The sequence below is a fragment of the Bacillus sp. L_1B0_5 genome, assembly GCF_000836715.1.
GTDB classification, from domain to species: Bacteria; Bacillota; Bacilli; order Bacillales; family Bacillaceae_G; genus Bacillus_A; species Bacillus_A thuringiensis_S.
This window is the reverse complement of the sequence record NZ_JXIS01000025.1, coordinates 57,672-115,342: the sequence shown is the minus strand read 5'-3', so window position 1 is coordinate 115,342 and position 57,671 is coordinate 57,672. Positions and strand designations below refer to the sequence as shown.

The window sequence follows — 57,671 nt, the reverse complement described above, 5'->3', positions numbered from 1 at the left end:
GTTCTTTCGCGATTCTAGCACTAATCATAGCATTTACAACAAGTTATAACTTAGCAAAATCTTACGGCGTTGATGGTTTGTCAGCAGGTATTATTTCATTTGGTGCGTTAATTATTCTTACGCCAACAACACCGAAAGAAGGCGGATTGAACTTAGCTTGGACAGGTGCACAAGGGTTATTTGTAGCAATTATCGTGGCACTCCTTGTTACTGAAGTATTCCGTTTCTTTGTACAAAGAAACATTACTTTTAAAATGCCTGATGGAGTACCACCAGCAGTTTTAAGATCTTTCGCAGCTATAGTTCCAGCATTTGTTATCTTAACAGTAGTTGCAGGTATTCAATTAGCAGTGAAATTAGCTGGTACAAGTGTTCATGAATTTATCTTTAATACGATTCAATCACCACTACAAAGTTTAGCAGGGACATTACCAAGTGCAATTGTCATTGTACTCCTTGTTCATCTTCTTTGGTTCTTCGGCTTACATGGTCCAAATATCGTTGGTGGTATTATTGAGCCATTATATTTACCGGCATTAGAGAAAAACATGAAGTTATTCCAAGGTGGTACATCTGCATTTGATGTTCCAAACATTATTACAAAACCATTCTTTGATACTTTCGTATATCTTGGTGGTTCTGGTGCAACATTAGCATTCTTGGTAGTGGTATTACTTGTAGCAAAAAGTGCACAGTTACGCGGTGTATCTCGCTTATCAATTGGACCAGGTGCATTCAATATTAATGAACCGGTAATATTTGGTACACCAATTATTTTAAATCCAGTGTTATTCTTACCGTTTATCATAACACCAATTGTATTAGTAATTACTTCTTATACAGCTATATCTATTGGTTGGGTACCAAAAACAGTTGCGATGATCCCATGGGCAACACCACCAATTATTAGTGGTTATCTTGTAACAGGTGGACATCTTTCAGGTGCAATTCTACAGTTATTCAACTTTGTAATTGCGATGGTAATCTATTATCCATTCGTTGTATTATGTGACCGTTCAGTTGTTCGTACTGAAAAAGAAGCAGCGCAAGGAAACAACAACTCTGTACCTATGTAACATAGAGATTGTTCTCACAGACAACGGTGTCTGTGAGAACAATCACCTTTATATCATGTTCAAAAAGATGAAACACATCTGCAAGAACACCAAACTATCATTAATAAATTAAAACTTTAATAGAGATGTTCAAACTGAAGGGGTATTTAAATCGGTTGAACCATAATAGAGAGGGCGGTAATTATGATGACTACAGCAGAACAAATTCCATTCCAATTGATTTTAAATAGTGGCAATGCACGAAGCTTTGCAATGGAGGCACTTCAATTTGCCAAACAGGGGAAAATGGCAGAAGCAGATGAAGCGATGGTAAAGGCGAAAGAAGCGATTAATGAAGCGCATCATTTCCAAACAGAGCTCATACAATCAGAAGCAAGAGGAGAAAAAACAGAGATTAGTGTTCTTTTAATTCACGCACAAGATCATTTAATGAATGCAATTACAGTGAAAGAATTAGCAGCAGAGTTTATTGATCTTTATAAAAAGCTTGAAGCGAAAGGGGAATAAAGCATGACTGGAATTAAAATTGCTACAATCGGCGGTGGATCTAGTTATACACCAGAGTTAATTGAAGGATTTATTAAACGTTATGATGAGCTTCCTGTTCGTGAAATTTGGTTAGTAGATATTGAGGCAGGAAAAGAAAAGTTAGAAATCGTTGGTAACTTAGCGAAACGTATGGTGAAAAAATCAGGTTTACCAATTGAGATACATTTAACACTTGATCGCCGTGAGGCATTAAAAGATGCTGACTTCGTAACAACACAACTTCGTGTTGGTTTATTAGAAGCACGTGCAAAAGATGAAGCAATCCCATTAAAATATGATGTAATCGGTCAGGAAACAAATGGTCCTGGTGGTTTATTCAAAGCGTTGAGAACGATTCCTGTTATTCTAGATATTTGTAAAGACATGGAGGAGCTTTGTCCAAATGCATGGTTAATTAACTTTGCAAATCCAGCTGGTATGGTAACAGAGGCTGTTCTTCGTTATACAAATATTCAAAGAGTAGTTGGTCTATGTAACGTTCCAATCGGAATCCGCATGGGTCTTGCAAGATTACTTGAAGTAGATGCGAGTCGTGTCCACGTTGATTTCGCAGGTTTAAATCATATGGTATACGGACTAGATGTATACTTAGATGGCGTAAGTGTAATGGACCGTGTGTTAGAGCTTGTAACAGATCCAGAAAAGCAAATTACGATGGAAAATATCGCAGCGCTTAATTGGGAACCAGACTTTATTCGAGGACTTCGTGCGATTCCATGTCCATACCATCGTTACTACTACAAAACACGTGAAATGTTAGAAGAAGAAAAAGAAGCTTCTGTTGAAAAAGGTACACGTGCAGAAGTAGTAAAACAATTAGAAAATGATTTATTCGAGTTATATAAAGACCCGAACTTAGATATTAAACCACCACAATTAGAAAAACGTGGCGGCGCTTATTATAGTGACGCAGCATGTAGTTTAATTACGTCTATTTACAATAATAAAGGTGATATCCAGCCTGTTAATACACGAAACAACGGAACAATTGCAAGCTTACCACATGATTCAGCTGTTGAAGTGAACTGTATTATTACGAAAGAAGGTCCAAAACCAATTGCAGTTGGAGATCTTCCAGTACCAGTTCGCGGTTTAGTACAACAAATTAAATCATTCGAGCGCACAACAATTGAAGCTGCTGTTACAGGGGATTATCATAAGGCGCTGCTTGCTATGACAATCAATCCACTTGTACCATCAGATAAAGTTGCAAAACAAATTTTAGATGAAATGTTGGAAGCACATAAAGAACATCTTCCACAGTTCTTTAAAAAGGTAGAGAAGTAAAAGCGGCGCTATTTAGCCCGCTTTTTTTATTCTATTAGGAGGTATTACGATGATTAAGTTAATTGTAAATGCAGATGATTTCGGTCTTACAGAAGGTACAAATTATGGCATTATTGATGGGCATATAAATGGACTTGTAAATTCAACGACGATGATGATGAACATGCCAGGAACAGAGCATGCGGTACGCTTAGCGAAAGAGTACAACCTACTCGGAGTAGGCGTACATCTCGTATTAACAGCAGGGGAACCACTTCTTGGAGACGTACCATCACTTGTAGGTAGCGACGGATCGTTTCATAAACAAAGTGTTGTAAGGGAAGGGAATATAAATCCAGAAGAAGTTGAGAGAGAATGGACTGCTCAAATTGAGAAGTTTTTATCTTACGGATTAACACCAACTCATTTAGATAGTCATCATCATGTGCATGGTTTACCGATTTTACATGATGTTCTTGAGAGATTAGCGGCTAAATATAATGTTCCGATTCGTCGTTGTGAGGAAGATAGAGCGGTGCATCCATTTTCTGATGTGTTTTACAGTGACTTTTATGCGGATGGTGTGACGGAAGATTACTTTGTGAAGTTAAAAGAAAGAGTACAAGGTGAACAAACGGTAGAAATTATGGTTCATCCAGCTTATATTGATCCAGAGCTTGTGAAGCGTTCTTCTTACGTAATGGATCGTGTGAAGGAATTGCGTATTTTAACAGAGAGCAAGTTGCCAGAAGGAGTAGAGCTTGTGAAGTTTTAATAGAAAAACGACGGCTACATCATGCCGTCGTTTTTTATTTATAAAATGGATAGAGCATATCCGCCAAATGCTCCCAGTATAACGATAACCCAAGGTGGTGTTTTCCAAAAAGCTAGTAAGCAAAAAAGAAGCGAAGCGAAAACGAAATCTGAAGCATTTATAACTGTACTCGTCCAAATGGGATCGTAAAAAGCGGCAATTAAAATACCGACAACAGCGGCATTGACTCCAAGTAGTGCGCCTTGTATGAATGATATTTTTCTCACGCTGTTCCAAAATGGTAAAACACCAATAACGAGTAAGAAAGCAGGGAGGAAAATCGCAATTGTTGCGAGTATTGTCCCAAGCGTCCCGTTTAACACTGCTCCTATATAAGAGGCGAATGTAAATAGTGGTCCTGGTACTGCTTGTGTTAATCCGTATCCAGCTAGGAACTGTTCTTTCGTCATCATGCCGTTTTGTACAAACTCACCTTCAAGAAGGGGCAGCACGACGTGTCCTCCTCCAAATACAAGTGCGCCAGAGCGATAGAAACTATCAAATAAAGCGATGTAATAAGAGAACGGTCTTAATATTGGTAGCAGTAGTAATAGTCCAAAGAATAAGACGAGACAAGAAACTGCTATCTTTTTTGAAATAGGTACTTTTATATGCTGAGATTGGCTAATTGGTTGGTTGCGATATAAAAACCAGCCGATAAAGCCACATATTATAATGAGGATCACTTGCGTCCAGCTACTTGGCCATAATAAGGCGATTGCGGCAGTTACAATCGCAATCGTCGCACGGTTGCGATCTGGAGTTAACTTTTGCGCCATTCCCCATATTGCATGAGCGACAATTGCGACTGCTACAAGTTTGAGTCCATGAATCCATCCTGTACTTCCAATTTCGAATTGAGTAAGGAATGAAGCAAAAAAGACTAAAACGAGAACAGATGGAAGGGTGAAACCAATCCAAGAGGTAATTGCTCCTAAAAGCCCGCCCCTTAATAATCCAACTCCCATACCGACTTGACTGCTAGCGGGTCCAGGAAGGAATTGACACAGTGCTACTAAGTCTCCATAACTTTTTTCATCCATCCATTTTCTTTTTTGCACGTATTCGTGGTGGAAATAACCAAGATGAGCGACAGGACCGCCGAATGAAGTAAGTCCTAATTTAAATGAGACGAGAAAAATCTCTAATAATATTTGAAAAGTGTATTTGTTAGTTTTCAATGGAACCCCCCATAATGTTTTTTCTATGTGCATTATACAAGAGACTGTAAATCTAAAGGAACAATTTCAATGTAAAGATTTTGTGAATCTTTTCTTTGTAATTAAAATTGAAAAAGTCATAAATGATTATGTCTAAACCATAAAGTAGTAGAAGTAGTGCTGGGAAATTTATATAAGGAGAATGCCTTATGACAACACATTTCTTTGCCAGGTTAACAGGTAAGAGGGAAGTGCCTCCTGTAAATACAGAAGCTTTTGGGGTAGCAGAGTTTATTTTTAGTGATGATTTAACGAAATTGCATTACAGAGTCATACTAAAAAATATAGAAAAGGTTACATCGTGTCAAATTCATTTAGGAAAGTCTACTCAAATTGGTCCTGTTGTTTTATATTTGTATGGTCCACTGGAGCAAGGGATTAGCTTGAACGAGGGAAGTATTACTGGTGTAGTGAATGTGGAGGATTTTGAGGGACCTTTACAAGGGAAATCATTTGTACATTTACTTCAAGAAATTATTCAAGCAAATGTATATGTTAATGTTCATACGAAATCACAAAAAAGAGGAGAAATAAGAGGGCGAGTTAGAAAAGTAAAGAAGTAGAGGAAAAGGCTGTCCATATGTTGGAACAGCCTTTTCTCATTATATAAGGTGCTAGTTTTAGCGATTATTGTGGGTAAATCGATATATTTTGAAAATCGCTGATATAATCTGAGTTACGCCGATATATTTCAATAATCGCTGATATAACTTGCGTGACGGTCGATATATTTAAAAACTGCCTCGATTAATTTTTCACAGGTTGATTTTTAATAAAGAAGTCCATAACGTAAAATACTTCGTCATCTGGTATTTGTATTTCAAATGTATTTTCAATTGGTTGCAATGCTTTTTTTACTTTCATATACATCCAGTATTCATCTTGTCTTCTTTTCTCTTTATCAGGATGAGGAAGAAGGCTTTCTCCTTTTTGAAGACGGTCAACCATACAGCTCATATGTAGAATAACACCCATTAAGCTATCAGGAGTTAGCTGTAAGGAAATTAATTCTTGGATTGTATTTAATGCGTAACGAATTGTTTTGATCAGTAATGCCCCATCGTTACGCTGCATTTGTTGTTCAAGAATATCCGCCATTTTTGCATATGTTTCTTCATACGTAATTAATTCTTGAATGGGCTGAATTGCTGTGTAGTTTACGATGTCTTGGAAATGATATGTTAAGCATGGTACTTGCACATCGAAATTCGTGACGATACAAATGATGTTACGCTCTTTTTTTATGTTCTCGATCATTTTCGTTAAATCTTTTTCATGGACGATACTAATCGGAATAATTTCAATTAAGTCTTTATTAAATCTTAAATAGTTTTCTAACATTTTTTGAATAGCTAAAGCACTTCCTTCACCAGTTAAACAAGCTGTTAAAATAACAGATTTCATTGGAGAGAGAGGTTTTTTCTTTTCTTCTTGTACGTTTAAGTAAAACGGTGTTAAATTTTTTACTGTTTCATATAGCGCATCTAATGAATAACCGAGCTGAGCCTTTCGAGCTGCTTCTAGTGCATGTGGTGTGCTCGTCATCGAGAGAACACGTACAGGAATTTTGAACTCCGTTTCTAATATGTCACCGATATAAGCAAGTGACCCCATATCAACAAGTAAGAGAAGCCCATTTACATTTTGTAGTGTTTTCATATACACTTTTACACGCTCTAAGAAATCTTTCGGTGATTCGTGTAACGGCATATCAATACCGGTTACTTCCTCAATGCCGAGAAGTTCGTTTGCAACGTTTGCCATTTCAGTTGCGATGCCATTACCGTGTGCTAATATTAATACTTTTACTTCTGTTTGTGAGGCAGGAATTGGATCAACAACGAAGAACATTGTTAAAAAGCCAGCTTCATCAATAGGCATTGTTATTTGTAATTCTTCTTCCAGTAGTTGAATGCCTTGCATAGCGACGGAAAAGGCTTCTTTATATTTCGTACGAATTTGATTTAATTGCGGGTGATGTATTTGTTTTCCACTTTGTAAACGTTGTAGAGTTGTCTGTACATGTAAGCTTAAAGCGAGAAATACTTTTTCATCAAATGTCTTAGATAAATGCTTTTCAGCAAGTTCCGCTATTTTTTCACATACGGAAACGATATTACGATCCACAATTTTAAAAACATTTTCATGGCTTGTTTTTTTTGATATTTGGTTAAAATATTGTACGAAAAAGCTCTGAACATCATTTTCTATTAGTAATTCTAATTCTTCCTCTTCAATACCACGTGCTTGAAGTTCTTCGTATTTATAATCAATATAATCGTAAATAGAAGAGCGTTTTTCATCTTCTGTTTTATGATTACTCCAACCTTCATCACCTGTAAATACAAATGTTTCATTTGGTATTTGGTATAAGTGACGGCTCTTTCTTTCAATGAACAGCCCTTCTTTCATATACCAAGGTAAGTCTGTACTTGAAACATAGACAGAATCACGTTTCTTTGTCACGAAGTCAGAATAGGCTTTTGCACAGGCGATTTGTACATCCGTTTTTAATTGACCGATGTTATTGGGACAATTATAAAAGACGAAAGCACGCATTGCATTTGGGCTAACATGAATTTCTTTTCGCAGACGAATTGCTTCATTTGTGAAAAATAGCTGTAGTAAAGCAAAGCGCTCTTTATGTGTACGCTCACGAAGTGGTGGCAGCGTAACAGTCATCGGTATACGTCTTGTAAATGTTTTTAATAAAAATGAATTTGGTTCTTCTGTTGTTGCAGTAATGATTAATACTTGTGCTTTACGCTCGTTCTCTGTTTCTCCAAGGCGGCGGTATACTCCGCGGTCAATAAAGGTGAAAAGCATTTCTTGGCCTTCTGGAGGCAGACGATGTACTTCATCTAAGAAGAGAATTCCTTCATGAGCTTTTTCAATTAATCCTTTTTGATCACTCGCACCTGTGTAAGCTCCTTTTTTAATCCCAAATAACTGTCCGAGTAGTAGTTGTGGATTGTTTGCGTAATCAGCACAGTTAAAGACGATAAATGGTGCATTTTTGGGAAGCTGTTCAACTTCAATTGCATATTCGTGCATTAAAGAAGCAAACATAGACTTTCCGACCCCTGTTTCTCCTAGTAGTAAAGTATGCATACCGTTTGGAGGGTAGAGAATAGAAGCTTTCGCTTTTTCAATTGCGATTTTAAGGCTCGTATTTTCAATTGCAAATGTATCTAATGAAGTTATTTCTTTTGAATGCGTTTCCAACGAAGTGTTCGTTTCGATATAAAAACGAACAGGACGCGTATTTGTTTTTAATAAACGTTTATCTTTTACAAGTTTGTTTAAGTCGCTACTTACATTAGCGCGATCTAGTTGCAGAAATGTAGCGAGTTCTGACGCGGTTACACCTTCTGTATAATTGCCTTCTTGTATTGCATTAAAAATGAGATCTATTCGTTTCATTTCTATTCACCTCGAAACTTCATCACTATTTAAAATTTTACACAAAAATGGGAAGGGTGGGAAGAGAAAAATAAAACAGCTTTAGCATATAGGCACTAAAGCTGTTACAATCTTGTGTCTTTCCAAAAGTTTACTTCGAGATGGGAAGATGGATTATAGGGAAGAAGTTTGTATCCTTGTGACTGTAAGTAATCAATTACTTGTGGCAGTATTTGTACGGTTACACTCGAATCATGCATTAAAATTACTTCGATTTGTTCGTCGCTCTGATTACGTACTCTTTCTAGTATGGCAGAAGGATTGTCATAGCTTTTCCAGTCGTATGTATCGATTGTCCAATCCCACATTTTATACTGGGCTGATACAAGTGCATCACGGTAATTCTTTTTTAAGTAAGGCATGCTACCATACGGGACACGAACGAGATGTGTATTTAATTTTGTAACTTGCTGGACAATGTTTTGTGTTTGTTCCATTTCTGTAATTAAAGCAGATGGATCGCCAGTGTAAAGGCGTTTTACATCGTGTGACATACTGTGAAGTCCGATATAATGTCCGTCTTTAATCAATCGTTGCATTGTCTTTTTGTAATGTGGTACTTTTCCACCAATAACAAAGAAAGTTGCTTTTCCGTTCTTTTCTTTTAAGATGTTTAAAATTTGTGTAGTATATTTGTTTGGCCCGTCATCAAATGTTAAGTACGCAATTTTTTGTGTAGGAGAGTTCGTTTCAGTATTTGGATAATGTTCAGCAGGAATAACAGTTGTTGCTTCAGTATTAGATGATGCGTACATAGTAATTGTTAAGAATAAAATAATACATTGAAATACTCGCTTGATCATAACATTCACCCTCAGTTTGACAATCAAGATGTAAAAAAGAAAACTTGATACGTTTCTTATTATGTATATCTTTCTCCAATAGAGGAACTCTCAAACAATCTATATTTTGGAAATATAAAATAAGGAATAAAAAATAGCATCCTCTTGTAAGAAAGAGGATGCTATTTGAATATTTCATAATGGTAAAGGCTATACTACAATTAGTCTTCGCGTTTTTTCACTTTTTTATAAAAGGAAATAAGTGGTTTGTAACGTTCATGTACAAGCCCGATTATTTCAGCAATGATTTCTGTGAAGAAAATCAAAGCGAAAAGAAGAATAATGGATAACCATAACGTTGCACTAGTGAAAATAATGGCATTTACACTAAAGAAAATACCGAATGCGTATATAATTAGTACCGTTTTACGATGAGAGAATCCCATTGCAAGTAAGCGGTGATGTAAATGCGATTTATCTGGTGCTGAAATAGGTTTTTTATTTACGATACGACGGATGATTGCAAATATCGTATCAAATATAGGTACACCTAAAATGATAATTGGAACGATAAAACTGAATAACGTTACACTTTTGTATAATCCAAGTAACGATATAACAGAAATACAGTATCCTAAAAATAGTGCTCCTGTATCTCCCATGAAAATTTTTGCTGGATGGAAGTTGAAGAATAAAAATCCAATTGTACTTGCTAATATAATTAATGCGAGTGGCAAGATAATAGCTGTTCCAGTACCCCATGGGCTAGTGAAGGCCATATATGCTAGCGTTGCAAGTACGATAGATGAAATACCAGCAGATAATCCATCTAAGCCGTCAATTAAGTTGATTGCATTCGTAATACCTACAAGCCAAAATACTGTAATGGGATAAGCAAGCCATCCAAGTTCAGTATCCCCAAGGAATGGGATATATAATACTTGCACTAATAATCCACTTTTTACAATCATAATGGCAACTAACAGTTGTCCACCGAATTTTACTTTCGCAGATAACTCGTACATATCATCTAAAATTCCGATGATTACAATGATAATCGCACCTAGCGTTATCGATAACATTCTTTGCTCATATAAGCCGCCGACAACAAACCCTACAGCTACACCGATAAATATTGCTAACCCGCCAAGACGAGGCATAATTTTTTGGTGCACTTTACGTGCGTTTGGCTTATCTGTCGCTCCTATTTTAAAAGCTAATTTAATAACTAAAGGAGTAACGACGAGTACAGTGATGAAAGATGCCAAAATGGCATAAATCACTTGTGAGTCCATTAATACCCCACCCTTTATATTCTAACGTAATTTTTTTTTTTGAAAATATATTTATCTGAAAATTATGATGTTTATTTACAGGCTCATAACATATGGTATCACAAAAAGATTAGAATTCAATCTTTTTTTCTCTTTACGGTTAATGGAAGCGGATAGAATATATGACAATTGTATATAGAATGTTGCATCATATGAGAAGGTTAATCGTACTGGACTTTGGAATATGACATTTCCTCTTTTTCTTCGATAGTGAATACTTTTACTTCAGTATTATAAGTGTTACACGTAGAAATGAGTAAGTTTCATGTTAAAATGTGGGAATTTATCTCGCATCAACTAGTAGCCCCATTCCTACTAATTAAAGTTTCACTTTATATTATAGTGCATTTAATTTTACAAAAACTTTAAAAAGAATGAGGGAAGTAATTCATATAATGAAGAAAGAAAAGGGTTTTCTCATTTTTAATGTGAGAGGGGGAAGCACAGGGAGAATTCTGTATTTCATATCTTTTCTATTGTAAATTCCTGTGCGAAAAGGAAATGAAAATTACGATAATAGGTACTGGATATGTTGGATTGATTACAGGAGTAGGATTGGCAAAGTTGGGGCATTCAGTTACATGTTTTGATATAGATGATGAAAAAATTGAACGGATAAAACAAGGGGATTTACCTATTTATGAGGTTAGATTACATGAATTAATAAATCATGCATATGAGAATAATGCTTTAACTTTTACATCAAATAAAGAAGAGGCATTTGATGATGTAGAGTTTATATTTATTGCAGTTGGAACCCCATCTTTATTAGATGGGACGGCGGATTTAACGTATATTCAGAGTGCTTGTAACGATATTGGATTATATGCGACGAACGATATTATTGTTGTTACGAAAAGTACAGTTCCAGTAGGTACAAATGATGTAATGAAGGGATGGATTGAGGAGAAGTTAAAAGGGAGGCATACAGTACATATCGTATCGAATCCAGAGTTTTTGCGTGAAGGTTCAGGTATTTATGATTTCTTTCATGGAGATCGTATTGTGATTGGAGCCGATAGTGAGGAAGTAGCAAGAAGAGTAGAGAGTTTGTATAGTAAATTATGCTTAGAAACGTATGTTACAGATATTAAAAGTGCAGAGATGATTAAATACGCTTCGAATGCCTTTTTAGCTACAAAGATTAGTTTCATTAATGAAATTTCAAATATATGTGAGAAGGTAGGCGCAAATGTATTGGATGTTGCCAAAGGAATGGGAATGGATAAGAGGATTGGTGCATCTTTTTTAAATGCAGGTATTGGATACGGGGGATCATGTTTTCCAAAAGATACGAAAGCGCTGGTGCAAATTGCGGGAAATGTTGCTCATGATTTTCGTTTGTTAAAAGCGGTTATTGAAGTAAATAATAAGCAACAGCTGCTATTGATTGAAAAAGCGAAAAAAGTTATGAACATGAATAAAAAGCGGATTGCAGTTCTTGGCGCATCCTTTAAACCGAATACGGATGATATAAGAGAGGCATCATCTCTTATTATAATAGAAGCATTACTTAATATAGGTGCAGAAATTGTTCTGTACGACCCAAAAGCAATTCAATATGTGAAAAATATATTTGGAGATGCTATACAATATAGTAGATGTATAGATGAATCGATTAGAGATGCGAGTGCGGTTTTTATCGTAACAGAATGGGAAGCTATTCGAGTGTACCCGTTAGAAAAGTACGTACAACTTATGAGAGAGCCTATTTTATTCGATGGGAGAAATTGTTATACTGATGAAGATGTTAAGAAACAAAAGATAGATTATTACTCGGTGGGCAGAAAAAGTATTTGTAATAGAAAAGTTTCTGTTATACGTTAAAAAGGGATGTACTCATGCATATTTTTATATGTCATAATAGAAGCTGTAATTAGTGAAAGAAAAGAGGCAATCATATGACTGAACGTTTAAAAGTAATGACAATTTTCGGGACACGTCCAGAAGCAATTAAAATGGCACCTCTTGTATTAGAGTTGCAAAAACAACCAGAAAAAATTGAATCGATTGTGACTGTAACAGCACAGCATCGCCAAATGTTAGATCAAGTATTAAATATCTTTGGAATTACGCCAGATTTCGATTTAAATATCATGAAAGACCGCCAAACTTTAATTGATGTTACAACGCGTGGTTTAGAAGGTTTGGATAAAGTAATGAAAGAAGCGAAGCCGGATATTGTACTTGTACATGGTGATACAACAACAACATTTATTGCAAGCTTAGCTGCTTTTTATAATCAAATTCCAGTAGGTCATGTTGAGGCGGGACTTCGTACGTGGGATAAGTATTCTCCATACCCAGAAGAGATGAATCGTCAATTAACAGGTGTAATGGCGGATCTTCATTTCTCACCAACAGCAAAATCAGCAACGAACTTACAGAAGGAAAATAAAGATGAGTCACGTATTTTCATCACAGGAAATACAGCGATTGACGCGCTACAAACGACTGTAAAAGAAACATATAGTCATCCTGTACTAGAGAAACTTGGAAATGATCGTCTTGTACTTATGACAGCTCACCGTCGTGAAAACTTAGGTGAACCTATGCGTAATATGTTCCGTGCAATTAAGCGTCTTGTTGATAAGCATGAAGATGTACAAGTTGTGTACCCTGTTCATATGAACCCTGTTGTTCGTGAAATAGCAAATGAAATTTTAGGTGAACATAATCGTATTCATTTAATTGAGCCGCTAGATGTAATTGATTTCCACAATGTTGCAGCTCGTTCATACTTAATGTTAACGGATTCTGGTGGTGTACAAGAAGAAGCTCCATCACTTGGGGTACCAGTTCTTGTTCTTCGTGATACAACAGAGCGCCCTGAAGGTATAGAAGCAGGTACGCTGAAATTAGCAGGAACAGACGAAGAGACAATCTTTGGTCTTGCTGATGAGTTGTTATCAGATAAAGAAGCTCATGATAAGATGGCGAAAGCATCTAACCCTTACGGTGATGGTCGTGCATCAGAGCGCATTGTAGAAGCGATTTTACAACACTTTAATAAGTAAATAAAAAAGGCCCAATCGGATAGATTGGGCCTTTTTGTTACGGCTGATTGCGCATAATCCACTCTGCATGAGCATTTGTAGAAGGTGGCGGATCAGTTGGTGTTTTATTTTGGTTTGTTTCTTTTTTTGCTTGTTCGTTAGAATTAGAACTTGAACTTGCATTTGAATCAGGATTTGAGTTGTTTTTTGTAGTTGGATTTTTTGCTTTTTCTCCTAATTCTTTTTCAATTTCGTTACGCACCGTTTCTACACTGATTGGATCTGGAAGGAAGTAATAAATACCGCCTATCTTTTTGTCTTCGCCTTCAAGCTTTAACGTTTGCATTGTAGAAGGGTCAAATCCAGAAAGCTTATTGTAAAGAGCAAGTCCGTCTGAAATAGGAATGTCGGTTTTTATATATTTTCCAACGACAGCTGTTAAATCTTTAATTTTAAATACAGTAGAGGTTGAGTTTAGCTTTTGGGCAACAGCGGCTAGTAATTGTCTTTGTCTAGCAGCTCGACCATAATCGCCATTTGGATCTTGCTTTCGCATACGGACGTAAGCAAGTGCTTCTTCACCGTTTAAGTTTTGCTGTCCTTGCTTAAATTGAATTTTTTTGTAGTAATCTACGTCAGAGCGCTCCCAGAAATCGAAGGGTACGTCAACAGTAACGCCGCCAACAGCATCAACGATACCTTTAAAGCCTTGGAAATCAATTTTAAGATAATGGTCTACAGGAACTTTTAGAAAGCCTTCGACAGTTTTGATTGCCATTTCTTCTCCGCCGTAAGCATGGGCAGCGTTAATTTTGTCTTCCTTATTTTTACCAACAATTGTAACTCGAGAATCACGAGGAATACTCATAAGTGAAATCTTTTGAGTTTTCGGATTGACTGTTGCAAACATTAATGAATCTGTACGACCATTTTGACCGTCTGTCGCATAATCTTCTATCCCCATAATGAGAATTGTAAAAGGTTCTTTTGTAATTTCTACATCTTTGTTTCTTAAATCCGATTTTTCACGAGTAAAACCACTATACATCCCCATAAGAGAAGAGTAAGAATTTAACACATAAACTCCTATACTGCCAAATAAAAATGCGAAAATAAGGAAGAAGAAAAGTTTCCTTCTTCGCTTCTTTTTTATTCTGCTATTTTGGAGATGATAATAACGTTCTTCCATATATAATCTCCTTAGTTCGTTAGTTCATTTGTAGGGAAGTAATTCACTACATTAATCTTTGAAGGTGATAAAAGAGTTATGCTTAGATAACATCTTGTTCTAAGTACAACATATCTCCTTCTGTAATTGTACATTTCCCGTTTGTTAATTCAATCATCCAATCTGTGAATGCTTGTTTGCCGTCTTCTTCTACATAAGTATCAAATGTGACATTTTCTAGATAATGTATATCTTTAATGGCATATTTTGAATTACGTAATTCATTTTCTACTTTGCCAAGTAATGTGTAATCAATCTCGGTTTGCATCACACGCATTAGTTTTCGCTGGACAACACCGACATGATTAATGCCTTCGCTTGTACACTTTCCATATGCACGAATTAATCCACCTGCGCCAAGTTTAATGCCACCAAAATAGCGTGTTACGACAACGACGGTATCTTTTAGCCCACGTTTTTTAAGTACTTCTAGCATTGGTACGCCAGCTGTACCGCTAGGCTCGCCGTCATCATTTGCTTTTTGAATATGATCTTGTTCGCCAATTAAATAAGCGGAACAATTATGTGTTGCATTCCAATGCTGTTTTTTTATTTTTTGTATAAATTCTTGAGCCTCTTCCTCAGTCGTTGCTCGGCTAACATAACAAATAAATCTTGATTTTTGAATGACGATTTCGTGTTCGCCGTAGTCTTTGATTGTTAAATATTGTAATAGCACTTGTATACGCCCCTATCTATCAAAATGACTAGTACTTTCCATTTTAAAAGCGAGCCTTTTTATATTCAAACATTTTTTCTAAATAGGCTGAAGTTTTTGGTGAGTATTTTATCTTTTTGTTGTAATTTGTCGAGATGGTGAGTATAATTTCAACCGGCATTTCCCTGTATGGATGCACCATTTGTAGTTTTCGTGTAAAATTAGGAAATAAAACTTTTTATAAGGCAGGTACGAAAATGAAAATAGCTATTGTTACTGATAGTACAGCATATATACCGAAGCAAATTCGTGATGAACTCAATATATATATGATTCCATTAAACGTTGTGTTTGGAACAGAATCTTATCAAGAAGAAGCTGAAATTTCAGCAGATGATTTTTATGTGAAAGTACGTGAACAAGAGGAACTTCCAAAAACTTCTCAACCAGCAATCGGAAAGTTTGTTGAGTTATATGAAGAACTAGCTAAAGATTATGATGCAGTTATTAGTATTCACCTATCAAGTGGAATTAGTGGTACATATCAAACATCAACGACAGCTGGACAGATGGTAGAGGGTATTGATGTATACACGTATGACTCTGAAATTAGTTGTGAAGTACAAGGATTTTATGTGCGTGAAGGTGCAAGGTTAGCAAGTGAAGGAAAGAATCCAAAAGAGATTATTGCTCGTTTTGATGAAATGAAGAAAACGATGGACGCCTATTTTGTAGTTGATGATTTACATCATTTACAACGTGGTGGTCGATTAAATAGCGCGCAAGCTTTCATCGGCAGTCTGTTACAAGTGAAGCCAGTTTTATATTTTAGAGATAAAATCATTATTCCGTTTGAAAAGATTCGTACACGTAAAAAAGCATTAAAACGTATCATTGAAATTTTTGATGAGCAAGCAAGTAAAGGTGTACCTATGGAAGCAGTTATCATTCATGCGCAACGTGAAGAGGAAGCGAATGAATGGAAGAAAGAATTAGAAGCAAAATATCCTCACGTCACAATTCGTACAGGTTATTTTGGAGCTGTAATTGGTACGCACTTAGGTGAAGGTGCATTAGGTCTTGGATGGTATACGAAGTAATAAAGATATAAAAAGCTCTCTTTTTAAGAGGGTTTTTTTACGGGGATGTTACGTTTAGTTGACAAGTTAATATTTGGAAATGGTAAAATGTACGTAAAATAAAATAATGAGGAAAGTTTTATAACTTACTTTTTACAAGAAACTATATTATAATAGAAGAGAGGTGAAACATATGGAGCATAATTCTTGTTTATGTCCAAAGTTTGAGTCAGCTTTTACTTTGCTTAGTAAGAAATGGACTGGCTTAATTATTAAATCTTTGCTTGAAGAGTCGAAACGTTTTAGAGAAATCGCAGATATTATCCCAAATATGAGCGATCGTATGTTGTCAGAGCGTTTGAAGGAATTGGAAAGCGAGGGCATTGTAGTTCGTAATGTCTATCCAGAAGTACCAGTTCGAATCGAGTATGGCTTAACTGACAAGGGAAAAGCGTTAGAAAGTGTTATGGATGAGGTCCAAAATTGGGCTGAGAAATGGATGAAGTAGCATTTCATTTGTATTCGTATATTTAATAAAACGTAAGGGATTCCTTACGTTTTTTCTTTGTTTATAGAAGTAAGAAAAGTATATAAATTTCTACACACACATACAAAAATATACGAATTTTGCGCTAGAGCTACATATAATATTACATTTGTTTTACAAAAACGTAACATTAGCAAAAAAAATCCCGAATTATGGTATAAATTTTATAGGTTATATACGGAAAAAGAAAAAAGAAAGCGGTGTAAAAAATAAAATGAAAAAGCTAAAAATGGCATCTTGCGCTTTAGTTGCAGGGTTAATGTTTTCAGGGCTAACACCAAATGTATTTGCAGAAGATAAAATTTCTGACGTGAAATCACAAATTAATACACAAAATGACACTTTACATAAACAACAACAAGAACGTGATGAATTACAAAAACAAATGAATGACTTAAACAAAACAATTCAAGGTTTAGATAAGTCTGTTCAAGAGAATGCTGCAAAGCTTGATGAAACAACGAAAAAAGTTTCTGATACTGAGCAATTAATTGAAAAGAAAAATAAAGATATTGCAGAATTACAAACGAAGATTGCAAAACGTGAAGAGTTATTAAGAAAGCGTTTAGTTGCACTTCAAGAACAGCCAAATACGAACGTTGTAACAGAAGTTCTTGTAAACTCTAAAAACGTTGCAGATTTAGTTGATCGTTTAACTTCTGTTTCTAAAATTCTTGAGTCTGATGAAGATATCATGAAAACACAGCAAGAAGACCAAGCTAGTGTGAAAAAAGATGTTGCAACGGTAAAAGAGAAACAAAAAGAATTAAAAGAAGCACAAGCTCAAATTGAAACTGCTAAGAAAGAACTTGACGCTGAAAAAGAGAAAAAAGCAACAGCGGTAAATGATTTAAGCGGTAAAATGGATACAGTTGTAACTACGATGACAAGTACGGAAAGCCAATTAAAAGAGCTTGAACAACAAGCATTAAAATTACAACAAATTGCTGAAAAAGAAGCGCAAGAAAAAGCTGCACAAGAAGCTGCTGCTCAAAAACAAGCAGAGCAAGCTGCACAACAACCAGCAGCTCAACCAGCACCAACACAAGCTCAACCAGCAGCTCCAGCAAATAATGCTGTACAAGCTCCGAAAGAAGAGTCTAAAAAAGAAGAGCCTAAAAAAGAAGAAGCGAAAAAACCAGCTCCAACTCCAGAAGTACCAGCTGATACTAAAGGTGGCAGACAAGATGTTGTCGAAAAAGCTAAAGGTTTAGTAGGACTAAAATACGTATGGGGTAGTGCATCAATTTCAAACGGTGGTTTTGACTGCAGTGGTTTAATCTCTTACGTTTACGGTTTAGGTCGTCAAGATACTAGAAGTCTGTGGAGTTCTGTACAAAAGATTAGCGCATCTGAAGCGAAACCAGGAGATCTTATCTTCTTACAAGGTACATATAGAGAAGGTGTATCTCACGTTGGTATTTATATCGGTGGCGGTCAAATAATTCATGCTGCTGATGAGTCAACAGGTGTTACTTACGGTAGTGTAAATAGCTCTTACAACCAAAAACATTTCTTAGGTTACGGAAGATTATAGAATTATAATTCAATAAAAAACGTGTATAAAGTCGATAGCTTACTATTTTATAAGTAGGTTATCGGCTTTTTTGAGTTTTTACGGGATTTGAAGAAGGGTTTATAGTAGTGATGGAGGTGATTGTCGATGCTAGCGGGGAAACAGTTGCTATTAGACGAACTTTCTTCAGATTTACAGAGGGAATTAAATGATTTGAAAAAGAAGGGAGAGGTCGTGTGTGTACAAGGTGTAAAAAAGAAGGCTTCTAAATATGTATGTCAGCGTTGTGGAAATATAGAACAGCGGCTATTTGCGTCGTTTTTATGTAAAAGGTGCAGTAAAGTGTGCACATATTGCCGGAAGTGTATAACGATGGGGAGGGTAAGTGAATGTGCTGTACTTGTTCGCGGGATTGCTGAAAGAAAGAGAGAAAAGAATTTAAATTTGTTACAGTGGAACGGGAAGTTGTCTACTGGTCAGAATTTGGCAGCACAAGGTGTTGTAGAGGCTATTAAGCGAAAAGAATCATTTTTTATTTGGGCTGTATGCGGGGCTGGGAAAACAGAGATGTTGTTTTACGGTATTAACGAAGCGCTTCAAAAAGGAGAAAGATTTTGTATCGCAACGCCGAGAACGGATGTTGTTCTGGAATTAGCACCGAGATTACAAGAAGTATTTCCATATATAAAGGTAGCGGCTTTATATGGAGGGAGTGTGGATAAAGAAAAAGATGCAGTACTAGTCGTTGCGACCACGCATCAATTATTGCGTTATTATAGGGCGTTTCATGTCATGGTTGTAGATGAGATAGATGCTTTTCCATATTGTGCAGATCAAATGTTACAGTACGCGGTAAAACAAGCGATGAAAGAAAGGGCGGCGCGTATTTATTTAACTGCGACTCCAGATGAAACGTGGAAGCGGAAATTTAAAAAAGGTGAACAAAAAGGTGTTATTGTTTCTGGACGATATCACCGTCATCCTTTACCAGTTCCTTTATTTTGTTGGTGCGGGAATTGGAAAAAAAGCCTCATTCATAAAAGAATTCCTCGAGTTTTACTACAGTGGTTACAAACATACTTAAATAAAAAACATCCTATTTTTTTATTTGTCCCTCATGTGCGATATATAGAAGAGATAAGCCTGTTGTTAAAATCATTAAACAAGCGAATTGAAGGTGTACATGCAGAAGATCCGGGGAGAAGAGAAAAAGTAGCGGCTTTCAGAAAAGGAGAAATCCCATTATTAGTTACAACGACAATTTTAGAGCGAGGCGTAACGGTGAAAAATTTGCAAGTAGCGGTTTTAGGGGCGGAAGAAGAAATATTCTCAGAAAGTGCACTCGTACAAATTGCGGGCCGAGCAGGGCGGAGCTTTGAAGCACCGTATGGAGAGGTCATTTATTTTCACTATGGTAAGACAGAGGCGATGGTGCGCGCGAAAAAACATATTCAAGGTATGAATAAAAATGCCAAAGAACAAGGATTGATCGATTAATGCATTGTTTACTTTGTGATGAGTGTTGTGTAGAAAAGGTTAGTTGGTACAATTTTTTGGTAAAGTGTCATAGAAAATATATATGTGATAGATGCGAGCAGAAACTTTCCTATATTATAGGAGAAATTTGCATGGAGTGTGGGCGGCCTTTAGAATATGTTCCTGTCTCATTTCAAGAAGAAGGTATTTGTATAGATTGTCTAAGGTGGATGAAAGAGGCGAAGTATCGTTCTTTTAAAAACCGTTCGTTATATATGTATGATGATGAGATGAAAGAAATAGTAGCGCAGTTTAAGTTTCGGGGGGATGCAGAGTTAGTGCGCATTTTTTATCGTCCTTTTCGAAGTTTATTTCAAAAGTATTTTGCTAATGTTTCAACCGTTATCGCTGTTCCGCTTAGTAAGGAAAGGGAAGTTGAACGTGGTTTTAATCAAGCTGAGTTATTAGCAACTTGTTTACCTGTCAAAATTTCTTATCCATCATTAAGAAGAAGGGAAACAGAAAAGCAAAGTAAGAAGACACGTAAAGAAAGGATGTCAGGAAGCAATCCTTTTTATTTTCAGGGAGAAGAGATGTTTTCTGAGCAACGTATTTTACTCGTTGATGATGTGTATACGACTGGAATTACAGTTAGGCAAATCGGAAGTTTGTTATATGAAAGAGGGGCAAGGGAAGTATCTAGTTTGACACTTTGTAGAAGTTAATATGGCAGTGTCGAAAGGGATAATAAAAAGGCGATAAGTCTTCTTTGACTTCATATGTTGTCATTCGTTATAGTCAAAATATGGGGCGGATGCCCTGATTTTTAGAGTGAAGGGAATGGAATGAACATGCAAGGAAGAGTGAAATGGTTCAATGCAGAAAAGGGATTTGGGTTTATTGAGCGTGAAGATGGTGACGATGTATTTGTCCATTTTTCTGCTATTCAACAAGATGGGTATAAGTCATTAGAAGAAGGGCAACAAGTAGAGTTTGACATTGTAGATGGAGCACGTGGACCACAAGCAGCTAATGTTGTAAAACTGTAGGAATATTGTTTTTGGGAAGAGAAAGCTGCATTTGTGGCAACGTTATATATATGTAGTAGAACCTCTTGTTTTTCGCAAGGGGTTTTTTGTTATAGGGTAAGTTGTCAAAAAGTTGTTTCTTTTCTGTAACGAATTGTCCACAGTTATATTCGTTATTCACGATGTTAATAGGATAAAATAAAGATAGAAACGATGCATCTTTTCATTTCAACAAAAAACGATAAAAAAATCGCAATTCCACTAATTTTTTTAAAAAAGTTAGAAGGAGTTTTTAAGCCAGTGTCGAAATTATAGTACATAGGCTTGAAAGGAGGAATTCATCTATGAAATTCAACATTCGTGGTGAAAATATTGAAGTAACTCCAGCATTAAAGGAATATGTAGAGAAAAAACTAAGTAAGTTAGAGCGTTATTTTGATACATTCCCAGAGATTAAAGTTAATTTAAAAGTATACTCTGACAAGCAACGTGTCGAGGTAACAATACCATTTACTGATTTATTACTTCGTGCAGAAGAAACTAATAGCGATATGTACGCTGCTATCGATTTAGTAGTTGATAAACTTGAGCGACAAATTCGTAAACATAAAACAAAGGTAAATCGTAAGTTACGTGAGAAAGGTTCTGTGAAAACGAACTTTATCCTTCCAGAAGCAGTAGCTGTTCTGGATGCGGTAGAAGAGGATGAATTAGAACTTGTACGTACAAAACGATTCGATTTAAAACCGATGGACGTTGAAGAAGCGATCCTACAAATGGATATGCTAGGACATAATTTCTTCGTCTTCACAAATGCTGATACAAATGAAACTAATGTTGTATACGGCCGTAAAGATGGGAAATACGGTTTAATCGAAACTAAATAATAATTCGCAAGCGCAGCCGAAATGGCTGCGCTTTTTTTGCTGAAAATAGATTTTTAAAAAACTTTTCTTAATTTAGAACGAGACATTCGGCCGATTGTTGTCATAGTTATAAGACAAGTGTTACAATTATCATTAGGTATATACATTTTAGTTTTTTAATTAGGAGAAAAATTGGCATAACATACATTTGATTTTTACAACGACTGATTGTAATAGAGAAAAAGAAAAACAATCGGAAGTTTTATTTTAATAAAAGAGGAGCGTATTTCCTATGATCGGTATTTTAAAAAAGGTGTTTGATGTAAACCAACGCCAAATTAAACGTATGCAAAAGACAGTTGAGCAAATTGATGCATTAGAGTCATCTATTAAGCCACTAACTGATGAACAATTAAAAGGAAAGACGCTTGAATTTAAAGAACGTCTAACAAAAGGTGAAACAGTAGATGATCTACTACCTGAAGCTTTTGCAGTTGTTCGCGAAGCGGCAACTCGTGTTCTTGGAATGCGTCCATATGGCGTACAGTTAATGGGTGGTATTGCCTTACATGAAGGGAATATTTCTGAGATGAAAACGGGTGAAGGTAAAACGTTAACATCTACATTACCTGTATATTTAAATGCTTTAACAGGAAAAGGTGTTCACGTTGTTACAGTCAATGAATACTTAGCACAACGTGATGCGAACGAAATGGGACAACTTCATGAGTTCCTTGGCTTAACGGTAGGAATTAACTTAAACCATATGTCACGCGAAGAGAAACAAGAGGCTTATGCTGCTGATATTACGTATAGCACAAATAATGAGCTTGGATTCGATTACTTACGTGACAACATGGTCTTATATAAAGAGCAGTGCGTTCAACGTCCACTTCACTTTGCTATTATCGATGAAGTTGATTCTATTTTAGTCGATGAAGCGCGTACGCCGCTTATTATTTCGGGACAAGCTCAAAAATCAACAGAGCTATACATGTTTGCAAATGCATTCGTTCGTACGTTAGAAAATGAAAAAGAGTATTCATTTGATGTGAAAACGAAAAATGTAATGTTAACAGAAGATGGTATTACGAAAGCAGAGAAAGCTTTCCATATTGAAAACTTATTCGATTTAAAACATGTAGCACTTCTTCACCATATTAATCAGGGGCTTCGTGCACACGTTGTTATGCACCGTGATACAGATTATGTTGTACAAGAAGGCGAAATCGTAATTGTAGACCAATTCACTGGTCGTCTTATGAAAGGTCGTCGTTATAGCGAAGGATTACACCAAGCGATTGAAGCAAAAGAAGGTGTAGAAATTCAAAATGAGAGTATGACGCTTGCGACAATTACATTCCAGAACTACTTCCGTATGTATGAAAAATTATCTGGTATGACTGGTACAGCGAAAACAGAGGAAGAGGAATTCCGTAACATTTACAATATGAACGTTATTGTAATTCCAACAAACAAACCGATTATTCGTGATGATCGTGCTGATTTAATCTTTAAATCAATGGAAGGTAAGTTCAATGCTGTTGTTGAGGATATTGTAAATCGTCATAAACAAGGGCAACCTGTTCTTGTAGGTACAGTTGCAATTGAAACTTCAGAGCTTATTTCAAAAATGTTAACGCGTAAAGGTGTACGTCATAACATTTTAAATGCGAAAAACCATGCACGTGAAGCAGATATCATTGCAGAAGCTGGTATGAAAGGTGCTGTAACGATTGCAACGAATATGGCTGGTCGTGGTACAGATATTAAGCTTGGAGACGATGTGAAAATCTTCGGTCTAGCAGTTATCGGTACAGAACGTCATGAAAGCCGTCGTATTGATAATCAGTTACGTGGTCGTGCTGGTCGTCAAGGGGACCCTGGTGTGACGCAGTTCTACTTATCAATGGAAGATGAATTAATGCGCCGATTTGGTTCAGATAATATGAAAGCAATGATGGATCGTCTTGGTATGGATGATTCTCAGCCAATTGAAAGTAAAATGGTTTCTCGTGCGGTAGAGTCTGCACAAAAACGTGTTGAAGGAAATAACTATGATGCACGTAAGCAATTATTACAATACGATGATGTACTTCGTCAGCAACGTGAAGTTATTTATAAGCAACGTCAAGAAGTAATGGAATCGGAAAACTTACGTGGCATTATTGAAGGTATGATGAAATCTACAGTAGAACGTGCTGTTGCGCTTCATACACAAGAAGAAATTGAAGAAGATTGGAACATTAAAGGTCTTGTTGACTACTTAAATACAAACCTGCTTCAAGAAGGAGACATAAAAGAAGAAGAATTACGTCGCCTTGCTCCTGAGGAAATGAGCGAACCGATTATCGCGAAATTAATAGAGCGTTACAACGACAAAGAAAAGCTTATGCCAGAAGAGCAAATGCGTGAGTTTGAGAAAGTTGTTGTATTCCGCGTTGTAGATACGAAATGGACAGAGCATATTGATGCGATGGATCACCTTCGTGAAGGTATTCATTTACGTGCTTACGGTCAAATTGATCCACTTCGTGAGTACCAAATGGAAGGATTCGCGATGTTCGAGTCAATGGTTGCTTCTATTGAAGAGGAAATTTCTCGTTACATTATGAAAGCTGAAATTGAACAAAACTTAGAACGTCAAGAAGTTGTTCAAGGTGAAGCTGTTCATCCATCTAGCGATGGCGAAGAAGCGAAGAAAAAGCCAGTTGTAAAAGGTGACCAAGTGGGCCGCAACGATTTATGTAAATGTGGTAGCGGTAAAAAATATAAAAACTGCTGTGGTATTGTTCAGTAATATAGGGCGGTAGCTTGGCTGCTTTGCAAACTTTTATATCAAAAATGTATAATTAAGAAGAATTAAACTCTCTCCGTAATAAGTGGAGAGAGTTTCCCTTGTTTTCATACGAAAGTAACAGCAATTACATAGAGGTGAAGGAAATGGAATTAGTAGAAATTAGACAGGAATTAGAGAAAATGGCTAAGCGATTAGCGGCTTTTAGGGGGTCTCTTTGACCTCCCTACTAAGGAGAAACAAATTGCAGAATTAGAAGAAAAAATGATGGGCACAGGATTTTGGGATGACCAACAAGGCGCACAAGTTGTAATTAATGAAGCGAATGCGTTAAAAGATATGGTTGGAAGTTTCCGTCAGTTAGATGAGACGTTCGAAAATTTAGAAGTAACGCATGAGCTTTTAAAAGAAGAATATGATGAAGATTTACATGAGGAATTAGAATCAGAAGTAAAAGGCTTAATTCAAGAAATGAATGAGTATGAGCTTCAGTTACTATTAAGTGATCCTTATGATAAAAATAATGCGATTTTAGAATTACATCCAGGTGCAGGTGGAACTGAGTCACAAGACTGGGGTTCTATGTTATTACGTATGTATACACGTTGGGCTGAAAAACGTGGATTTAAAGTAGAAACGGTTGACTATTTACCAGGTGATGAAGCTGGTATTAAGAGTGTAACTTTATTAATTAAAGGTCATAACGCTTACGGTTACTTAAAAGCAGAGAAAGGTGTACATCGTCTTGTACGTATTTCACCATTCGATTCTTCAGGTCGTCGTCATACATCGTTTGTATCTTGTGAAGTTGTACCAGAGTTCAATGATGAAGTTGAAATTGAAGTACGTACAGAAGATTTAAAAATTGATACGTACCGCGCAAGTGGAGCGGGTGGGCAGCACGTAAATACGACAGATTCAGCAGTTCGTATTACACATACACCGACAAATACAGTTGTAACGTGTCAGTCAGAGCGTTCACAAATTAAAAACCGTGAGCATGCGATGAAGATGTTAAAAGCGAAATTATATCAAAAGAAACTAGAAGAGCAACAGGCACAATTAGATGAAATCCGTGGGGAACAAAAAGAAATCGGATGGGGTAGCCAAATCCGTTCTTACGTATTCCACCCGTATTCTCTTGTAAAAGACCACCGTACAAATACGGAGGTTGGTAACGTACAAGCAGTTATGGATGGAGAGATTGATCCATTTATTGATGCTTACTTACGTTCTCGCATCTAATAAGCGAAAAAAAGCCAACAAAATTGTTGGCGCATGCTGAGGATATAGAGGATATAAAGAATTTGATTTTATTTTTATAGATGAAGTAAAGAGGAAGAGAAGTTGGAAACGACAACTTCTCTTTTTGATGGGATTATATGTAGATTACAATGCTGTATATTGTTTTGTAAAAAGTAGAGAATAATAAAATAGAGCGGTAATAGGGTGAAGATTTATATAGAACTTTTCTAATTTTCCTTTTAAAAAGGATTCTTTATAGAAGTTTTTTAAGTTGTTCACAGAATTGAAACAACTTATGAAAGCTTTATTTTATCAAGGTTCTCACTGTATTTTTGAGGAATATGAAATACACCTTAGTTTTTCTATATAAAGATAATGCTTATAATGAAAATGAGTGTGTTAGGAATAAAAAGAATATCAACAATGGGGAGCGATAGAAGTGAAAAAGAAATTGTTGGCTATTGCGCTAGGGACATCGGTTGTTTTTGCTTTAGGAGCATGCGGAAATAAAGAAGAGAGTAAGTCTTCGAAACAGTCTGCAAGCACAGACAGCGCAGAACAAATTTTCCAAAGAAGTTGTGCTGGATGTCACGCGACAGATTTATCAGGGGCAACTGGACCTGATTTAAGAAAAGTAGGCGGTAAGTACGACGCCGCAGATATCGAAGAGATTATTAAAAAAGGCCGCGGTTCAATGTCACCAGGACTTATTCAAGGTGAAGATGCGAAAAAAGTATCTGAATGGTTAGCAGAACATAAATAAAAAAGGTGAAATGGACGAGTTGATAATATAGTCAACTCGTTTTCCTTTTTCTGGGATGTAACATAACTGTAACAAAAATGTATCCAAATTGGAAACCGTTTGATGTTACAATGGGGTTTGTAGAATTTTGCTGAAATATATTACATAGAGTGGTATTGCTTATGAGAAAGCATAAGTAAACTACCTTCAACAAGGATGAATAAGTGAAAATGAAGGATGTCTTTTATTTTCAGATGTACAGAAAAGTATTTCGAAAAAAATCATTAAGTATTGGGTGATAAATAATGATAAAAATGACGAATGTTTATAAGGAGTACCCGAATGGTATGAAAGCCATTGCTGGTCTTACAGTTAACATTAAACAAGGTGAATTCGTATACGTAGTTGGACCGAGTGGAGCCGGAAAATCTACATTTATTAAAATGATGTATCGTGAAGAGAAACCATCTACAGGATCTATTAATGTAAATGGACTTACTATCGAAACATTGGCAGAAAGAGACGTTCCGTATTTTCGTCGTCAATTAGGCGTAATTTTCCAAGATTTTAAATTACTACCTAAATTAACGGTATATGAGAATGTTGCGTTTGCTTTAGAAGTAATTGAAGAAGAACCGGATGCAATTCGTGAGCGTGTAACAGAAGTTCTAGGTCTTGTAGGCCTTGAAGATCGTGCAGACGCACTTCCAAGTGAACTTTCGGGCGGGGAGCAACAACGTGTTGCGATTGCGAGAGCGATTGTAAATCGACCAAAGGTTGTAATCGCCGATGAGCCAACAGGTAACTTAGATATTGAAACAGCTCTTGATATTATGAAGATTTTTACTCGCATTAATGAGCGTGGTACAACAATTGTTATGGCGACGCATAATGCAGATATCGTAAATACAATCCGTCATCGTGTAATCGCGATTGAAGGCGGAAAAATTGTTCGAGACGAGATTGAGGGAGGATACGGATATGAAGGCTAAGACCCTTAGTCGACATTTGCGAGAAGGTGTAAAGAATCTATCACGTAACGGATGGATGACGTTTGCTTCTGTTAGTGCAGTAACAGTTACATTATTACTTGTAGGTGTCTTTTTAACAGCGATTATGAATATGAACCATTTTGCGACAAAAGTAGAGCAAGATGTAGAGATTCGTGTACACATTGATCCAGCTGCGAAAGAAGCTGATCAAAAGAAATTAGAAGAAGATATGAGTAAAATTGCAAAAGTAGATTCTATTAAATATTCTTCTAAAGAAGAAGAGTTAAAACGTTTAATTAAAAGCTTAGGTGATAGCGGAAAAACGTTTGAGTTATTTGAACAAGATAACCCACTTAAAAACGTATTCGTTGTAAAAGCAAAAGAACCAACAGATACAGCGACAATCGCGAAGAAAGTTGAAAAAATGCAGTTTGTCAGTAATGTTCAGTACGGAAAAGGGCAAGTTGAACGATTATTTGATACTGTGAAAACTGGTCGTAACATTGGGATTGCGTTAATTGCTGGTCTTTTATTCACAGCGATGTTCTTAATCTCTAATACAATTAAAATTACAATTTATGCTCGTAGTACAGAAATTGAAATTATGAAACTTGTTGGTGCAACAAACTGGTTTATTCGTTGGCCATTCTTGCTAGAGGGATTATTCTTAGGAGTATTAGGATCAATTATTCCAATTGGCCTAATTCTAGTTACGTATAATTCGTTGCAAGGTGTGTTTAACGAAAAACTTGGCGGAACAATTTTCGAGCTTCTACCATACAGTCCTTTCGTATTCCAATTAGCTGGTTTACTAGTGTTAATCGGTGCTTTAATCGGTATGTGGGGAAGTGTAATGTCAATTCGTCGCTTCTTAAAAGTATAAAAAGTTGCAAACATAATTCGTACAAGCTTATCATATAGTAGAAATAGGTAAAGGCATCACACACTGTGTGATGCCTTTTGCTACACCACCTGTGTGTTTTGGAAAGGGGAATTCCGCATTGAAACGTAGAGTTGCAATTATTGGAATGGTTGTTGCATTTTTAATTGGTGCTGGCGGAATGTTTGCAGGCATGTCTGTATTTGGGGTTAACCCAGCAGAAGTAACGCAAACAATTTCGAGTGGGAATGCTAGCACTGCGCAAGGGAATTTGGCAAAAATTAATGAGGCGTATGCACTAATTGATTCACGTTATGTGGAAGACGTGAAAGATGAAAAGTTAGTTGAAGGTGCAATACAAGGTATGTTGTCTACGCTGAAGGACCCTTATTCCACGTATATGGATAAAGAAACAGCCAAACAGTTTAGTGAATCGCTTGATCCTGAATTAGAGGGGATTGGGGCTGAGGTGAACAAGACGGACGATAAGCTTATTATCGTATCGCCAATTAAAGGTTCACCAGCAGAAAAGATAGGAATTAAACCGAATGACCAAATTTTATCTGTAGATGGAAACAGTGTGAAAGACTTATCACGTGAAGAAGCAGTATTAAAAATTCGTGGTAAAAAGGGAACGACTGTCGCAATTGAAATTAAACGTGCGGGAGTAACTGATCCGATTGTATTTAAAATTAAGCGTGAAAAGATTCCAATCTTTACAGTGTTTAGTTCTGTGAAGCAAGAGAGCGGAAAAGATATCGGTTATATGCAAATCACTTCTTTTGCTGAGAATACAGCGAAAGAATTTAAGGATCAGTTAAAAGAGTTGGAAAAGAAAAATATAAAAGGCTTAGTTATTGACGTGCGTGGTAATCCTGGTGGCTATTTAAATAGTGTAGAAGATATACTAGGGGAAATTATGACGAATAAAAAGCCAATGCTACAAGTAGAACAGCGAAATGGTGAGAAGAAGAAATTCTCTACGGAACTGAAAGAGAGAAAACCATATCCAATTTCAGTATTAATTGATAATGGAAGTGCTTCTGCTTCAGAGATTTTAGCGGGTGCGCTGAAAGAAGGAGAAGGATACGATTTAATTGGTGAAAAAACATTTGGTAAAGGTACTGTCCAGCAAGCTGTTCCATTTAAAGACGGCAGCAACATTAAATTAACGATGTTTAAATGGTTAACGCCGGATGGGAACTGGATTCATAAAAAAGGAATCGCGCCAACAGTAGAAGTGAAGCAACCAAATTATTATCATGCGACACCAATTCAAATTGAAAAAACACTTTCATACAATTCAAATGATGTACAAGTAAAACATGCTCAAGAAATGCTTAAGAGCTTAGGGTATGTACCAGGTCGTGAAGATGGATACTTTAGTAAAGAGACAGAATCGGCGCTGAAAGCATTCCAAAATGCGAATGAGATGGAAGCGACAGGACAGCTTGATAAAAAGACAGCTGAAGCGATTCAAACTAAAATTATCGAAAAAATCCGTTCTGGAGAAAATGATCTACAATTACATTCAGCATTAAAATTAATGGCAAAATAAGAAAAAATACAGGCAGTTTGCTGCCTGTATTTTTTTGTGTTAAACAAACGTTTGTTTAGTTATGATAATATAAAAAGAAAGAATGATATAAATGGTGGTGAATGAGTTCGTGGAGGCGTGGATTTTTGAAATAATGCGGGCAGTTGGACGTTTTTTCTTACACCCTGCTGTCTATATATTTGTAATAAGTAGTATCTTCGTTGGATACTTACGTATGTTAAGAGAACGAAAAGATTTTTCTTTTAAAGTTTATGATATTTGGTTTGAACTGCGAACCTCTCTATTTGCAGGGATTGGATACGGATTAGTAGTATCTATTATTACGATTGGGCTTGGACTTGTTGTTTCTAAAGCAAGCTTATGGGCCATTTTAATTTGGACATTACTATTTGGATTAACGGCTATGTATCGATATTTATCGGCAGCTTATACATTTAGCATTGCGATTGTATGTGTTCTATTATCTTCTAAGCTACCAGTTTCCTTCTTACAGCTTCGAGAAGGTGAAGAGAATACCATCGTATCCCTTGCTATTTTGCTAGGCGTTATGCTTATTGTAGAAGGCTTATTGATTTCTAAAAATGCAGTAGGATACTCTACACCGAAGATTAGGAAGGGCAAGCGTGGGCTAAAGATTGGTTTACACGAATCAAAGCGTTTATGGATCGTTCCTATTTTTATTCTTGTACCGGGTGATGCGGTAACGCAGTTTATTTCATGGTGGCCTGTCGTTTCAATAGGTTCAAATACATATTCTCTATTTCTCGTTCCATTTTTAATTGGATTTATGAGAAAGATTAAAAGTTATGAGCCGACGGAAGCTTTATTATTTACAGGAAGACGTGTTTATGGATTAGCAGGACTTGTGCTCGTTTTAGGAATCGCAAGTTACTGGTGGCACGTACTTGCAATTATCGCGATGGGAGTCGCGATGCTTGGACGTTTCACAATTTCGATGCAAGAGAAAATTGCCGATGAAACAAGACCAGCGTATTTTGCTGCACGCAATGATGGGCTCGTTGTACTAGATACAATTCCAAATACAATTGGAGCAGAGCTAAAATTACTGCCTGGAGAAATTATTACGAAAGTAAATGGAGTCATTCCAAAAAGCGCCGAGGAATTTTATGATGCGCTTCAAACGAAGACGACAGGAGCATTTTGTAAATTAGAAGTATTAGATACAAATGGTGAGCTTCGTCTTGCACAAACTGCATTATATGCTGGTGGACATCACGAATTAGGTATTGTATTCGTTGAGCAGGAGCATGAGTGGGATTCAGAAGCGATGTAATAGAAGGAATGGTATCACCTTGTGGTGGTACCTTTTTTTGTTTTTTGGGGGGAGGGTAGTTAGTAAATGAAATTTATATCGGCGATTATTCGAATATATCGACTTTCCGGCCAAAAACGACAGCTATCGCAAAGTTTATTTTCAGTTTCATAGACGGATAACTTGAATAATTATTTGATAATGGTTATCATTTAGGGAGTCTTTTTAATTTTGGAAAATGGAGGTAAGATATGCTGCGTAAATTTTTCTCGTACTATAAACCGTATAAAGGTTTATTTATACTCGACTTTTCTTGTGCGGTTGTCGCAGGATTATTAGAACTCGGCTTCCCGCTTATCGTAAATCAATTTATTGATAAGTTATTGCCAGGGCAAAACTGGACGCTTATTTTATGGGCTTGTTTCGGTTTACTCGCAGTTTATATGTTAAATGCAGGTTTACAATATGTCGTTACATATTGGGGACATATGCTTGGTGTTAACATTGAAACAGATATGAGGCAGAAATTATTTGATCACATTCAAAAGCTATCATTCAGATTTTTTGACAATAATAAAACAGGTCATCTAATTTCACGCCTTACAAACGATTTAATGGAAATTGGGGAAATTGCTCATCATGGACCAGAAGATTTGTTTATCGCTATTATGACTTTAGTTGGGGCATTCTCATTTATGATGATGATTAACTGGAAGTTAGCGCTATTAACGTTCTTCGTCATTCCATTCTTATTATGGTTAGCACTTTACTTCAATAAAAAAATGACAGGTACGTTCAGACGTTTATTCTCAGACGTTGCTGATTTCAATGCATGTATTGAGAACAACGTTGGTGGTATTCGCGTTGTACAAGCATTCGGAAATGAAAAGTTTGAGAAAGAGCAATTCGCTGTGAACAACGCTCGTTTCCGTACAACGAAATTAATGGCGTATAAAATTATGGCTTTAAATTCATCGATTAGTTATATGCTCATGCGTCTCGTAACGCTCTTCGTATTAATATGCGGTACATGGTTTGTTCTGCAAGGAGAATTAACATACGGTGGATTTATCGGATTCGTTCTATTAACGAATATTTTCTTCCGTCCAATTGAAAAAATTAACGCGGTAATCGAAAGCTATCCGAAAGGAATCGCTGGTTTTAAAAGGTATGTAGAGCTTCTTGAAACAGAGCCTGACATTGTAGACTCTAAAGATGCAATGGAAGTGAAGCATGTACATGGTGATATTCAATATAACAACATTACGTTTGGATATGAAAATAAAGAACCGATTTTAAATGACATTAGTTTGAACATACATGCAGGTGAAACAGTTGCATTCGTTGGACCATCAGGAGCTGGGAAAACGACGTTATGTAGCCTATTACCACGTTTTTATGAGCAATCATCTGGATCGATTCAAATTGATGGAATTGATACGAAAGATATGACATTATCTTCACTTCGTAAGCAAATTGGAATTGTGCAGCAAGATGTGTTCTTATTCTCAGGAACAATTCGTGAAAATATTGCTTACGGGAACTTAAAGGCGTCAGAAGCTGAAATTTGGCAGGCAGTAAAACGTGCGCAGTTAGAAGACTTAATTTACTCACAACCAGACGGTTTAGATACTGTTATCGGTGAGCGTGGTGTAAAACTTTCTGGTGGACAGAAGCAGCGTCTAGCAATTGCTCGTATGTTCTTGAAAAACCCGCCAATTTTAATACTAGATGAAGCTACTTCCGCACTAGATACTGAGACGGAACTTGCAATTCAAAAATCACTTGCTGAATTAGCAGCTGGCCGTACAACGTTAGTTATCGCTCACAGACTTGCAACGATTAAAAATGCAGATCGAATTGTCGTTGTAAATAAAGACGGTATTGCAGAACAAGGTTCACATGATGAATTAATTGAGCAAGGCGGAGGATACAGTAGGTTATACGAAGCTCAGTTTAGTTCGTAAATATAATTTGTACTGAATTAGTGCACCATAAGTAGGTAAAAATCTCATATGGGAGGCTATAGAGTATGATTGTAACAACAACGTCTACAATTCAAGGAAAAGAAATTATTGAGTATATCGATATCGTCAATGGAGAAGCGATTATGGGCGCGAATATCGTTCGTGACCTCTTCGCTTCTGTCCGTGACATTGTCGGCGGTCGTGCGGGTGCTTATGAAAGTAAATTAAAAGAAGCGCGCGACATTGCAATGGAAGAGATGAAAACTTTCGCAAGACAAAAAAATGCGAATGCCATTGTTGGTATTGACGTGGATTACGAAGTAGTTCGCGAAGGGATGCTAATGGTTGCTGTGAGCGGGACTGCTGTTCGTATATAAAGTAAAAAGCCGTGCTGATGCATGGCTTTTTACTTTATATGTCGAAGATTCAATATTTCTTGGGAAATGTGGAATGCCCCGTCGATATATAGGGAAGACATTAGAGTGCTTCTTTACATTTTTGAATTTGAGTTAATAATTTTGCGTATTCTTGTTCGAGAGATGTGATGTCATCGTGATGATTTGGAATGGAAATCCGGCTGATGACTTCTGTTAATTTTGTTTGTAATCGTAACAATTCTTGCTCAGTAACGTTTACAGAATCTCCGGTGGTTCTTTTTGTGTATTGCTCGTAATTACCGTGGAAGATTCTTGGTTCACTCTCATCTACTTGGAGAATATGGTCTGCAACAGAGCGAATAAAGGCACGGTCATGGCTAATGAAAAGTATAGTGCCAGGATATTCTTGTAACATGCTTTCTAATTCTTCTTGCGTCGCTAAGTCTAAATAGTTTGTCGGTTCATCGAGCAGAAGCATATTATAGTTTCCTAAAAATACTTTTGCGAGTGCAACCTTCATTCGCTCACCCCCGCTTAGAACGTGCACAGGTTTATGAACATCTTCACGGCGGAATAGAAGCCGTGCAAGTATTGTGCGAACGAACGATTCTGTATAGTTTGTTTCTTCTAGAACATTTTCTAAAATGGTTTTATCTGTTTTTAAAATGGATAGTGTTTGTTCGAAGTATCCAATTTTACAACTTTTCGAAAGCTGAATGCCACGCTCGTTTGTGAGAAGCATGTTGAACAGAGTCGTTTTTCCACTTCCGTTTGCCCCTAAAATAGCAAGTTTTGCACCAGGAGCAATAGTTCCATTCATATTTTTAAATAGTGTGCGGTCACCTATTTTCTTTGTTGCTTTATTGAACTGTACTACTAATTTACTATGAATGGGTGCATGGTATTGTACGTCAAACTGAGCTTGAGAAAGATCCTTTGGCTTCTCCTTCTTTTCTAGTTTTTCGAGACGTGTCTCTAATGCTTTCGCTGCTTTACTAACCTGTTCTTGGCCATGAGCCCCACTTAATTTATAAAGTTTAGATTCAGATGAACTGAACCGTGTTGGGATTTTTGTCATGCTAGAAGCACGTTGCTTTTTTTGTAAAATGGACTGCTCTAAACGATTTTTTTCTTGTACGTATTGCTCATATTCTGCTTGTTTTTGTATTCGCTCACGTTCTTTTTGCTTGCGATAGTTTGAATAATTACCTTTATACTCTTGAATAGTACCGTCTTCGATTTCGATGATTTTTGTACATATCGCATCTAAAAAGTCACGATCATGTGATATTAAAACAAGTGCCCCTTTATAAGATAAAAGGGCCTTTTCTAATTGCTCTGTACCGACCATATCTAAGTGGCTTGTTGGTTCATCAGCGAATAAAATGCCTGCATTCTGTTCAAGAGCGTGGGCAATTTTTAGGCGCATTCGTTCACCGCCGCTCATTGAATCTGTAACGTTTGAAATGCTCCATTTTCCTTTTGCGAGAGAAGAAGCGGTTTCTGGTAGTTCTTCGCTAAGCTGAGGAATGATGCTGATAGAACTATGATGAGTTACTGTGCCTTCGTCAGCTTCTATTTCCTTACTTAATATTTGTAGTAACGTAGATTTTCCAGCTCCGTTGACTCCGACAATTCCTATACGATCCTGCACTTGAATTTCCAGTGATGGCAACGTAAATAGGGTACGATCACCAAAGCTCTTTTCAATATTACGTGCGAATAAAATAGTCATAAAAAAACCTCCCTAGTTTCACTAGAGAGGATAAATGTCGCCCTTGTATGTAAAAATCGTACATAAATAAACGATTTTTTACATAATCGCTTCGAAAGAAAGTATCGACAAATGGACAGACTAATCCTCTGCTAGTTTTCATCATTTTTGTTCACTATTTGTGATGGATGAAATAAATAAGAGAATTAGAACTTCATTGGTCAAAGTACCTTCCTTTCATAATATTACTTTTATTGTATGCGCATATAAAACGGTTTGTCAAACTAATTTCTATTTATTATTTTTGAGTTTATTATTATACAATTGTGCTTTTGTCAGTGCCTCAGCATCATTTTGGATTTCATCTAATCCATTCGCATCCCCAATAACATAACCTTCAAATGATGAACCAACAAAATCAAAGATATATTGGAATTGAGCGATAAGCGGTAATGCTTTTAGCTTTGGATTGTCCCCGCCAACGATGACAACATACATTTTTTTGCCTTTCATTTTTTCTTTGAAATGAAGAGATGTATCGCGCAAGCTTTGTGACCAGCGATCAATGAAGTTTTTCATATGACCGCTCATTCCATACCAGTATAGCGGTGTAGCAAAGATAATTGTGTCGTGCTCTAACATGCGTTTGATTAACTGCTCGTAGTCATCATTTACAGGTTGGAATCCTTCTGCATCATGACGCTTATCTGTAATAGGATAGACTGTGTGATCACGTAAATAAATTTGTTCTGTTTCAATTCCATCGATCATCATATGTGTTAAAGCTTCCGTATTTCCGTTTTGTCTTGAACTGCCATGTATAACAAACATGTAATCATCCCTTTTCTTTTGTTTGTTTTAGGAGTGAAACGTGTTTTTGCAAATTCGTTTGGATGTTGGAAAGTAATGTGATTTGCTTTGTTACTTCATTGAGTTTATCTTCGTAAAGCGTAAGGATACTGCTGCACGGATTGTCGTACAGGTGCGGTTCAATTTCAAGGCAGCGCAGCATCCTTGCCGTCTCTTCTAAATTTAAGCCAATTTGTAAGTACATTTGAATAAGCTCCACTTTTTCGATGGCACTTTCATCAAAATCACGGTAGCCATTTGCAAGGCGCTTAGAAGGGAGTAATCCCTTTTCTTCGTAATGTCTTAGTGATCTTTCACTAACGCCAGTTTCTTTTGATAATTCTCCAATTCGCAATGTGTTTCACTCCTTTTACATGTATTGTAAACCTTCACACTAATGTGAAGGTCAATGCTGTTTTTTCGCAAAAGAATTTACATGATTTAAGAACACTTGAATGGCTTTAGATGGAATGAAATATTTGCCGCGCACGATGGAGAACGGACGGATTAGTTGTTCATTTGGAACTTCGACGTGGAATAGTTCTTTTGCTAGTAGCTCTTTCCGTACAGTCCAATCAGAAAGTATAGCGATGCCAAGACCGGCACTAACAGCTTCCTTTACGCTTTGGATACTACTGAATGTAAAGAATCGTTTCATTTTTAAATGGTGTTGATGAATAAAGCGGTCACTATAAGCGCGTGTACCAGAACCACTTTCTCTTAATACCCATACTTGATCTTGGAGTGTGCTTTCATTTATTTCATTTGTGCGGAGCAATGGATGATTTGGCGGAACGACAAGCTTCATTTCATCTTGCATAAACGTTTCAACGTCAACATCAGCGTATATGACTTGCCCTTCTACTAGGCCGATATCAATTTGATTAGAGCGAAGGCTTTGCAAAACGTCTTCTGTATTTGAGATGAAAGTATGAACTTCGACGTGTGGATTTTCATTCGCATAGTTAGCCAGTATTTTTGGAAGTAAGTATTCGCCAATTGTAAAACTAGCACCAATGCGAAGTGTTCCTGTTACAACGTTATGTAGTTCATTAATCTCTTGCTTAGCATCTTCGTAAAGAGAGAGCATTTGCTTTGCATGTATATATAATATGTTTCCAGCTTCCGTAACTTGGACGTGCTTCGGAGAGCGTTGAATAAGTGTAGTGCCAAATTCGTTTTCTAAGTTGCGTATATGCATACTTACTCCGGGCTGTGAAAGGTTTAATAATTCTGCTGCACGTGAGAAGTGTTTCTGTTCAACGACAGTAACAAAAATTTTTAAAATATCTACGTTCATATAATGGGCTCCTTTCTTTTTCTATCATCTTATCATAAGTATTTCTGATGATAGAGATTTGGTATTGGTATTAAACTTATTATAGAAACTCTCTTATAATGTAAGTAGAAAGAACATGCATGTTCCAATACGATTATTGGGGTGGTACAAGGTGGAACAAACACTTGTTATACAAAAGAAGAAGGGCTTTGGATTTTCGCAAGGAATTGGGATTACATTATTAATCGCAATTGCCGCGAAATATTTAGCAGAGCTTCCATTTTTAAATATTATGGGACAATTAGTAATTGCTATTCTAATTGGGATGGTTTGGCGCGCTGCAATTGGAGTTCCTCATGATGCGATTGCAGGAACGAACTTTGCGAGTAAGAAGTTACTGCGCTTTGGGATCATCTTACTTGGAATGCGATTAAATCTTGTTGATATTGCGAAGGCGGGACCGAAAGTATTGGTCATCGCGGCGGTTGTTATTACATTTACTATTTTTGTTGTATACGGACTAACGAAAGTATTTAAAGTAGAAAAGAAACTTGGGATTTTAACAGCATGCGGTACGGCAATTTGCGGCGCGGCCGCGGTCGTGGCAATTGCACCGCAAGTGAAAGCAAAAGATGACGAAACAGCAGTTGGAGCGGCGATCATTGCAATTTTAGGTACAATATTTACGCTTATTTATACGTTATTATATCCAGTGCTTGGTTTATCTCCATACGGATATGGAGTGTTCTCAGGGGCGACACTGCATGAAATTGCTCACGTAATTGCGGCTGCGGCGCCAGGAGGAAGCACGGCTGTAGATATCGCAGTTATCGTGAAATTAACGCGCGTTGCAATGCTTGTACCAGTAGCGATTTTAATCGGATTATGGTTTGGTAAGAGCGAGGGAAGCAAAGAAAAAAAATCGTGGCGTGACCTTCCAATTCCTTGGTTCATCTTCGGATTTTTAGCGATGAGTGCAGTGCATTCGCTTGGGATTATTCCAGAAGTTGTTGCGGGATACATTGTTGTCATTGCTTATATGCTAATCGCAATGGCGATGGCGGGGCTCGGTTTAAATGTAGAGTTTAAAACGTTCCGTAAATTAGGAAGTAAAGCATTCGTGGCGGGGCTGATTGGCTCGGTTTGCTTATCGGTTCTTGGATACGTTCTTGTATGGGGATTAGGATTTATGTAAGTAGGACGAAGAAGCTGTTCCAAAAGATATTTTGGGGCAGCTTCTTTCTTATGCTTATGGTGCTACTGATGTCGATATATTTGGGAAATCGCCGATATAAATGGAGTTGCGCTGATATATTTAAAAAATCGCTGATATAAATTGAATTACTCTTGTACTTTGTTAGAGAAGATATGCAGTGAAATGTTTTTCTAAAATTTGTAAAGATATCTTTGCTTATAACTGGAAAATATTTATAATTTAAGTAAAGATATCTTTACTTTTGAAGGTGGATCCTATGGGTGTGAAAAATAAAATCAAAGAATTAAGAAAGCAAAATCATATAACACAAGTTGAAATGGCAAAGGCGATGCAGGTGACGCGGCAGACAATCGTGGCGATTGAAAACCATCATTATAACCCGAGTCTAGAGCTATCCTTAAAAATCGCCAAATATTTTGGAGTGAAGGTGGAGGAAATATTTACGCTAGAGTAAGGGGAGGAAAAATGAACGATACTAAAAAGTTATTAATCGGTGCGACTTTTGGATTGTTTTTAGGAGACATTATAGTTCATATTATGAATCCGACTATATCAATTTTACCGCTCGTAGTGAGTAACGTTTTAGCAATTGTATTTTTGATAGTGTATGTGTATTACAAAAAGCGTAAGTACAAAAAAGAAGAACTTCCCGATATAGATGAGCGAGTAAATGAAAATATAAAAAAACATGTAAATGTCTCATTTGTATTCGCATTTCTGTTGCTTATTGTTTATATTGTTGCGAGTAAAGCAATAGGCAGGGCTGTTATACCTGTGCAAGAGATATTTATAATATGTAGTTCCTTATTTGCAGGTAGTCTCATTATAGGAGTTATGGTAGGAAAACGAGCATAGCGATAGGGGGAATAAAAAATGCAGGATGAGTTTGAGAGATTTCAGTCAGATAAAGCGTTTAAATATGTAGGGTTATTTTTTACGATTAGTTTAGCGATATGGAGTTTATATAATTTAATTGTTGATGGAAATGCTGGTATGCCGTTTGTTTTATTTGTACTAGGGCAGTGGGTATATTTTCTTGTGAACTATTGGCCGAAGTGGAAATATAGAAATCGAAAAGAGGCTGATCATGTATGAGTAAGAGAGAGGTCATGAGATTCGTAGGGAGTTTGCTTGTAGCAGGAATTCTTTTAAATACGAGTTTAATGATTTTAAGTATTTCGTGGGGAACTATTTTTATATCGAATGTAGCGCTAGTCATTTTATATGGAATTTCGGAATATAAAGAGCAGAAGCGTTTGAAAGAAGAGGGAGTACCATCGATTGATGAGCGAGTTGTGAACAAGATGAAGTCATATTTTATGATTTGTATTACAAGCTTCGTTTTCTTGTTTATTATGTATCTTTGTGTAAATAAGTATTTAGATAGGCAAGCAGTACATGTAACTGAGCTATTATATATTGCTATTTTTGGTTTATTAATAAGTATCGCATCAACGAGCGTATTAGCAACAAGGGATAATAGATAGAAAAAGGGGAACTGGGATGGGATTACCGGTGTTATGTGTCGCTACAGCTATATTTGCGCTTCTTTGGGGAATGCAAAATTTTTCTCGTAATCCAGTGCCGAGTATTTGTATTATGATTGGTACTGTAGGTTTATCGTATTATTTATTAGTATTAGCCCATTATCATAAAACGGCAACGAGTGTTGTTGTTGGAGCACTTATTTTATTTTGTGGGCGCGCCATACAAAAGGGGTTATTTCCATAAAAGCTGTTTATACACTTTGTATAAACAGCTTTTTGTATTTTTTTTACAAAATGCTTGAAAGTGACGTAACGTCATCTTTTATAATGAGGGGGAAGAGGTGATGGTAGTGATTTCAATACAAGAATTGACGAGGGAAACAGGGGTTACAGTACGTACACTACGTTATTATGATCAAATAGATTTATTAAAGCCGAGCGGAAAAACAGAGGGTGGGCATCGGTTATATAGTGAAGCTGACGTTATTCGTTTGCAACAAATTTTATTTTTAAAAGAAATGGGATTTTCATTAAAAGAAGTTGCGAATATGTTAGTAAAAGGTGAGTTGGATTTGAAAAAATCACTTGAAAACCAACTTCGATTTGTACAAGAAGAGCAAAAGAAGTTCAATCGAATGGAGCGTGTTTTACAAGCGGTTGTTTATTCGGTAGATGTAGAGGGAGAACTTGATTGGAAAGTTATGTTTGAACTTATTCAGCTTTCAAAACAGTCTCCTCGTATACGTGAAATATTTCAAAATGAAGTATTTTCAAAGGAAGAACAAAAGTTGCTTCATAATTTGCCGAATATGAGTGAGGAAGATCCGAATGTTTTAGAATGGGTAGATTTATTAAAGCAATTACGTATTTTTATGAAAGAGGATAAAGAAGCCGCTAGTGATGAGGTACAAAGGGCAATGAAGAGATTAATGCAGAAGTGTTTAGAAATGGCTAATGGTGACGAAGCGTTTTTAGATAAGTTATGGGAAGTTAGAAAATCAAAGGAAGATTCACAGAAAATGAGCATGTATCCAATTGAAGAAGAGTTTTTATTATATATGGATGAAGCTTTTCGTATTTATGATGAAAGGGAGAAGGATAAATGAGCATACTCGCAGAATATCGTTGGTATTTTTTAATTGGGGCAGAGATTATATTTTGGTTATCGGCTATCGGTTTCTTTTTACTCCGTTACGGATTTCGTTTGAAGAAGGCGAGCTTTATTATGGGGATTGTACTCCTCGTAAATGAAGTGTTTATTTTAACATTAGGGGCAGTGGACTATTATCAAACAGGAAAGTTCTCTAATTTTCAAATTATTACTGTAATTATTTTATTGTATGCAGTTTTCTATGGGAAAAAGGATTTGAAGAAGCTTGATATATTTGCGCAAAAGCTAGTTGCGAAATGGCGTAATGAACCAGCGCCTATTATTGAAGAACAGATAGAATTAACAGGTATGGCCTATGCAAAGCAGGAAATAAAAAATTGGGTATTACATCTTGTTTTATTCGTTGGTGTGCACATATTCTTTTTCTTCGCGTATGGATTTATTCCATTTGAACAATGGGGTAATTGGTTAGAATCGGGAATCGTTTTAAATAAAGCTGCAAGTCGCGTGAGCCAAGTGTGGGCAATTATATTTTTAGTTGATACAGCGATTTCATTTTCATATGTGGTTTTTCCGAAGAAGGAGAAAGGAAAAGAAAAGCTACTTTCATAGTTGAAAGTAGCTTTTGGGTATACAAATAATTTTTATAGGAGAGGATGACAATAGAAAAAAGAACCAGCTTTATATGTCTATTTCTCTTTAGTTTAGTAGCATGCTCACCATCTAACACTACAATTGATAAGAAGAACGATGTCATTGTAAAGGGAACCAGGATTTCCAATCTAGATAAATTTGAAAAGTTCGTTTTGAATGTCGAGCAAAGGGAAGTTGATAAAATAAGAATTGTGCAGTATACCCTTGAAGGGGACCCGATTTTTCAAATGTTAGAGTATAGTGGGAACGATATATTTTATGTGTCAGATAATAGAAAAGACAAATTTGCCGGGAAGGATAAAGGGTTACATAAAGATAGTTGTAAAAGTATTGTTAAAGACCAGCGCGAATCAGGAATCACTTATAGGCTAATAGATTGTACGAATGAAGCTGGGCGCAATGGATATGACTTAGTATATGTACCTAAAAAATAGAGTTAGTAGAGGAAGGAAGTATTTACTCCTTCCTTTTTCTATGTGTATATTGTCGAAAACTTTACCGAATATCTGTTCGTTTTTTTAGGTTTTTTATAGGCATTCGTGGTAAAATAATAATACAGATTTTTATGAGGAGGTCGGATTTTACTTGGAACATCAATTTGAAATTATATCAGCGTATTCCCCGCAAGGTGATCAGCCGGTAGCTATAGAGAAGCTTGTAGAGGGAATTAATAGTGGAAAGAAAAAGCAAGTGTTGCTTGGAGCGACAGGAACGGGTAAGACATTTACGATTTCAAATGTCATTAAAGAAGTGCAAAAGCCAACACTTGTTATGGCTCACAATAAAACGTTAGCAGGACAGTTATATAGTGAGTTGAAAGACTTTTTCCCGAATAATGCAGTTGAGTATTTTGTTAGTTATTACGATTATTATCAGCCGGAAGCGTATGTACCACAAACAGATACGTTTATTGAAAAGGACGCGCAGATTAATGATGAAATTGATAAATTGCGTCACTCGGCAACGTCTGCATTATTTGAACGGGACGATGTAATTATCGTTGCGAGTGTATCGTGTATATATGGTTTAGGTTCTCCTGAAGAATATCGCGAGTTAGTTGTATCACTTCGAGTTGGTATGGAGAAGGACCGCAATCAATTGCTTCGTGAACTTGTTGATGTACAGTATGGACGTAATGATATTGATTTCAAGCGTGGTACATTCCGTGTGCGCGGAGATGTAGTTGAAATCTTCCCAGCATCACTTGATGAGCATTGTATTCGAATTGAATTTTTCGGCGATGAAATTGATCGTATTCGTGAAGTAAATGCGTTAACAGGTGAAGTATTAGCAGAACGTGATCATGTAGCAATCTTCCCAGCATCTCACTTCGTTACGCGTGAAGAGAAAATGAAGGTCGCTATTGAAAATATTGAAAAAGAATTAGAAGAGCGTTTAAAGGAATTAAATGATAACGGTAAGTTGTTAGAAGCGCAGCGTATAGAGCAGCGTACACGTTATGATTTAGAAATGATGCGCGAGATGGGCTTTTGTTCAGGGATTGAAAACTATTCCCGTCATTTAACACTTCGTCCAGCGGGTGCAACACCGTATACGTTATTGGACTATTTCCCGGAAGATTTCTTAATTGTTATGGATGAGTCGCACGTATCAGTGCCACAAGTAAGAGCGATGTATAACGGGGACCAAGCACGTAAGCAAGTGCTTGTGGATCATGGATTCCGTCTGCCGTCAGCTTTAGATAATAGACCGCTCATGTTTGATGAGTTTGAGGAGAAAACGAATCAAGTTATTTACGTTTCGGCGACGCCAGGACCGTACGAGTTAGAGCAGTCACCAGAAGTAATAGAACAAATTATTCGTCCAACAGGGCTTTTAGATCCACCAATCGATATACGACCTATTGAAGGGCAAATTGACGATTTATTAGGAGAGATTCAAGATCGTATTGCAAAAAATGAACGTGTATTAATTACGACTTTAACGAAGAAAATGTCAGAGGATTTAACGGACTACTTAAAAGATGTAGGAATTAAAGTTAACTATCTTCACTCTGAAATTAAAACGTTAGAACGTATTGAAATTATCCGCGATCTTCGCCTTGGTAAGTTTGATGTACTGGTCGGTATTAACTTATTACGAGAAGGATTAGATATTCCAGAAGTATCACTTGTAGCGATTTTAGATGCTGATAAGGAAGGGTTCTTACGTTCAGAGCGCTCATTAATTCAAACAATTGGTCGTGCCGCGCGTAATGAAAACGGCCGAGTTATTATGTACGCAGATCGTATAACAAGATCAATGGGAATTGCAATTGAAGAAACGCAGCGTCGTCGTACTATACAAGAAGCCTACAATAAAGAGCATGGTATTACGCCGAAAACGATTCAAAAAGGCGTACGTGATGTAATCCGTGCAACGACAACTGCTGAAGAGACAGAAACATACGAAGCAACTCCTGCTAAGAAAATGACGAAAAAAGAGCGTGAAAAGACAATTGCGAAGATGGAAGCAGAGATGAAAGAAGCAGCAAAAGCGTTAGACTTCGAGCGTGCAGCTGAACTAAGAGATTTACTATTAGAATTAAAAGCGGAAGGGTGAAAAGAGTGAGTAAGAGCAAGGATTTTATCGTTGTAAAAGGTGCTAGAGCACATAACTTAAAAAATATTGATGTAACCATTCCGAGAAATCAGCTTGTCGTTGTAACGGGATTGTCTGGTTCGGGGAAATCATCATTAGCATTTGATACGATTTATGCAGAAGGGCAGCGCAGATACGTAGAATCGTTATCTGCGTATGCGCGCCAGTTTTTAGGACAAATGGATAAGCCGGATGTAGATACGATTGAAGGATTGTCACCAGCGATTTCAATCGATCAAAAAACGACGAGTCGTAATCCACGTTCAACTGTCGGAACGGTAACGGAGATTTATGATTATTTACGTTTATTATTTGCGCGAATTGGTACGCCAATTTGTCCAAATCATGGGATTGAAATTACATCACAAACAGTAGAGCAGATGGTAGACCGTGTTCTTGAATATCCTGAACGTACGAAATTACAAGTGTTAGCTCCTATCGTTTCTGGTCGTAAAGGTGCACATGTGAAAGTACTTGAAGATATTAAGAAGCAAGGATATGTTCGTGTACGTGTTGATGGTGAAATGCTCGATGTGTCTGAAGAGATTACGTTAGATAAAAATAAGAAGCATTCCATTGAAGTTGTAATTGACCGTATTGTTGTAAAAGAAGGAATCGCAAGCCGTCTTGCTGATTCACTTGAAAGTGCATTAAAGCTTGGCGGAGGCCGAGTTTTAATCGATGTAATGGGAGAAGAGGAACTTCTATTTAGTGAACATCATGCTTGTCCGCATTGTGGTTTTTCAATCGGAGAATTAGAGCCGCGTATGTTCTCATTCAACAGTCCGTTCGGAGCTTGTCCTTCTTGTGATGGACTTGGTTCAAAGCTAGAGGTAGATTTAGAACTTGTTATCCCGAACTGGGATTTATCATTAAATGAACATGCGATTGCACCTTGGGAACCGACAAGTTCACAATACTATCCACAACTTTTACAATCTGTATGTAATCACTACGGCGTTGATATGGATATGCCTGTGAAAGATATACCGAAAGATTTATTTGATAAAGTGTTGTACGGAAGCGGGGAAGAGAAGGTTTATTTCCGCTATGTAAATGAATTCGGTCAAGTAAAGGAAAATGAGATTTTATTTGAAGGTGTTATTCCAAACATTGAACGTCGTTATCGTGAAACGAGTTCCGATTACATTCGTGAGCAAATGGAAAAGTATATGGCAGAACAAGCTTGTCCGAAGTGTAAAGGCGGCCGTTTAAAGCCTGAAAGCTTAGCTGTTTTTGTTGGTGATAAAACGATTGCTGACGTAACGAAGTATTCAGTTCAAGAAGTACAAGAATTTTTCTCGAATGTAGAGCTAACGGAGAAGCAACAAAAAATAGCTCATTTAATTTTAAGAGAAATTCAGGAGCGCGTTGGATTCTTAGTGAACGTTGGTTTAGATTATTTAACGCTAAGTCGTGCGGCTGGTACGTTATCAGGTGGTGAGGCGCAGCGTATTCGTTTAGCGACGCAAATTGGTTCTCGTCTAACTGGCGTACTTTATATTCTTGATGAGCCTTCAATTGGTTTACACCAGCGCGATAACGATCGTCTTATTCGTACATTGCAAGAAATGCGCGATTTAGGTAATACGTTAATTGTGGTTGAACATGATGAAGATACGATGATGGCTGCTGACTATTTACTTGATATCGGACCTGGTGCAGGTATTCACGGTGGTCAAGTTGTGTCAGCAGGTACACCAGCTGAAGTGATGCAGGATGAGAATTCGCTGACAGGTAAGTATTTAAGCGGTAAAGAGTTTATTCCAGTTCCACTTGAAAGACGTAAAGGTGATGGACGTAAAGTAGAGATTGTCGGCGCAAAAGAGAATAACTTAAAGAATGCAAAAATGTCATTCCCACTCGGTACGTTTGTAGCGGTAACAGGTGTATCTGGATCAGGTAAAAGTACGATGATTAATGAAGTACTATATAAATCGTTAGCGCAAAAGTTATATAAAGCGAAAGCGAAGCCAGGTACTCATAAAGAGATTAAAGGTCTTGAACATTTAGATAAAGTAATTGATATTGATCAATCGCCAATTGGTCGTACACCACGTTCTAATCCAGCGACGTACACAGGTGTATTCGATGATATTCGTGATGTGTTTGCACAAACGAATGAAGCGAAAGTGCGCGGATATCAAAAAGGACGTTTCAGTTTTAATGTAAAAGGTGGACGTTGTGAAGCGTGCCGTGGTGATGGAATTATTAAAATCGAAATGCACTTCTTACCAGATGTGTATGTTCCGTGTGAAGTTTGTCACGGTAAACGATATAATCGTGAAACGTTAGAAGTGAAATATAAAGATAAGAATATTTCTGAAGTGTTAGGGATGACAATTGAAGATGGAGTAGAATTCTTCGCCAATATTCCTAAAATTAAGCGTAAACTTCAAACGCTTGTAGATGTTGGGCTTGGTTATATGAAATTAGGTCAACCAGCAACAACATTATCTGGTGGGGAAGCACAGCGTGTGAAATTAGCTTCTGAATTACACCGTCGTTCTACAGGTCGTACGTTATATATTTTAGATGAGCCAACGACTGGTTTACATGCGCATGATATTGCACGTCTTCTAGAAGTGCTGCAACGTCTTGTTGAGAGCGGTGAGACGGTACTTGTAATTGAACATAATTTAGATGTGATAAAAACAGCTGATTATATCGTTGATCTTGGACCAGAAGGCGGGGACAAAGGTGGACAAATTGTTGCTTCCGGAACGCCAGAGCAAGTAGTGAAAGAAGAGCGCTCGTATACAGGTAAGTATTTAAAAGAGATTTTAAATCGTGATAAAGCAAGAATGAAAGAGAAAATAAAAGAAGTAGAATTATCGCAATAAGTGTGTGAATAAAAACCGAGTGGAAATGACACTCGGTTTTTATTGTATAGGGGGAGAAGATGGAGTTTTTAGAGGTGTTAAGAAAGAAAAATATGAAGGTAAGAGAATTTCAAAGTTGGGGTGTATATTTTCGAAAGTGCTGGGAGGATCACTTTGCAAATCATTTAAGTGATAAAGAAAAAGAAGATATTTTTCTTCATGGAGATAGGTATGCATGTGGTTATCTATAGCACATATTTAGTTATGAGAAAAAGAAGTGCTTAGAAGGAATAGAAGCAGAGAGAGCGTTTCATAATGAAGTGAAAAAGGAGTGCTACATTTTCTACCAACACTGTGATGATGTATTGCTAATAAAGGATGCGAGTTTGTTACATATGGATGATATATTGTGTGAGACAGACGATGCGTATAAAGGTGATATCTATATGGTAGATAAAGATTTCACTTGGACCTTTGTGAAAACTCATGAACATAGGTGGTGCGGCCCTTATTTCACAAAGAAGTGTTAGTAGGTATACAAGCATGAAGAGTAGAATAAGTTGATATAAGTGTTTGTATCATACTTGCGTTTATTATCTATTAGCGTATGATGAAATATATATGTCAAAAGGATGTGTAAGAAAATGAGATGGATTGTATCACTTCTTGTAAATAGCGTTGTGTTAATCGCTGTATCGGGGCTTTTAAAAGGGATTGCACCAGATGCATTTTACGTAGCAAATATACAAACTGCAATTATTGCGAGTATTATATTGGCGGTTTTAAATGTGTTCGTAAAGCCGTTTTTAATTTTAATTACGCTACCAATTACTGTTGTAACTTTCGGCTTCTTCTTAATTGTTATTAATGCGATTACGTTAAAAATAGCAGATTCATTATTAGGAGATGCTTTTAATATATCAGGATTTGGTGTAGCGATTGTTGCGGCAATTTGTATTTCAATTTTTAATATGATTATTGAAAAGGCAATTGTGGAACCTCTATATGAAAAAAAGAGAAAATGACAAAAAGAAAAACATTTCATTATTCGTATGAAATGTTTTTTTCTATTTATTAGAAACCGTATTTCTTGTTTCCAGAAAAAAATGGTACAATATCCGGTAGAATGGAATTTTACATCAAACGAGACTGAACCCGCAGCGGAGTGGAGGTTTATACATATGCCAAAAGTAAGGACAAAAGATTTAATTGAACAATTTCAATTGGAGTTAATAAGTGGTGAGGAAGGAATTCATCGTCCGATTGATACAAGTGATTTATCACGACCTGGAATTGAAATGGCAGGATTCTTTACATATTATCCAGCTGATCGCGTGCAGCTTCTTGGAAAAACGGAGCTTACGTTCTTTGATACGTTAACAACAGAGCAAAAACAAGAGAGAATGAAAGCGCTTTGTACCGAGGAGACGCCATGTATTATTATAACTCGTAATCAAGATGTACCAGATGAGTTATTACAAGCATCACGTGAATCAGGCATGCCTTTATTACGTTCTTCTCAAACGACAACGAGATTATCAAGTCGTTTAACTAATTATTTAGAAGGTAAGCTAGCACCAACAACTGCTGTTCATGGTGTATTAGTAGATATTTACGGTGTTGGTGTTTTAATTACAGGTCAAAGTGGTGTTGGTAAAAGTGAGACAGCTCTTGAACTTGTGAAGCGTGGTCACCGCCTTGTTGCGGATGATAGTGTAGAAATTCGCCAAGAAGATGAAGATACATTAGTAGGAAGCTCACCAGATTTAATTGAGCATTTATTAGAAATTCGTGGTCTAGGTATCATTAACGTTATGACGTTATTCGGTGCAGGGGCAGTGCGAAATTATAAGCGTATTACACTTGTTATTAATCTTGAAATTTGGGATCAAAAGAAAAATTATGATCGCTTAGGTCTTGATGAAGAGAAGATGAAAATTATTGATACAGAACTTACGAAGATTACACTTCCAGTTCGTCCTGGTCGAAACTTGGCTGTTATTATTGAAGTAGCAGCGATGAACTTCCGTTTAAAGCGTATGGGAGTCAATGCAGCACAGCAGTTCTCAGAACGATTAATGAGTGCGATTGAGTTAGGAAATCAGGAGTAAACATTGGAGAGGGAGGTCATACATATGCTGTTAGGTTCTGTACCGCAGCTTGACCGCGTAGCTGTCCAACTTGGGCCGTTTCCTGTTTATTGGTACGGGATTATTATCGGTACAGGTGTGCTATTAGGTCTTTGGCTAGCAACTCGCGAGGGAGAAAGGCTAGGTATTCCAAAAGATACATTTGTTGACCTTGTATTAATTGCAGTACCGATCGCTATTCTATTTGCGAGAATGTACTATGTTATTTTTGAATGGGAATATTACGCGCAAAACCCGAGTCAAATTATTAATATTCGTCAAGGTGGCTTGGCGATTCATGGTGGTTTAATCGGAGCGGTTATTACAGGGATTCTTTTTGCAAAGCGACGCGGGGTTTCATTCTGGAAGTTGGCGGATATTGCTGCACCAAGTATTTTACTAGGACAAGCAATTGGCCGATGGGGAAACTTTATGAACCAAGAGGCGCATGGTGATGAAGTAACGAGACAGTTTTTAGAAGGTCTTCATTTACCAGATTTCATTATTAATCAAATGTATATTGAGGGTGTGTATTATCATCCGACGTTTTTATATGAATCATTATGGAATTTTGCAGGTGTAATTTTACTACTTGCATTAAGAAAAGTGAATTTACGCCGTGGAGAGTTATTCTTCACATATTTAATTTGGTATTCAGTAGGACGCTTCTTCGTAGAAGGCTTACGTACAGATAGTTTAATGCTAGGACCACTTCGTATTGCACAAGTAATGTCAATTGGACTTGTTGTTATTTCTATTATTTTCATTATTGTGAGACGAAAAATGGGGCAAGCTGATAAAAGATATTCGGAAAATTAGAGAAAAGTAGCATCTTATTATAAGATGCTGCTTCTTTCATATTCAGGAAGGCGAAAGGACTAAGGCAATGAGAATAAATACAGTGTTATTTGATTTAGATGGAACTTTAATTAATACAAACGAACTTATTATTTCTTCTTTTTTACATACTTTAAATACATATTATCCAAATCAATATAAGCGTGAAGATGTGTTGCCATTTATCGGTCCATCTTTGCATGATACTTTCAGTAAGATTGATGAAAGTAAGGTTGAAGAGATGATTACAAGTTATCGCGAATTTAACCATGATCATCATGATGAATTAGTAGAAGAATATGAAACTGTATATGAAACGGTTCGAGAGTTGAAGAAGCAAGGTTATAAAGTTGGTATTGTTACAACGAAAGCGAGACAAACCGTTGAGATGGGATTACAGTTGTCAAAGCTTGATGAATTTTTTGATGTTGTCGTGACAATTGATGATGTAGAGCATGTGAAACCACATCCAGAGCCACTTCAAAAAGCGCTTGAATTATTAGATGCAAAACCAGAAGAGGCATTGATGGTTGGAGATAATCATCATGATATTGTTGGTGGTCAAAATGCGGGGACGAAAACAGCTGCGGTTTCATGGACGCTGAAAGGTAGAGCGTATTTAGAGGCTTACAAGCCGGACTTTATGCTAGATAAAATGAGTGATTTGCTACCGATTTTGTCTAATATGAACCGTTCATAAAGGTCCAAGTAAGTTAGTAGAGGAGCGAGCTAAGTGCGACGGACAACGCGCTATCCTGTTTCAGGAGAAAATTCATTATGGAATGTGTATAAAACAGTTTCTTTTTGGAAGGTAATGAAAAACTTTATTATTATCCAAATTGCGCGTTACACGCCATTTTTATCTGTGAAGAATTGGTTGTACCGCACTTTTTTACGGATGAAAGTAGGAAAGAAAACATCATTTGCGCTTATGGTAATGCCGGATATTATGTTCCCGGAAAAGATAACTGTGGGAGAGAATTCGATTATTGGCTATAACACAACGCTTTTAGCACATGAATATTTAATTCGTGAATATCGACTTGGGGAAATCGTCATTGGAAATGAAGTGATGATTGGAGCGAATGTAACAATATTACCAGGTGTGAAAATTGGAGACGGTGCGACTGTCTCAGCTGGCACACTTGTTCATAGAGATGTACCGAGCGGTGCTTTCGTAGGTGGAAATCCAATGCGTATTATTTATACGAAAGAGCAAATGATCGCAAGAGAAGGTTCATGGTGAAAATGTAACATTTCTCCTCTTTTTTTATGAATAAAAAGGAAATAATTGAGTATAATATACTGTTTTGTTTTTTACGGAATCGTTTATACTTATAGATAGAAGAATGTGTGAACGAAGAAAACAAAAAACTGGAGGATATATGGGGAAAAATCAAAGGATATATAAGGAGAACGGACAAGTTATCTCTTTTAATCAATTAGCGGAATTCTTTTATAAAAAAGGGATGAGAGCTTACAAAGGGCAAAAATTGCAAGATGCAATTAAATATTTTCGAAGAGCGGCACAAAGTGAGAAGGAGCCGTTTATTTTATGTCAATTAGCAACAGTATTATCTGAGGCTGGTGAATATCAAGAGTCGAATCAAATCTTCTTAAAGTTAGTTAGATCTAATCCAGAACTTGAACAGTGCTATTATTTTATTGCAAATAATTATGCATATATGGGGTTATTTCAACAGGCGAAGAAATATGCGGATCGTTATTTAGAAGTTGCAAAAGAGAAGGAATTCGTAGAAGATACATTAGAACTTCTTGAGATTATGGAAGAAGAAGCAATGGGTGCGGAAGAGATTGAAGATGAAGATGATTTAATTGTTATGCAGGAAGAAGCGAATCGCTATATTCGTAATGGACAATTGGAAGAAGCAATTGCTACATTAGAAATTGTTACGAAAGATTATCCGGAATTTTGGTCAGGTCATAATAATTTAGCCATTGCACATTTTCAATCGGGTAATGTAGACAAAGCACTGAAGTTAACAGAAATGATTTTAGAGAAAAATCCTGGTAATATACATGCGCTTTGTAATACGCTTATTTTTCTATATTCAATTGGAGAGCATAAACAAGTAGAAGCGTTAGCGGGACAGCTAGTTTCAGTATATCCGATTTCATTTGAACATCGTTTGAAATTGGGAACTACACTTGCAACAATTGGTTATTTCGAGCATGCATATAAATGGTTCAAACTATTAAAGCGTCAAGGATACGAAGGAGACGTTAGTTTTTATTATTGGTTTGCATATTCTGCTTATATGGTGAAAGATCAGCAACTAGCTGAAAAAATGTGGCAACATGTCGTGGAATTGCATCCTGATAAAAAGGGAAAAGAACCGTGGAATGCGCTGAATTTAGCAGATGAAGGACAAAACGTGTTATTTGAAGAATTACGAAAATCATTTCAGCAAAGTGCGACGTTAGAAGAACAAATGCTAGCTTTATATTTAATGAATGAATTGTCAACGCCGGAGAAGGTTGGATTCTTCTTTGATATAACGCAAGCGAAGAACGGTGTTCCCATCGTATCGCAACTTGCAAAGTACTTCTTTTTACTTAATAGTCATAAGAGTATTCCAGCTGATTTACAACAATTTGAGCAGTGCGTACGAATCGCGGATGCATTATACAATTATACGAAAAAAGATGATGAATTAATTGAAGAGTGTTTACACTTTTGGTTTTGTACGTTCATACGTTTATATACATCTGGAGACATTTTTACAAACGTGTACGGCTGGTCAGCTGCGATTGAATACATTGTACGCGGCGAACAAGGAAATAAAATGACACAGTCGGAGCTTGGAGATGTATATAATGTATCTGTAGCGACTGTCCGAAAGTATGTGCAAGCTGTTAAGCGTATGCACACATAAGATAAGCAAATCATTGGGAAAAAAATGATGCTAACAGTATAATGAGGGTAACTTAATTGTGTAGGAATGGATAGGAGTGAATAGTGTGTCAGAAGAAAAAATTTATGATGTCGTTATTATTGGTGCAGGACCAGCTGGTATGACAGCTGCAGTATATACATCTCGTGCAAATTTAAGCACATTAATGCTTGAGCGTGGTATTCCAGGTGGCCAAATGGCAAACACGGAAGATGTAGAAAACTACCCAGGTTATGAGTCTATTTTAGGACCAGACTTATCAAATAAAATGTTCGAGCATGCGAAGAAATTTGGTGCTGAATATGCATACGGTGATGTGAAAGAAGTCATCGATGGTAAAGAATACAAAACAATTATTGCTGGTAAAAAAGAATATAAAGCACGTGCAATTATCGTTGCAAGCGGTGCAGAGTATAAAAAAATTGGTGTACCGGGTGAAACAGAACTTGGCGGCCGTGGTGTATCATATTGTGCAGTATGTGATGGGGCATTCTTTAAAGGAAAAGAACTTATCGTAATTGGCGGCGGAGATTCTGCTGTTGAAGAGGGTGTGTTCTTAACACGCTTCGCATCAAAAGTAACGATCGTTCACCGTCGTGACACGCTTCGTGCACAGAAAATTTTACAAGACCGTGCTTTCCAAAACGAAAAAGTAGATTTCATTTGGAACCACACTATAAAAGAAATTAACGAAGCAAGTGGTAAAGTAGGAAGTGTAACACTTGTAGACGTAAACAGTGGAGAAGAGAAAGAAGTCAAAACTGACGGCGTATTCGTATACATCGGTATGTTACCATTATCGAAACCATTTGTTGAACTAGGTATTACAAATGAAAATGGTTACCTTGAAACGAACGAACGTATGGAAACGAAAATCCCTGGTATTTTCGCAGCTGGTGATGTTCGTGAAAAAATGCTTCGTCAAATTGTAACTGCAACAGGTGACGGTAGTATTGCAGCACAAAGTGCACAACATTACGTAGAAGAATTATTAGAGGAATTAAAAACTGTATCAGAAAAATAAGGGATAATATACCTTGTGAGAAGAAAGCTACCGACAGGAGCTTTCTTCTTTTTTGTGTGAAAATGTCAAAGTTTTGTCAAAAAATATTGGGATTATAAGCTTTCTTATTGATATACTGGACTTTACGGAAAAAATCACTATAAGAAATGAGGAATTTATTCAGTATGGAATGGCGTAATATATATCGTGGATTTTGTATGGGCGTTAGTGATTTAATTCCTGGTGTGAGCGGCGGTACAATCGCTGTTGTGTTAGGGATTTATGAACAATTGCTTGCGGCAATTAGTGGATTCTTTAGTCGTGAATGGAAAAAACATTTAGGATTTTTAATTCCCCTTGCAGCTGGTGTGGCAGCGGCATTTTTAACGTTAAGTCACGTTATTAAATATTTACTTGCAAATCATTATGAACCGACTCAATTTTTCTTCCTCGGTTTAATTATTAGTATATTACCGATGTTAATGAGAGAAGCTGATGCAAAGTCGTCGTTTAAAGGTAAGCACATCGTTTTATTAATAGTTGCAGCAATTCTTGTTGCGATTACAGCTTTCTTTAAACCAGATAAGGCAGCAGATCCAATTACGACGTTAACAATTTTAAATGCAATTGGTTTATTTTTCGCAGGATGGATGGCTAGTATGGCTATGCTACTTCCTGGGATTAGTGGATCGTTTATTTTATTAATTATTGGTGTGTATCCAACAGCAATTAACGCTTTAACTACACTTAACTTACCTTTAATCGTGGTTATCGGTGCTGGTGTTATGGTAGGGTTCGTTGTAAGTAGTAAAGGCATTAGTTTTTTATTAGATCGTTATAAAAGTATGACATTTGCGGCAATTATTGGACTTGTAATCGGTTCGATTGTAATTGTATTCCCTGGGATTCCGACCGGCGGATTTTCAATTATAAGTTCAATTATTACCTTTATTTTAGGATTTGCAATTGTTACTTATTTCGGTAAGAAATAAGGGCTTTAATCCCCTTGGCGATAAAAATCGTTAAGGGGATTTTTCATGCTATTCATTAAAAGTCTAAGCATTTACATTGCTTGTTATGGAAAGCTTTTTTAAAATTGTTGAGTAGCATATGCTTAGCGAAAGAGGACTGGCTCCTTCGTTGTAGCAAACTGTTTTTGATAGTATAATGAAAGAAGTATGCAGTGAGAAATTTTACTGCAAGTAGCTGAGGTGAAGAAACATGCAAAGAGTGACAAACTGTGTGTTAATTAGAGATAATGAAGTACTCTTACTCCAAAAACCTCGCCGAAATTGGTGGGTTGCACCAGGCGGGAAAATGGAGCGTGGTGAGACTGTAAGAGATTCCGTTGTTCGCGAATATCGCGAAGAAACAGGTATTTATTTGAAAAACCCAGCGTTAAAGGGGGTCTTCACCTTTGTCATCCAAGAAGGTGATAAAGTTGTTTCTGAATGGATGATGTTCTCCTTTTTAGCGACAGATTTTGCAGGAGAAAACAAACTAGAGAGCGAAGAAGGCATCATTGGTTGGCATACATTTGATAAAATTGATGATTTAGCAATGGCGCCAGGAGATTATCACATTATTGATTATTTAATTAAAGGAAATGGCATAATCTACGGTACATTTGTATATACCCCAGATTTTGAGTTGCTTTCATATCGATTAGATCCGAGTTAAACCGTCAAGGAGAGGATACGATGACAGAGAATAATGATATAAAAATGGTAATTATTACAGGGATGTCTGGAGCTGGAAAAACAGTAGCTTTACAAAGTTTTGAAGATTTAGGATATTTTTGTGTAGATAATTTACCACCGATGTTATTGCCAAAGTTTATTGAGCTTATGGCGGATTCAAAAGGGAAAATGAATAAAGTGGCACTTGGTATTGATTTACGTGGCCGCGAGTTTTTCGAACATTTATGGGGAGCACTTGATGATTTATCAGAACGTACATGGATTATTCCTCATATTTTATTTTTAGATGCGAAAGATAGTACGCTTGTAACTCGTTATAAAGAAACGAGACGTTCGCATCCACTTGCACCAACTGGTTTGCCGTTAAAGGGAATCGAAGCAGAGCGCAATTTATTAACAGATATGAAGGCACGAGCGAATATTGTGCTTGATACATCGGATTTAAAACCGAAAGAATTACGTGAAAAAATTGTTCACTTATTCTCAACAGAAACTGAGCAAGCATTTCGTGTAAATGTTATGTCATTTGGATTTAAGTACGGTATTCCAATTGATGCAGATTTAGTATTTGATGTTCGTTTTTTACCAAATCCATATTACATTCCACATATGAAGCCATTAACAGGACTAGATGAAGAAGTTTCTTCTTATGTACTGAAATTTAATGAGACACATAAGTTTTTAGAGAAGTTGACGGATCTGATTACTTTCATGCTGCCTCATTATAAAAGAGAAGGCAAAAGTCAACTTGTAATTGCAATTGGATGTACAGGTGGACAGCATCGTTCTGTTACGCTTACAGAATACCTTGGGAAACATTTGAAACCAGAGTATAGTGTTCATGTATCTCATCGTGATGTGGAGAAGAGAAAGGGCCATTAAGGGATGAAAAAAGAGAGAAAGCCTAAAATTGTCATCATGGGAGGCGGGACTGGACTTTCTGTTTTATTAAGAGGATTAAAGCAATATCCTGTTGATATTACAGCAGTTGTTACAATCGCTGATGATGGTGGCAGTTCGGGTAGATTACGTGATGAGCTAGAAATTCCACCTCCAGGTGACATCCGTAACGTACTTGTTGCGTTATCGGATGTAGAGCCACTGGTGGAAGCTTTATTTCAGCACCGTTTCACAACAGGAGACGGACTGAAAGGTCATGCGTTAGGAAATCTATTGTTGGCAGGTATGACCTCGATTACGGGAGACTTTTTCCATGCAATTACGGAAACAAGTAAAGTATTAAATGTCAGAGGACGTGTATTACCAGCAGCGAATCAAAGTGCGGTACTTCATGCGGAACTTGAAGATGGAGAAATTGTCACAGGTGAATCAAAGATTCCTTATTACGGAAAGAAGATTAATCGTGTCTTTTTAACTCCAGAAGATGTAGAGCCATTGCATGAAACGTTGGCTGAGATTAAACGAGCTGATTTACTTGTTTTCGGGCCAGGAAGTTTGTATACGAGTATATTACCCAACTTAGTTGTTAACAAAATTGGGGACGCTGTTCTTGCTGCAAAGGCGAAGAAGGTATATGTATGTAACGTTATGACACAAGCGGGTGAAACGATGGGATATACTGCTTTTGATCATGTGCAGGCGTTACACGATCATTTAGGGCAACCA

The 57,671-nt window shown here is 36.8% G+C and carries 55 protein-coding genes and 1 pseudogene (2 of these 56 cut by a window edge); 46 read left to right on the top strand and 10 right to left on the bottom strand.

Features of this window, described 5'->3' with window-relative positions:
• From celB to chbG, 4 genes are all read left to right on the top strand, one after another.
• Positions 1-1,076 carry the 3' portion of a PTS cellobiose transporter subunit IIC gene (gene celB, locus RT27_RS08550; protein WP_001168820.1) on the top strand. 232 nt of this gene lie to the left of the window's left edge, so 1,076 of the gene's 1,308 nt are visible here — the last part of the coding sequence; its start codon lies off the left edge, out of view; its stop codon occupies positions 1,074-1,076.
• A 183-nt stretch (positions 1,077-1,259) separates the two neighbouring features.
• Positions 1,260-1,583, top strand: a complete 324-nt coding sequence (locus RT27_RS08545) for a PTS lactose/cellobiose transporter subunit IIA (protein WP_000989050.1) — start codon at positions 1,260-1,262, stop codon at positions 1,581-1,583.
• Between the two features lie 3 nt (positions 1,584-1,586).
• Positions 1,587-2,912 (top strand): 6-phospho-beta-glucosidase, encoded by a 1,326-nt coding sequence (gene celF, locus RT27_RS08540; RefSeq protein WP_043935826.1) that lies wholly within the window; start codon positions 1,587-1,589, stop codon positions 2,910-2,912.
• A 49-nt stretch (positions 2,913-2,961) separates the two neighbouring features.
• Positions 2,962-3,666, top strand: a complete 705-nt coding sequence (chbG, locus tag RT27_RS08535) for a chitin disaccharide deacetylase (RefSeq protein ID WP_043935825.1) — start codon at positions 2,962-2,964, stop codon at positions 3,664-3,666.
• Between the two features lie 38 nt (positions 3,667-3,704).
• On the opposite strand, the gene RT27_RS08530 is transcribed toward chbG, so the two are convergent.
• A complete protein-coding gene (locus RT27_RS08530) occupies positions 3,705-4,886 on the bottom strand; it encodes a chromate transporter (protein WP_043935824.1) in 1,182 nt (393 codons plus the stop codon).
• A gap of 188 nt (positions 4,887-5,074) precedes the next feature.
• Here RT27_RS08530 and exsM point away from each other — a divergent pair, with 188 nt between their 5' ends.
• On the top strand, positions 5,075-5,488 hold the full coding sequence (gene exsM / locus RT27_RS08525; protein ID WP_000207046.1) for an exosporium regulatory protein ExsM: 414 nt from the start codon (positions 5,075-5,077) through the stop codon (positions 5,486-5,488).
• Positions 5,489-5,672: 184 nt separating this feature from the next.
• Here the strand turns inward: exsM and RT27_RS08520 are convergent, their stop codons facing one another.
• From RT27_RS08520 to RT27_RS08510, 3 genes are all read right to left on the bottom strand, one after another.
• A complete protein-coding gene (locus RT27_RS08520) occupies positions 5,673-8,348 on the bottom strand; it encodes a sigma-54-dependent transcriptional regulator (RefSeq protein ID WP_043935823.1) in 2,676 nt (891 codons plus the stop codon).
• A gap of 104 nt (positions 8,349-8,452) precedes the next feature.
• Positions 8,453-9,190 (bottom strand): polysaccharide deacetylase family protein, encoded by a 738-nt coding sequence (locus RT27_RS08515; protein WP_016079724.1) that lies wholly within the window; start codon positions 9,188-9,190, stop codon positions 8,453-8,455.
• 200 nt (positions 9,191-9,390) lie between these two features.
• Positions 9,391-10,464, bottom strand: coding sequence for an MraY family glycosyltransferase (locus RT27_RS08510; protein WP_000378306.1), 1,074 nt, complete (start codon positions 10,462-10,464; stop codon positions 9,391-9,393).
• Between the two features lie 540 nt (positions 10,465-11,004).
• On the opposite strand from RT27_RS08510, the gene RT27_RS08505 reads away from it, so the two are divergent.
• A complete protein-coding gene (locus RT27_RS08505) occupies positions 11,005-12,330 on the top strand; it encodes a UDP-glucose/GDP-mannose dehydrogenase family protein (protein ID WP_043935822.1) in 1,326 nt (441 codons plus the stop codon).
• Between the two features lie 74 nt (positions 12,331-12,404).
• Positions 12,405-13,520 (top strand): UDP-N-acetylglucosamine 2-epimerase (non-hydrolyzing), encoded by a 1,116-nt coding sequence (wecB, locus tag RT27_RS08500; protein ID WP_043935821.1) that lies wholly within the window; start codon positions 12,405-12,407, stop codon positions 13,518-13,520.
• 37 nt (positions 13,521-13,557) lie between these two features.
• On the opposite strand, the gene RT27_RS08495 is transcribed toward wecB, so the two are convergent.
• Both RT27_RS08495 and RT27_RS08490 read right to left on the bottom strand, forming a co-directional pair.
• A complete protein-coding gene (locus RT27_RS08495; RefSeq protein WP_029443611.1) occupies positions 13,558-14,688 on the bottom strand; it encodes an LCP family protein in 1,131 nt (376 codons plus the stop codon).
• Positions 14,689-14,770: 82 nt separating this feature from the next.
• Complete coding sequence (locus tag RT27_RS08490) at positions 14,771-15,406, bottom strand: YigZ family protein (RefSeq protein ID WP_016079727.1); 636 nt, start codon at positions 15,404-15,406, stop codon at positions 14,771-14,773.
• 236 nt (positions 15,407-15,642) lie between these two features.
• Between RT27_RS08490 and RT27_RS08485 the strand changes: the two genes are divergently transcribed.
• The 16 genes from RT27_RS08485 (at position 15,643) to RT27_RS08410 (ending at position 33,728) form a co-directional block, all read left to right on the top strand.
• Positions 15,643-16,485: a DegV family protein gene (locus tag RT27_RS08485; protein ID WP_016079728.1), complete on the top strand. Its 843-nt coding sequence runs from the start codon at positions 15,643-15,645 to the stop codon at positions 16,483-16,485.
• Between the two features lie 172 nt (positions 16,486-16,657).
• Entirely contained in the window at positions 16,658-16,972 is a 315-nt protein-coding gene (locus RT27_RS08480) for a helix-turn-helix domain-containing protein (protein ID WP_000400857.1), read from the top strand.
• A gap of 148 nt (positions 16,973-17,120) precedes the next feature.
• Positions 17,121-18,548, top strand: a complete 1,428-nt coding sequence (locus RT27_RS08475) for a C40 family peptidase (protein ID WP_029443610.1) — start codon at positions 17,121-17,123, stop codon at positions 18,546-18,548.
• 126 nt (positions 18,549-18,674) lie between these two features.
• Positions 18,675-20,024 (top strand): ATP-dependent helicase ComFA, encoded by a 1,350-nt coding sequence (gene comFA, locus RT27_RS08470; RefSeq protein ID WP_043935820.1) that lies wholly within the window; start codon positions 18,675-18,677, stop codon positions 20,022-20,024.
• On the top strand, positions 20,024-20,728 hold the full coding sequence (locus tag RT27_RS08465) for a ComF family protein (RefSeq protein ID WP_082044801.1): 705 nt from the start codon (positions 20,024-20,026) through the stop codon (positions 20,726-20,728). Before comFA ends, RT27_RS08465 begins: the two co-directional genes overlap by 1 nt.
• Before the next feature lie 126 nt (positions 20,729-20,854).
• Positions 20,855-21,052 (top strand): cold shock protein CspC, encoded by a 198-nt coding sequence (gene cspC / locus RT27_RS08460; RefSeq protein WP_001990088.1) that lies wholly within the window; start codon positions 20,855-20,857, stop codon positions 21,050-21,052.
• A gap of 323 nt (positions 21,053-21,375) precedes the next feature.
• Positions 21,376-21,918: a ribosome-associated translation inhibitor RaiA gene (raiA, locus tag RT27_RS08455; RefSeq protein ID WP_000671193.1), complete on the top strand. Its 543-nt coding sequence runs from the start codon at positions 21,376-21,378 to the stop codon at positions 21,916-21,918.
• A gap of 271 nt (positions 21,919-22,189) precedes the next feature.
• Positions 22,190-24,697 carry a preprotein translocase subunit SecA gene (gene secA / locus RT27_RS08450; protein ID WP_029443605.1) on the top strand — a complete coding sequence of 836 codons (2,508 nt, stop codon included), beginning with the start codon at positions 22,190-22,192 and terminating at the stop codon, positions 24,695-24,697.
• A gap of 143 nt (positions 24,698-24,840) precedes the next feature.
• Positions 24,841-25,939 (top strand): peptide chain release factor 2 gene (gene prfB / locus RT27_RS08445; RefSeq protein ID WP_098138763.1). Its coding sequence is split into 2 segments (ribosomal slippage): positions 24,841-24,912 and positions 24,914-25,939, totalling 1,098 coding nucleotides; the frame shifts between segments, so codons are not numbered across the junction.
• A gap of 439 nt (positions 25,940-26,378) precedes the next feature.
• Positions 26,379-26,702 carry a cytochrome c551 gene (gene cccB / locus RT27_RS08440; protein ID WP_000727971.1) on the top strand — a complete coding sequence of 108 codons (324 nt, stop codon included), beginning with the start codon at positions 26,379-26,381 and terminating at the stop codon, positions 26,700-26,702.
• 284 nt (positions 26,703-26,986) lie between these two features.
• On the top strand, positions 26,987-27,673 hold the full coding sequence (gene ftsE, locus RT27_RS08435) for a cell division ATP-binding protein FtsE (protein WP_080117069.1): 687 nt from the start codon (positions 26,987-26,989) through the stop codon (positions 27,671-27,673).
• Positions 27,663-28,556, top strand: coding sequence for a permease-like cell division protein FtsX (gene ftsX, locus RT27_RS08430; protein ID WP_000645028.1), 894 nt, complete (start codon positions 27,663-27,665; stop codon positions 28,554-28,556). Before ftsE ends, ftsX begins: the two co-directional genes overlap by 11 nt.
• Positions 28,557-28,626: 70 nt before the next feature.
• On the top strand, positions 28,627-30,111 hold the full coding sequence (locus tag RT27_RS08425; protein ID WP_043935815.1) for a S41 family peptidase: 1,485 nt from the start codon (positions 28,627-28,629) through the stop codon (positions 30,109-30,111).
• A 91-nt stretch (positions 30,112-30,202) separates the two neighbouring features.
• Positions 30,203-31,405: a PDZ domain-containing protein gene (locus tag RT27_RS08420; RefSeq protein ID WP_016085217.1), complete on the top strand. Its 1,203-nt coding sequence runs from the start codon at positions 30,203-30,205 to the stop codon at positions 31,403-31,405.
• 230 nt (positions 31,406-31,635) lie between these two features.
• Positions 31,636-33,351, top strand: a complete 1,716-nt coding sequence (locus RT27_RS08415; RefSeq protein ID WP_029443601.1) for an ABC transporter ATP-binding protein — start codon at positions 31,636-31,638, stop codon at positions 33,349-33,351.
• 65 nt (positions 33,352-33,416) lie between these two features.
• On the top strand, positions 33,417-33,728 hold the full coding sequence (locus RT27_RS08410) for a heavy metal-binding domain-containing protein (RefSeq protein WP_029443600.1): 312 nt from the start codon (positions 33,417-33,419) through the stop codon (positions 33,726-33,728).
• Positions 33,729-33,828: 100 nt separating this feature from the next.
• Here RT27_RS08410 and abc-f read toward each other — a convergent pair whose 3' ends face one another.
• From abc-f to RT27_RS08390, 4 genes are all read right to left on the bottom strand, one after another.
• Positions 33,829-35,463 (bottom strand): ribosomal protection-like ABC-F family protein, encoded by a 1,635-nt coding sequence (abc-f, locus tag RT27_RS08405; protein ID WP_043935813.1) that lies wholly within the window; start codon positions 35,461-35,463, stop codon positions 33,829-33,831.
• 270 nt (positions 35,464-35,733) lie between these two features.
• Positions 35,734-36,273: a flavodoxin family protein gene (locus tag RT27_RS08400; protein WP_043935812.1), complete on the bottom strand. Its 540-nt coding sequence runs from the start codon at positions 36,271-36,273 to the stop codon at positions 35,734-35,736.
• Positions 36,274-36,277: 4 nt separating this feature from the next.
• Positions 36,278-36,646 (bottom strand): MerR family transcriptional regulator, encoded by a 369-nt coding sequence (locus RT27_RS08395; RefSeq protein WP_043935811.1) that lies wholly within the window; start codon positions 36,644-36,646, stop codon positions 36,278-36,280.
• 51 nt (positions 36,647-36,697) lie between these two features.
• On the bottom strand, positions 36,698-37,591 hold the full coding sequence (locus RT27_RS08390) for a LysR family transcriptional regulator (RefSeq protein ID WP_029443596.1): 894 nt from the start codon (positions 37,589-37,591) through the stop codon (positions 36,698-36,700).
• 151 nt (positions 37,592-37,742) lie between these two features.
• On the opposite strand from RT27_RS08390, the gene RT27_RS08385 reads away from it, so the two are divergent.
• From RT27_RS08385 to RT27_RS08275, 23 genes and pseudogenes are all read left to right on the top strand, one after another.
• Positions 37,743-38,765: a YeiH family protein gene (locus tag RT27_RS08385; protein WP_043935810.1), complete on the top strand. Its 1,023-nt coding sequence runs from the start codon at positions 37,743-37,745 to the stop codon at positions 38,763-38,765.
• Positions 38,766-39,042: 277 nt separating this feature from the next.
• On the top strand, positions 39,043-39,240 hold the full coding sequence (locus RT27_RS08380; protein WP_000538364.1) for a helix-turn-helix transcriptional regulator: 198 nt from the start codon (positions 39,043-39,045) through the stop codon (positions 39,238-39,240).
• An 11-nt stretch (positions 39,241-39,251) separates the two neighbouring features.
• Positions 39,252-39,641, top strand: coding sequence for a hypothetical protein (locus tag RT27_RS08375; RefSeq protein ID WP_043935809.1), 390 nt, complete (start codon positions 39,252-39,254; stop codon positions 39,639-39,641).
• An 18-nt stretch (positions 39,642-39,659) separates the two neighbouring features.
• Positions 39,660-39,881 carry a hypothetical protein gene (locus tag RT27_RS08370; RefSeq protein ID WP_001150199.1) on the top strand — a complete coding sequence of 74 codons (222 nt, stop codon included), beginning with the start codon at positions 39,660-39,662 and terminating at the stop codon, positions 39,879-39,881.
• Positions 39,878-40,273 (top strand): hypothetical protein, encoded by a 396-nt coding sequence (locus tag RT27_RS08365; protein WP_043935808.1) that lies wholly within the window; start codon positions 39,878-39,880, stop codon positions 40,271-40,273. The genes RT27_RS08370 and RT27_RS08365 overlap by 4 nt, the downstream gene beginning before the upstream one ends.
• 16 nt (positions 40,274-40,289) lie before the next feature.
• Positions 40,290-40,517 carry a hypothetical protein gene (locus RT27_RS08360; protein ID WP_043935807.1) on the top strand — a complete coding sequence of 76 codons (228 nt, stop codon included), beginning with the start codon at positions 40,290-40,292 and terminating at the stop codon, positions 40,515-40,517.
• Between the two features lie 100 nt (positions 40,518-40,617).
• Positions 40,618-41,379, top strand: a complete 762-nt coding sequence (locus RT27_RS08355) for a MerR family transcriptional regulator (RefSeq protein WP_016079744.1) — start codon at positions 40,618-40,620, stop codon at positions 41,377-41,379.
• Complete coding sequence (locus RT27_RS08350; RefSeq protein ID WP_043935806.1) at positions 41,376-41,996, top strand: hypothetical protein; 621 nt, start codon at positions 41,376-41,378, stop codon at positions 41,994-41,996. Before RT27_RS08355 ends, RT27_RS08350 begins: the two co-directional genes overlap by 4 nt.
• 44 nt (positions 41,997-42,040) lie before the next feature.
• Positions 42,041-42,472 (top strand): DUF4362 domain-containing protein, encoded by a 432-nt coding sequence (locus RT27_RS08345; RefSeq protein ID WP_043935805.1) that lies wholly within the window; start codon positions 42,041-42,043, stop codon positions 42,470-42,472.
• A gap of 151 nt (positions 42,473-42,623) precedes the next feature.
• Entirely contained in the window at positions 42,624-44,600 is a 1,977-nt protein-coding gene (uvrB, locus tag RT27_RS08340) for an excinuclease ABC subunit B (protein WP_000400989.1), read from the top strand.
• Between the two features lie 5 nt (positions 44,601-44,605).
• The gene (gene uvrA / locus RT27_RS08335; RefSeq protein WP_043315555.1) at positions 44,606-47,482 is read left to right on the top strand and encodes an excinuclease ABC subunit UvrA; all 2,877 of its coding nucleotides are present in this window, start codon (positions 44,606-44,608) and stop codon (positions 47,480-47,482) included.
• A 59-nt stretch (positions 47,483-47,541) separates the two neighbouring features.
• Positions 47,542-47,991: pseudogene (locus tag RT27_RS08330) on the top strand (DUF4275 family protein).
• 114 nt (positions 47,992-48,105) lie between these two features.
• On the top strand, positions 48,106-48,486 hold the full coding sequence (locus RT27_RS08325) for a phage holin family protein (RefSeq protein WP_001267308.1): 381 nt from the start codon (positions 48,106-48,108) through the stop codon (positions 48,484-48,486).
• Positions 48,487-48,642: 156 nt separating this feature from the next.
• Positions 48,643-49,572: an HPr(Ser) kinase/phosphatase gene (gene hprK, locus RT27_RS08320; protein WP_001127251.1), complete on the top strand. Its 930-nt coding sequence runs from the start codon at positions 48,643-48,645 to the stop codon at positions 49,570-49,572.
• A gap of 24 nt (positions 49,573-49,596) precedes the next feature.
• Entirely contained in the window at positions 49,597-50,409 is an 813-nt protein-coding gene (gene lgt / locus RT27_RS08315; RefSeq protein ID WP_000924240.1) for a prolipoprotein diacylglyceryl transferase, read from the top strand.
• A 67-nt stretch (positions 50,410-50,476) separates the two neighbouring features.
• Entirely contained in the window at positions 50,477-51,127 is a 651-nt protein-coding gene (gene ppaX / locus RT27_RS08310; protein WP_001222403.1) for a pyrophosphatase PpaX, read from the top strand.
• 33 nt (positions 51,128-51,160) lie between these two features.
• Positions 51,161-51,673, top strand: a complete 513-nt coding sequence (locus RT27_RS08305; protein WP_016079750.1) for a DapH/DapD/GlmU-related protein — start codon at positions 51,161-51,163, stop codon at positions 51,671-51,673.
• Between the two features lie 139 nt (positions 51,674-51,812).
• Positions 51,813-53,324, top strand: a complete 1,512-nt coding sequence (locus RT27_RS08300) for a tetratricopeptide repeat protein (protein WP_043935804.1) — start codon at positions 51,813-51,815, stop codon at positions 53,322-53,324.
• A gap of 85 nt (positions 53,325-53,409) precedes the next feature.
• Complete coding sequence (gene trxB, locus RT27_RS08295) at positions 53,410-54,366, top strand: thioredoxin-disulfide reductase (protein ID WP_001288078.1); 957 nt, start codon at positions 53,410-53,412, stop codon at positions 54,364-54,366.
• A 164-nt stretch (positions 54,367-54,530) separates the two neighbouring features.
• Positions 54,531-55,337 carry a DUF368 domain-containing protein gene (locus RT27_RS08290; RefSeq protein ID WP_000455196.1) on the top strand — a complete coding sequence of 269 codons (807 nt, stop codon included), beginning with the start codon at positions 54,531-54,533 and terminating at the stop codon, positions 55,335-55,337.
• A 229-nt stretch (positions 55,338-55,566) separates the two neighbouring features.
• A complete protein-coding gene (locus RT27_RS08285; protein WP_001190080.1) occupies positions 55,567-56,025 on the top strand; it encodes an 8-oxo-dGTP diphosphatase in 459 nt (152 codons plus the stop codon).
• Positions 56,026-56,045: 20 nt separating this feature from the next.
• Positions 56,046-56,927, top strand: a complete 882-nt coding sequence (gene rapZ, locus RT27_RS08280; RefSeq protein WP_000138459.1) for an RNase adapter RapZ — start codon at positions 56,046-56,048, stop codon at positions 56,925-56,927.
• A gap of 3 nt (positions 56,928-56,930) precedes the next feature.
• Positions 56,931-57,671: the 5' portion of a YvcK family protein gene (locus RT27_RS08275; protein WP_000712187.1), read on the top strand. The gene runs 213 nt beyond the window's last position; 741 of the gene's 954 nt are visible here — the first part of the coding sequence; the start codon lies at positions 56,931-56,933; its stop codon lies off the right edge, out of view.

Coding starts and splice junctions, on each gene's coding strand:
- RT27_RS08325 (WP_001267308.1), top strand. CDS start 48,106: ATGAGATGGATTGTATCACTTCTTGTAAATAGCGTTGTGTTAATCGCT.
- RT27_RS08410 (WP_029443600.1), top strand. CDS start 33,417: ATGATTGTAACAACAACGTCTACAATTCAAGGAAAAGAAATTATTGAG.
- ppaX (WP_001222403.1), top strand. CDS start 50,477: ATGAGAATAAATACAGTGTTATTTGATTTAGATGGAACTTTAATTAAT.
- RT27_RS08420 (WP_016085217.1), top strand. CDS start 30,203: ATGGTGGTGAATGAGTTCGTGGAGGCGTGGATTTTTGAAATAATGCGG.
- secA (WP_029443605.1), top strand. CDS start 22,190: ATGATCGGTATTTTAAAAAAGGTGTTTGATGTAAACCAACGCCAAATT.
- RT27_RS08345 (WP_043935805.1), top strand. CDS start 42,041: ATGACAATAGAAAAAAGAACCAGCTTTATATGTCTATTTCTCTTTAGT.
- RT27_RS08365 (WP_043935808.1), top strand. CDS start 39,878: ATGAGTAAGAGAGAGGTCATGAGATTCGTAGGGAGTTTGCTTGTAGCA.
- RT27_RS08300 (WP_043935804.1), top strand. CDS start 51,813: ATGGGGAAAAATCAAAGGATATATAAGGAGAACGGACAAGTTATCTCT.
- RT27_RS08545 (WP_000989050.1), top strand. CDS start 1,260: ATGATGACTACAGCAGAACAAATTCCATTCCAATTGATTTTAAATAGT.
- RT27_RS08465 (WP_082044801.1), top strand. CDS start 20,024: ATGCATTGTTTACTTTGTGATGAGTGTTGTGTAGAAAAGGTTAGTTGG.
- RT27_RS08400 (WP_043935812.1), bottom strand. CDS start 36,273: ATGTTTGTTATACATGGCAGTTCAAGACAAAACGGAAATACGGAAGCT.
- RT27_RS08480 (WP_000400857.1), top strand. CDS start 16,658: ATGGAGCATAATTCTTGTTTATGTCCAAAGTTTGAGTCAGCTTTTACT.
- abc-f (WP_043935813.1), bottom strand. CDS start 35,463: ATGACTATTTTATTCGCACGTAATATTGAAAAGAGCTTTGGTGATCGT.
- RT27_RS08360 (WP_043935807.1), top strand. CDS start 40,290: ATGGGATTACCGGTGTTATGTGTCGCTACAGCTATATTTGCGCTTCTT.
- lgt (WP_000924240.1), top strand. CDS start 49,597: ATGCTGTTAGGTTCTGTACCGCAGCTTGACCGCGTAGCTGTCCAACTT.
- RT27_RS08375 (WP_043935809.1), top strand. CDS start 39,252: ATGAACGATACTAAAAAGTTATTAATCGGTGCGACTTTTGGATTGTTT.
- RT27_RS08515 (WP_016079724.1), bottom strand. CDS start 9,190: ATGATCAAGCGAGTATTTCAATGTATTATTTTATTCTTAACAATTACT.
- RT27_RS08370 (WP_001150199.1), top strand. CDS start 39,660: ATGCAGGATGAGTTTGAGAGATTTCAGTCAGATAAAGCGTTTAAATAT.
- RT27_RS08520 (WP_043935823.1), bottom strand. CDS start 8,348: ATGAAACGAATAGATCTCATTTTTAATGCAATACAAGAAGGCAATTAT.
- celF (WP_043935826.1), top strand. CDS start 1,587: ATGACTGGAATTAAAATTGCTACAATCGGCGGTGGATCTAGTTATACA.
- RT27_RS08505 (WP_043935822.1), top strand. CDS start 11,005: ATGAAAATTACGATAATAGGTACTGGATATGTTGGATTGATTACAGGA.
- wecB (WP_043935821.1), top strand. CDS start 12,405: ATGACTGAACGTTTAAAAGTAATGACAATTTTCGGGACACGTCCAGAA.
- rapZ (WP_000138459.1), top strand. CDS start 56,046: ATGACAGAGAATAATGATATAAAAATGGTAATTATTACAGGGATGTCT.
- chbG (WP_043935825.1), top strand. CDS start 2,962: ATGATTAAGTTAATTGTAAATGCAGATGATTTCGGTCTTACAGAAGGT.
- hprK (WP_001127251.1), top strand. CDS start 48,643: ATGCCAAAAGTAAGGACAAAAGATTTAATTGAACAATTTCAATTGGAG.
- ftsE (WP_080117069.1), top strand. CDS start 26,987: ATGATAAAAATGACGAATGTTTATAAGGAGTACCCGAATGGTATGAAA.
- RT27_RS08510 (WP_000378306.1), bottom strand. CDS start 10,464: ATGGACTCACAAGTGATTTATGCCATTTTGGCATCTTTCATCACTGTA.
- RT27_RS08425 (WP_043935815.1), top strand. CDS start 28,627: ATGCCTTTTGCTACACCACCTGTGTGTTTTGGAAAGGGGAATTCCGCA.
- exsM (WP_000207046.1), top strand. CDS start 5,075: ATGACAACACATTTCTTTGCCAGGTTAACAGGTAAGAGGGAAGTGCCT.
- RT27_RS08390 (WP_029443596.1), bottom strand. CDS start 37,591: ATGAACGTAGATATTTTAAAAATTTTTGTTACTGTCGTTGAACAGAAA.
- RT27_RS08290 (WP_000455196.1), top strand. CDS start 54,531: ATGGAATGGCGTAATATATATCGTGGATTTTGTATGGGCGTTAGTGAT.
- RT27_RS08355 (WP_016079744.1), top strand. CDS start 40,618: ATGGTAGTGATTTCAATACAAGAATTGACGAGGGAAACAGGGGTTACA.
- comFA (WP_043935820.1), top strand. CDS start 18,675: ATGCTAGCGGGGAAACAGTTGCTATTAGACGAACTTTCTTCAGATTTA.
- ftsX (WP_000645028.1), top strand. CDS start 27,663: ATGAAGGCTAAGACCCTTAGTCGACATTTGCGAGAAGGTGTAAAGAAT.
- RT27_RS08495 (WP_029443611.1), bottom strand. CDS start 14,688: ATGGAAGAACGTTATTATCATCTCCAAAATAGCAGAATAAAAAAGAAG.
- RT27_RS08285 (WP_001190080.1), top strand. CDS start 55,567: ATGCAAAGAGTGACAAACTGTGTGTTAATTAGAGATAATGAAGTACTC.
- raiA (WP_000671193.1), top strand. CDS start 21,376: ATGAAATTCAACATTCGTGGTGAAAATATTGAAGTAACTCCAGCATTA.
- RT27_RS08415 (WP_029443601.1), top strand. CDS start 31,636: ATGCTGCGTAAATTTTTCTCGTACTATAAACCGTATAAAGGTTTATTT.
- RT27_RS08485 (WP_016079728.1), top strand. CDS start 15,643: ATGAAAATAGCTATTGTTACTGATAGTACAGCATATATACCGAAGCAA.
- RT27_RS08350 (WP_043935806.1), top strand. CDS start 41,376: ATGAGCATACTCGCAGAATATCGTTGGTATTTTTTAATTGGGGCAGAG.
- RT27_RS08380 (WP_000538364.1), top strand. CDS start 39,043: ATGGGTGTGAAAAATAAAATCAAAGAATTAAGAAAGCAAAATCATATA.
- cspC (WP_001990088.1), top strand. CDS start 20,855: ATGCAAGGAAGAGTGAAATGGTTCAATGCAGAAAAGGGATTTGGGTTT.